At 71.0% G+C, this 47,707-nt stretch carries 53 protein-coding genes and 1 tRNA gene (1 of these 54 only partly in view); 24 read left to right on the plus strand and 30 right to left on the minus strand.

Translation table 11 applies throughout. From position 1 onward, the window contains the following. The 3 genes from ACGFK0_RS02940 to ACGFK0_RS02950 form a co-directional block, all read left to right on the plus strand. A protein-coding gene (locus ACGFK0_RS02940) for a dipeptide/oligopeptide/nickel ABC transporter permease/ATP-binding protein (RefSeq protein ID WP_392899165.1) crosses the window boundary here: on the plus strand, nucleotides 1-828 show its 3' end. The gene continues 1,116 nt to the left of window position 1, outside the view; the window shows 828 of its 1,944 coding nt (coding positions 1,117-1,944); the start codon falls outside the window, past its left edge; the stop codon is at nucleotides 826-828. Beyond that, on the plus strand, nucleotides 818-1,804 hold the full coding sequence (locus ACGFK0_RS02945; protein WP_392899167.1) for an ABC transporter ATP-binding protein: 987 nt from the start codon (nucleotides 818-820) through the stop codon (nucleotides 1,802-1,804). The genes ACGFK0_RS02940 and ACGFK0_RS02945 overlap by 11 nt, the downstream gene beginning before the upstream one ends. 75 nt (nucleotides 1,805-1,879) lie before the next feature. Beyond that, complete coding sequence (locus ACGFK0_RS02950) at nucleotides 1,880-2,167, plus strand: hypothetical protein (protein WP_392899170.1); 288 nt, start codon at nucleotides 1,880-1,882, stop codon at nucleotides 2,165-2,167. A 37-nt stretch (nucleotides 2,168-2,204) separates the two neighbouring features. On the opposite strand, the gene ACGFK0_RS02955 is transcribed toward ACGFK0_RS02950, so the two are convergent. Continuing rightward, on the minus strand, nucleotides 2,205-4,016 hold the full coding sequence (locus tag ACGFK0_RS02955; protein WP_392899173.1) for a hypothetical protein: 1,812 nt from the start codon (nucleotides 4,014-4,016) through the stop codon (nucleotides 2,205-2,207). Nucleotides 4,017-4,184: 168 nt separating this feature from the next. Here ACGFK0_RS02955 and ACGFK0_RS02960 point away from each other — a divergent pair, with 168 nt between their 5' ends. After that, on the plus strand, nucleotides 4,185-4,865 hold the full coding sequence (locus ACGFK0_RS02960) for a DUF899 domain-containing protein (RefSeq protein ID WP_392899175.1): 681 nt from the start codon (nucleotides 4,185-4,187) through the stop codon (nucleotides 4,863-4,865). Nucleotides 4,866-5,496: 631 nt separating this feature from the next. Here ACGFK0_RS02960 and ACGFK0_RS02965 read toward each other — a convergent pair. After that, entirely contained in the window at nucleotides 5,497-6,315 is an 819-nt protein-coding gene (locus tag ACGFK0_RS02965) for a DUF1963 domain-containing protein (RefSeq protein WP_392899178.1), read from the minus strand. A 237-nt stretch (nucleotides 6,316-6,552) separates the two neighbouring features. Continuing rightward, nucleotides 6,553-6,627 (minus strand) — tRNA-Val (locus ACGFK0_RS02970). Nucleotides 6,628-6,750: 123 nt separating this feature from the next. Here ACGFK0_RS02970 and ACGFK0_RS02975 point away from each other — a divergent pair. The 3 genes from ACGFK0_RS02975 (at nucleotide 6,751) to ACGFK0_RS02985 (ending at nucleotide 8,590) form a co-directional block, all read left to right on the plus strand. Then, nucleotides 6,751-7,464 carry an ANTAR domain-containing protein gene (locus ACGFK0_RS02975; RefSeq protein WP_392899181.1) on the plus strand — a complete coding sequence of 238 codons (714 nt, stop codon included), beginning with the start codon at nucleotides 6,751-6,753 and terminating at the stop codon, nucleotides 7,462-7,464. A gap of 58 nt (nucleotides 7,465-7,522) precedes the next feature. Beyond that, entirely contained in the window at nucleotides 7,523-8,236 is a 714-nt protein-coding gene (locus tag ACGFK0_RS02980; RefSeq protein WP_392899183.1) for a GAF and ANTAR domain-containing protein, read from the plus strand. 198 nt (nucleotides 8,237-8,434) lie between these two features. Further along, on the plus strand, nucleotides 8,435-8,590 hold the full coding sequence (locus tag ACGFK0_RS02985; RefSeq protein WP_392899185.1) for a hypothetical protein: 156 nt from the start codon (nucleotides 8,435-8,437) through the stop codon (nucleotides 8,588-8,590). A gap of 10 nt (nucleotides 8,591-8,600) precedes the next feature. On the opposite strand, the gene ACGFK0_RS02990 is transcribed toward ACGFK0_RS02985, so the two are convergent. From ACGFK0_RS02990 to ACGFK0_RS03020, 7 genes are all read right to left on the minus strand, one after another. Beyond that, complete coding sequence (locus tag ACGFK0_RS02990) at nucleotides 8,601-8,741, minus strand: hypothetical protein (RefSeq protein ID WP_392899188.1); 141 nt, start codon at nucleotides 8,739-8,741, stop codon at nucleotides 8,601-8,603. Then, nucleotides 8,738-9,373 carry a dienelactone hydrolase family protein gene (locus ACGFK0_RS02995; protein ID WP_392899191.1) on the minus strand — a complete coding sequence of 212 codons (636 nt, stop codon included), beginning with the start codon at nucleotides 9,371-9,373 and terminating at the stop codon, nucleotides 8,738-8,740. Before ACGFK0_RS02995 ends, ACGFK0_RS02990 begins: the two co-directional genes overlap by 4 nt. Then, nucleotides 9,370-9,789: a CBS domain-containing protein gene (locus tag ACGFK0_RS03000; protein WP_392899194.1), complete on the minus strand. Its 420-nt coding sequence runs from the start codon at nucleotides 9,787-9,789 to the stop codon at nucleotides 9,370-9,372. Before ACGFK0_RS03000 ends, ACGFK0_RS02995 begins: the two co-directional genes overlap by 4 nt. A 51-nt stretch (nucleotides 9,790-9,840) precedes the next feature. Continuing rightward, nucleotides 9,841-10,749: a PAC2 family protein gene (locus ACGFK0_RS03005; protein ID WP_392899197.1), complete on the minus strand. Its 909-nt coding sequence runs from the start codon at nucleotides 10,747-10,749 to the stop codon at nucleotides 9,841-9,843. Nucleotides 10,750-10,829: 80 nt separating this feature from the next. Beyond that, nucleotides 10,830-11,780 (minus strand): CbbX protein, encoded by a 951-nt coding sequence (cbbX, locus tag ACGFK0_RS03010; RefSeq protein WP_392899199.1) that lies wholly within the window; start codon nucleotides 11,778-11,780, stop codon nucleotides 10,830-10,832. Beyond that, nucleotides 11,777-12,205, minus strand: a complete 429-nt coding sequence (locus ACGFK0_RS03015) for a ribulose bisphosphate carboxylase small subunit (RefSeq protein WP_392899202.1) — start codon at nucleotides 12,203-12,205, stop codon at nucleotides 11,777-11,779. Before ACGFK0_RS03015 ends, cbbX begins: the two co-directional genes overlap by 4 nt. A gap of 31 nt (nucleotides 12,206-12,236) precedes the next feature. Next, nucleotides 12,237-13,679, minus strand: coding sequence for a form I ribulose bisphosphate carboxylase large subunit (locus tag ACGFK0_RS03020; protein ID WP_392899204.1), 1,443 nt, complete (start codon nucleotides 13,677-13,679; stop codon nucleotides 12,237-12,239). 209 nt (nucleotides 13,680-13,888) lie between these two features. On the opposite strand from ACGFK0_RS03020, the gene ACGFK0_RS03025 reads away from it, so the two are divergent. Continuing rightward, nucleotides 13,889-14,815: a LysR family transcriptional regulator gene (locus ACGFK0_RS03025; RefSeq protein ID WP_392899207.1), complete on the plus strand. Its 927-nt coding sequence runs from the start codon at nucleotides 13,889-13,891 to the stop codon at nucleotides 14,813-14,815. Here ACGFK0_RS03025 and ACGFK0_RS03030 read toward each other — a convergent pair. Further along, a complete protein-coding gene (locus ACGFK0_RS03030) occupies nucleotides 14,772-14,948 on the minus strand; it encodes a hypothetical protein (RefSeq protein WP_392899210.1) in 177 nt (58 codons plus the stop codon). The genes ACGFK0_RS03025 and ACGFK0_RS03030 overlap by 44 nt on opposite strands. A gap of 157 nt (nucleotides 14,949-15,105) precedes the next feature. On the opposite strand from ACGFK0_RS03030, the gene ACGFK0_RS03035 reads away from it, so the two are divergent. Beyond that, complete coding sequence (locus ACGFK0_RS03035; protein WP_392899212.1) at nucleotides 15,106-16,302, plus strand: saccharopine dehydrogenase family protein; 1,197 nt, start codon at nucleotides 15,106-15,108, stop codon at nucleotides 16,300-16,302. Here ACGFK0_RS03035 and ACGFK0_RS03040 read toward each other — a convergent pair. Continuing rightward, the gene (locus ACGFK0_RS03040; RefSeq protein ID WP_392899215.1) at nucleotides 16,289-17,452 is read right to left on the minus strand and encodes a GAF domain-containing sensor histidine kinase; all 1,164 of its coding nucleotides are present in this window, start codon (nucleotides 17,450-17,452) and stop codon (nucleotides 16,289-16,291) included. The two genes, ACGFK0_RS03035 and ACGFK0_RS03040, sit on opposite strands and share 14 nt — an antisense overlap. After that, nucleotides 17,449-18,105 carry a response regulator transcription factor gene (locus ACGFK0_RS03045; RefSeq protein WP_358458230.1) on the minus strand — a complete coding sequence of 219 codons (657 nt, stop codon included), beginning with the start codon at nucleotides 18,103-18,105 and terminating at the stop codon, nucleotides 17,449-17,451. Before ACGFK0_RS03045 ends, ACGFK0_RS03040 begins: the two co-directional genes overlap by 4 nt. A 147-nt stretch (nucleotides 18,106-18,252) precedes the next feature. Here ACGFK0_RS03045 and ACGFK0_RS03050 point away from each other — a divergent pair, with 147 nt between their 5' ends. Then, a complete protein-coding gene (locus tag ACGFK0_RS03050; RefSeq protein ID WP_392899217.1) occupies nucleotides 18,253-19,284 on the plus strand; it encodes a phosphoribulokinase in 1,032 nt (343 codons plus the stop codon). 119 nt (nucleotides 19,285-19,403) lie between these two features. Here ACGFK0_RS03050 and ACGFK0_RS03055 read toward each other — a convergent pair whose 3' ends face one another. The 6 genes from ACGFK0_RS03055 to ACGFK0_RS03080 form a co-directional block, all read right to left on the minus strand. Beyond that, a complete protein-coding gene (locus ACGFK0_RS03055; RefSeq protein WP_392899221.1) occupies nucleotides 19,404-20,462 on the minus strand; it encodes a potassium channel family protein in 1,059 nt (352 codons plus the stop codon). 139 nt (nucleotides 20,463-20,601) lie between these two features. Then, the gene (locus ACGFK0_RS03060; RefSeq protein ID WP_392899223.1) at nucleotides 20,602-20,943 is read right to left on the minus strand and encodes a hypothetical protein; all 342 of its coding nucleotides are present in this window, start codon (nucleotides 20,941-20,943) and stop codon (nucleotides 20,602-20,604) included. A gap of 61 nt (nucleotides 20,944-21,004) precedes the next feature. Continuing rightward, entirely contained in the window at nucleotides 21,005-21,463 is a 459-nt protein-coding gene (locus ACGFK0_RS03065; protein WP_392899226.1) for a peroxiredoxin, read from the minus strand. Nucleotides 21,464-21,575: 112 nt separating this feature from the next. Beyond that, a complete protein-coding gene (locus ACGFK0_RS03070; RefSeq protein ID WP_131954932.1) occupies nucleotides 21,576-22,004 on the minus strand; it encodes a DUF3052 domain-containing protein in 429 nt (142 codons plus the stop codon). Nucleotides 22,005-22,232: 228 nt separating this feature from the next. Beyond that, the gene (locus ACGFK0_RS03075; protein ID WP_392899229.1) at nucleotides 22,233-22,640 is read right to left on the minus strand and encodes a YjbQ family protein; all 408 of its coding nucleotides are present in this window, start codon (nucleotides 22,638-22,640) and stop codon (nucleotides 22,233-22,235) included. 60 nt (nucleotides 22,641-22,700) lie between these two features. Continuing rightward, on the minus strand, nucleotides 22,701-22,898 hold the full coding sequence (locus ACGFK0_RS03080) for a DUF1918 domain-containing protein (protein WP_392899232.1): 198 nt from the start codon (nucleotides 22,896-22,898) through the stop codon (nucleotides 22,701-22,703). A gap of 216 nt (nucleotides 22,899-23,114) precedes the next feature. On the opposite strand from ACGFK0_RS03080, the gene aceE reads away from it, so the two are divergent. Next, nucleotides 23,115-25,904, plus strand: a complete 2,790-nt coding sequence (gene aceE, locus ACGFK0_RS03085) for a pyruvate dehydrogenase (acetyl-transferring), homodimeric type (RefSeq protein WP_392899235.1) — start codon at nucleotides 23,115-23,117, stop codon at nucleotides 25,902-25,904. A 91-nt stretch (nucleotides 25,905-25,995) separates the two neighbouring features. On the opposite strand, the gene ACGFK0_RS03090 is transcribed toward aceE, so the two are convergent. Together ACGFK0_RS03090 and ACGFK0_RS03095 are read right to left on the minus strand one after the other, a co-directional pair. Further along, entirely contained in the window at nucleotides 25,996-26,370 is a 375-nt protein-coding gene (locus ACGFK0_RS03090; RefSeq protein ID WP_392899238.1) for a VOC family protein, read from the minus strand. Further along, nucleotides 26,367-26,846, minus strand: coding sequence for an ATP-binding protein (locus tag ACGFK0_RS03095; protein WP_392899240.1), 480 nt, complete (start codon nucleotides 26,844-26,846; stop codon nucleotides 26,367-26,369). The genes ACGFK0_RS03090 and ACGFK0_RS03095 overlap by 4 nt, the downstream gene beginning before the upstream one ends. A gap of 211 nt (nucleotides 26,847-27,057) precedes the next feature. Between ACGFK0_RS03095 and ACGFK0_RS03100 the strand changes: the two genes are divergently transcribed. The 4 genes from ACGFK0_RS03100 (at nucleotide 27,058) to ACGFK0_RS03115 (ending at nucleotide 29,512) form a co-directional block, all read left to right on the plus strand. Continuing rightward, on the plus strand, nucleotides 27,058-27,912 hold the full coding sequence (locus ACGFK0_RS03100) for a helix-turn-helix domain-containing protein (RefSeq protein WP_392899243.1): 855 nt from the start codon (nucleotides 27,058-27,060) through the stop codon (nucleotides 27,910-27,912). Further along, on the plus strand, nucleotides 27,909-28,106 hold the full coding sequence (locus ACGFK0_RS03105; protein WP_392899244.1) for a DUF397 domain-containing protein: 198 nt from the start codon (nucleotides 27,909-27,911) through the stop codon (nucleotides 28,104-28,106). The genes ACGFK0_RS03100 and ACGFK0_RS03105 overlap by 4 nt, the downstream gene beginning before the upstream one ends. Beyond that, a complete protein-coding gene (locus tag ACGFK0_RS03110; protein ID WP_392899246.1) occupies nucleotides 28,103-28,288 on the plus strand; it encodes a DUF397 domain-containing protein in 186 nt (61 codons plus the stop codon). The genes ACGFK0_RS03105 and ACGFK0_RS03110 overlap by 4 nt, the downstream gene beginning before the upstream one ends. A 333-nt stretch (nucleotides 28,289-28,621) precedes the next feature. Next, a complete protein-coding gene (locus ACGFK0_RS03115; protein WP_392899249.1) occupies nucleotides 28,622-29,512 on the plus strand; it encodes a hypothetical protein in 891 nt (296 codons plus the stop codon). 306 nt (nucleotides 29,513-29,818) lie between these two features. On the opposite strand, the gene ACGFK0_RS03120 is transcribed toward ACGFK0_RS03115, so the two are convergent. The 3 genes from ACGFK0_RS03120 to ACGFK0_RS03130 all read right to left on the minus strand — a co-directional run bounded on the left by ACGFK0_RS03120 (nucleotide 29,819) and on the right by ACGFK0_RS03130 (nucleotide 32,658). Continuing rightward, nucleotides 29,819-30,799, minus strand: a complete 981-nt coding sequence (locus tag ACGFK0_RS03120) for an aldo/keto reductase (RefSeq protein ID WP_392899252.1) — start codon at nucleotides 30,797-30,799, stop codon at nucleotides 29,819-29,821. Nucleotides 30,800-30,963: 164 nt separating this feature from the next. Continuing rightward, nucleotides 30,964-31,671: a helix-turn-helix transcriptional regulator gene (locus ACGFK0_RS03125; protein ID WP_392899255.1), complete on the minus strand. Its 708-nt coding sequence runs from the start codon at nucleotides 31,669-31,671 to the stop codon at nucleotides 30,964-30,966. 36 nt (nucleotides 31,672-31,707) lie between these two features. Then, nucleotides 31,708-32,658 (minus strand): alpha/beta fold hydrolase, encoded by a 951-nt coding sequence (locus ACGFK0_RS03130; protein ID WP_392899257.1) that lies wholly within the window; start codon nucleotides 32,656-32,658, stop codon nucleotides 31,708-31,710. A 174-nt stretch (nucleotides 32,659-32,832) separates the two neighbouring features. Here ACGFK0_RS03130 and ACGFK0_RS03135 point away from each other — a divergent pair, with 174 nt between their 5' ends. Next, nucleotides 32,833-33,621: a 3-hydroxybutyrate dehydrogenase gene (locus ACGFK0_RS03135; RefSeq protein ID WP_392899261.1), complete on the plus strand. Its 789-nt coding sequence runs from the start codon at nucleotides 32,833-32,835 to the stop codon at nucleotides 33,619-33,621. Between the two features lie 11 nt (nucleotides 33,622-33,632). After that, on the plus strand, nucleotides 33,633-35,516 hold the full coding sequence (locus ACGFK0_RS03140) for a helix-turn-helix domain-containing protein (protein ID WP_392899263.1): 1,884 nt from the start codon (nucleotides 33,633-33,635) through the stop codon (nucleotides 35,514-35,516). 61 nt (nucleotides 35,517-35,577) lie between these two features. Here ACGFK0_RS03140 and ACGFK0_RS03145 read toward each other — a convergent pair whose 3' ends face one another. The 6 genes from ACGFK0_RS03145 to ACGFK0_RS03170 all read right to left on the minus strand — a co-directional run bounded on the left by ACGFK0_RS03145 (nucleotide 35,578) and on the right by ACGFK0_RS03170 (nucleotide 41,476). Then, nucleotides 35,578-36,567 (minus strand): branched-chain amino acid ABC transporter permease, encoded by a 990-nt coding sequence (locus tag ACGFK0_RS03145; protein WP_392899265.1) that lies wholly within the window; start codon nucleotides 36,565-36,567, stop codon nucleotides 35,578-35,580. Nucleotides 36,568-36,583: 16 nt separating this feature from the next. Continuing rightward, the gene (locus ACGFK0_RS03150; RefSeq protein WP_392899268.1) at nucleotides 36,584-37,447 is read right to left on the minus strand and encodes a branched-chain amino acid ABC transporter permease; all 864 of its coding nucleotides are present in this window, start codon (nucleotides 37,445-37,447) and stop codon (nucleotides 36,584-36,586) included. Nucleotides 37,448-37,460: 13 nt separating this feature from the next. Next, on the minus strand, nucleotides 37,461-38,699 hold the full coding sequence (locus ACGFK0_RS03155; protein WP_392899271.1) for an ABC transporter substrate-binding protein: 1,239 nt from the start codon (nucleotides 38,697-38,699) through the stop codon (nucleotides 37,461-37,463). Nucleotides 38,700-38,709: 10 nt separating this feature from the next. Continuing rightward, nucleotides 38,710-39,402: an ABC transporter ATP-binding protein gene (locus ACGFK0_RS03160; RefSeq protein WP_392899274.1), complete on the minus strand. Its 693-nt coding sequence runs from the start codon at nucleotides 39,400-39,402 to the stop codon at nucleotides 38,710-38,712. Beyond that, on the minus strand, nucleotides 39,389-40,162 hold the full coding sequence (locus tag ACGFK0_RS03165) for an ABC transporter ATP-binding protein (RefSeq protein ID WP_392899277.1): 774 nt from the start codon (nucleotides 40,160-40,162) through the stop codon (nucleotides 39,389-39,391). The genes ACGFK0_RS03160 and ACGFK0_RS03165 overlap by 14 nt, the downstream gene beginning before the upstream one ends. Before the next feature lie 285 nt (nucleotides 40,163-40,447). Continuing rightward, nucleotides 40,448-41,476 (minus strand): PHP domain-containing protein, encoded by a 1,029-nt coding sequence (locus ACGFK0_RS03170; protein WP_392899280.1) that lies wholly within the window; start codon nucleotides 41,474-41,476, stop codon nucleotides 40,448-40,450. Between the two features lie 128 nt (nucleotides 41,477-41,604). Between ACGFK0_RS03170 and ACGFK0_RS03175 the strand changes: the two genes are divergently transcribed. The 7 genes from ACGFK0_RS03175 (at nucleotide 41,605) to ACGFK0_RS03205 (ending at nucleotide 47,571) form a co-directional block, all read left to right on the plus strand. Further along, the gene (locus ACGFK0_RS03175) at nucleotides 41,605-42,198 is read left to right on the plus strand and encodes a LuxR C-terminal-related transcriptional regulator (RefSeq protein WP_392899283.1); all 594 of its coding nucleotides are present in this window, start codon (nucleotides 41,605-41,607) and stop codon (nucleotides 42,196-42,198) included. 299 nt (nucleotides 42,199-42,497) lie between these two features. Beyond that, a complete protein-coding gene (locus tag ACGFK0_RS03180; RefSeq protein WP_392899286.1) occupies nucleotides 42,498-42,926 on the plus strand; it encodes a hypothetical protein in 429 nt (142 codons plus the stop codon). A 66-nt stretch (nucleotides 42,927-42,992) separates the two neighbouring features. Continuing rightward, on the plus strand, nucleotides 42,993-44,000 hold the full coding sequence (locus tag ACGFK0_RS03185; protein ID WP_392899287.1) for an alpha/beta hydrolase: 1,008 nt from the start codon (nucleotides 42,993-42,995) through the stop codon (nucleotides 43,998-44,000). Nucleotides 44,001-44,055: 55 nt separating this feature from the next. Beyond that, entirely contained in the window at nucleotides 44,056-45,237 is a 1,182-nt protein-coding gene (locus ACGFK0_RS03190; RefSeq protein WP_392899290.1) for a PucR family transcriptional regulator, read from the plus strand. Nucleotides 45,238-45,359: 122 nt separating this feature from the next. After that, nucleotides 45,360-46,289 (plus strand): ACP S-malonyltransferase, encoded by a 930-nt coding sequence (locus ACGFK0_RS03195; protein WP_392899292.1) that lies wholly within the window; start codon nucleotides 45,360-45,362, stop codon nucleotides 46,287-46,289. After that, on the plus strand, nucleotides 46,286-47,251 hold the full coding sequence (locus ACGFK0_RS03200) for a beta-ketoacyl-ACP synthase III (protein WP_392899294.1): 966 nt from the start codon (nucleotides 46,286-46,288) through the stop codon (nucleotides 47,249-47,251). The genes ACGFK0_RS03195 and ACGFK0_RS03200 overlap by 4 nt, the downstream gene beginning before the upstream one ends. A gap of 56 nt (nucleotides 47,252-47,307) precedes the next feature. Beyond that, nucleotides 47,308-47,571 (plus strand): acyl carrier protein, encoded by a 264-nt coding sequence (locus tag ACGFK0_RS03205; protein ID WP_392899296.1) that lies wholly within the window; start codon nucleotides 47,308-47,310, stop codon nucleotides 47,569-47,571. The last annotated feature ends 136 nt before the right edge of the window (nucleotides 47,572-47,707 follow it).

The following is a 47,707-nucleotide window of genomic DNA, read 5'->3' on the forward strand; positions in this document are numbered from 1 at the left end:
CGCTCCGGCCGCGTGTACCTCGGCGACCGGGACCTCACCGGCACCGGACCGGACGGGATGCGCGGCGTCCTCGGCACCCGCATGGCCACCGTCTTCCAGGACCCGATGACCGCCCTCAACCCCGTCCGCACCATCGGCACCCAGGTGACCGAACCGCTCCGCGTCCACCTGGGAATGAGCCGAAATCAGGCGCGCGAGACCGCCGAGAAGCTGCTCGCCTCCGTCGGCATCCCGGAGCCGCGCCGCGTCCTGCGCGGCTACCCGCACCAGCTGTCCGGCGGCATGCGCCAGCGGATCACCATCGCGATGGCCCTGTCGTGCGACCCCGAGGTCCTCTTCGCCGACGAGCCCACCACCGCGCTCGACGTCACCGTCCAGAAGCAGATCATGCGGCTGCTGCACCGGCAGCGCGACGAACGCGACATGGCGATGGTGCTGGTCAGCCACGACCTCACCGTGGTCGCCGAACACGCCGACGACGTAATCGTCATGTACGCGGGCAGGATCGTCGAGCAGGGCCCGGCCGAGGCCGTGTTCACCGCCCCCCGCATGCGCTACACCGAGGCGCTCCTGCGCGCCGCCCCCGACCTCACCGCCCCGAGCCACACCCGGCTCACGGTCATCGACGGGCGCCCGCCCGACCTCGCCGCCCCGCCGGCCGGCTGCCGGTTCCACCCCCGCTGCCCGTTCGCCCGGGAGCGCTGCAGAACAGACGAACCGCCGCTGCTTCCGGGCGGGGACGGCCGGTCCCACGCCTGCTGGTACCCGGCGGACGACATCGACGCGCGGCCGGCCGCCGCGGAAGGGAGCGTGCGGCATGGCGGGTAGCGGAACCGCGCACCTGCGCGACGACGCGGTCCTGCGCGTCCAGGACCTCACGGTCACGTACCCGGCCGGGCGGCGCACCGTGCACGCCGTGTCGGGCGTGAGCTTCGACGTGGCCAGGGGCGAGACGCTCGGCATCGTCGGCGAATCGGGCTGCGGCAAGTCCTCCGCCGCCCGAGCGATCATGCAGCTGCCCCGCCCCGCCGCCGGATCTGTGCGCCTGTCCGGGCTGGAACTCACCGCCCTGCGCGGCGAGGCCCTGCGCCGCACCCGGCAGCGGCTGCAGATGATCTTCCAGGACCCGATCTCCTCACTCAACCCCCGCCGCCGCGTACGCGACATCGTCGGCGAAGGCCCCCGGGTCTGGGGCACCGCGGCCCGGATCGACGAGACCCTCGAAGCGGTGGGCCTCGACCCCGCCACCTCCGCGGGCCGGCGTCCGCACGAGTTCTCCGGCGGCCAGTGCCAGCGCATCAGCATCGCCCGCGCCCTGGCCCTCGAACCCGAAGTGATCATCTGCGACGAGCCCGTCTCCGCCCTCGACGTCTCGGTGCAGGCGCAGATCCTCAACCTGCTCGAAGACCTCAAGGCGCGTTACGGGCTCACCCTCGTGTTCATCGCGCACGACCTCGCGGTGATCAAGAACGTCAGCGACCGCGTCCTGGTCATGTACCTCGGCAAGACCTGCGAACTGGCGACCGGCGCGGACCTCGTCGAACGTCCCGCCCACCCGTACACCCGCGCGCTCCTGGCGTCCGTCCCCCGCGGCCCGTTCCGCCTCGCCCAGGACGAGGAGACCGGCGAACCCCCCTCGCCCATGGCACCCCCCAGCGGCTGCCGCTTCCGCACCCGCTGCCCCCGCGCCGACGCCCGCTGCGCGTCCGAGGAACCTCTCATGCGCCCGCTCGGCCCCGGCCACTGGGTCGCCTGCCACCACCCGCACGAGGACGCCGGCGGGTACACGGTGGACAATCGGTAGATGGGTGCCGGTACCGATTCAGATCGGCGCGTCCACCGCCGAGAATGGAGGAAAGTTCACTGGAAGGGGGTCGCCTTGCAGATCACACAGTCGACCGTCCCCGGCAACGGCACCCTGCATCACATCGTCACCCGAAGCGGCCACCGTTTCGCCGTGCTCGTGGACGCCGCGGAACGCCGCCACTTCTACGTCTACGGATCCGCCGCCGACGACGAGCCGTCCGAACGCTTCGTCCTCGACCCCGACGAGGCGGACCGGCTCGCCGACATCCTGCACCACCGCTCCACCGGCGACCGCCGTTCCACCGACGACCGCCTCACCGCCCTCGAACGCCGCCTCCAGGAACTCAAACAGCCGGCATAGCGGCGATTCAGCCCGCGACCTCGGCGAAGCCGCCTCGTCACGACGCGGGAAGGGGTACCTCGACGTCCGGCAGGTCGACCGGCTCGGCCTCGCGCCAGGCGCCGGACAGCAGGACGCTCAGCGTGAGCAGGTTCCAGCTCTGCCCCGGGCGGCGCGGCGGCACCTCCGCCAGCCGCCGCTCCACCGCACCGCGGTCGAGGATGGAGAACAGCTCGGACGGCCCGTCCAGGATGTGCTCGCGGAACACCCCGGCCAGCTCCGGCCCGTAAGACTTGCGCCAGTTGAACCCGGCGGCGCCCGTGCTCGGCGGCGAGGCGCGGCGCCGCCTGCCCCGCCAGTGGCGCAGCGAACGGGTGCGTTCGAACCGCCACCGCCTGCCATCGAACGGCACGTCCCGCAACCGCGGCGCGAACGCCTCCATGACCAGCGCGACCGGCTCCTCGCTCAGCCGCCACTGCACGGGCAGCGCCAGCGCCTCGCGGACCACCCGGTTGTCGAGGAACGGGTGGTAGTAGGCCCAGTTCATGAGCGTCGCGGTGTGCGAGCCCGCCAGCCAGCGGCCGGTCTTGTAGAACATGTGCAGCTTGTCGAGCACGTCGACGCCGTCGCGCTCGTAGCGTTCGGCCCACTGGTCGTAGTAGCGCTCGGCGTAGGCGTTGGCGTCCTCGCTGAGGAACTCGCGCTGAGCCAGGAAGATGGTCTTGAGCCGACCGTGGACGCCGTCGCGGGTCAGGTCGCGCTGATCGGTCAGGAAGCCGCCCCGCAGCCGTTCCCCACCGGACCCGGAGCTGCGCGGCTCCGGATCGTAGTCCGCCCACCGGTTGACGCCCTCATAGGCCGAGTTCATGCCTTCGCACATGCGGACCAGTGCGTGGGCACGCCGCACCGGGTGCCGGACGACGACCGCACCTGACTTCTGCCTGTCGACCGTGACCTGGCACTCCACCCCCAGCACCTCGGCCACCCGCTGCGCGAGCACCACGTCGGGGCTGTCGGCGAGACCGTGGGTGGCGCCGAAGAACGGCACCCCCGCCGCATGGCAGGCGGCGGCGATGAGACGGCTGTCGCGCCCACCGGACAACGCCAGCCGCATCGGCCGCACATGCTGCCTGAACGGCTCCACGGCCGCCAGCAGCGCCTCGGCCAGCGGCTCCACCCGCTCGCGGGCCTCCTTGCGCCCGCGCGGCACGGGTCCCTGCTCGGGCAGCGGGCGTGGGACGACGACAACGCCGCGGCCGCGCCGCGCGACGAGGCCGGCCGCGTTCGGGACCGCCTGCACACCCTCGAACGGCGTCTCGTCGGAGACGAAGAACCCGTGCCGCACCATCGACTGCAGCGCCATCAGGTCGTAGACGGGCGCCGGGCGGCTCACCCCGGTCGCCGCGGCCCTGGCCGCCAGGTGCGCAAGCAGAGCACGGGACGCCGCGAACCGCAGGCCGCCCGCCTCGGCGTGATAGACGGGGCAGGCCCGGGTCATGGACGTGGCGGCCTCGAAACCGTCCGGCCCGGCGCGGAACACCGAGAAGCAGCCGCCGATGTCGTCCACCTCGTCCCCGAGGACGTCGGCGCCGAGCAGCACGTCGGCGTCACCCTTGCCGCCCAGGTAGCCGCAGTAGCTCAGGGCACGGTCACCGGAGGTCAGGATCGGCTCCGGAAACGGCGCCTCGCAGGGCTCATTGGACCAGGCCAGCAACGCCGTACCGCCGTCGGGCGAGATCCATTCGGCCGTACGCCAGGCGTCCGCCGGCACGGGCACGGCCTCCACGATGGCCCGCCGGGCCGCCGTCAGCACGGCGGGTGTGATCTGCTCTCTGGGCTGCCGCACGGAGACGGCCAGGCAAGCACGCATGGGCGGCACCCAACCACCACCCGGCGAACACACCATGAACACCGGACGGCATGAAGGCACCCAACGTCCGAACCCGGCCGTGCAGCGGCTCCGTCCACGACCGATGAATTCGGCGAACGGGCATGGTCCATACGTTCAGACCGCAATCCGTGAACTCCGGAGGAACCCATGACCGCCCTACCACCCGTCGTCGACACCGAGACCTGGCGGCGCCACCTCGACGAGCTGCGCGTCCGGGAGAAGGCCGCGACCCGCGAACTCGATGCGATCGCCGCCGAACGCCGCCGGATGCCGATGGTCGAGATGCCCGACTACACCCTGGAGGGCGAGGAAGGACCGGTGCGTCTGGCCGACATCTTCGACGGCAAGCCCCAGCTGATCGTCTACAACCACATGTGGTTCCCCGGCGAGGAATGGCAGTGCGGGGGCTGCACCTGGTTCACGTCGCAGTTCACCCGGCTGGAGTTCCTGGAGGCCTACGACGCCAGGTTCGTCATCGTCACCCAAGGCCCGATCAACGAGGCACTCGCGTACAAACGCCGCGTCGGAAACCAGATGACCTGGTACTCCACCGCGAACAGCCCGTTCGGCACCGACGTGGACGCACCCCCCGGCGGCGGCTTCGCGGTCAACACCTTCCTGCGCGACGGCGAAACCGTCTACCGCACCTGGCACACCAGCGGCCGGGGAACCGAGCAGCTCAGCCACACCTTCGCGCTGATCGACCTGCTGCCGTACGGACGCCAGGAGGACTGGCAGGACTCGCCCAAGGGCTGGCCGCAGTCCCCCGCCTACAGCCGATGGCCCGACTCCAAGGACACCGCCGCCCACTACGGCCCACACGCCTGAGGCCATGATCCGCAACTGCGGACCAAGCCCCTGAGCCGTGATCATCCGCTGAGGGGCGTTGACCTGGGCCTCGGTCACAGGCATCCGGGGCGGCGCGCCCACTCCGTCCACAGACCTAATGGCACGCTAATGGCACGGACGCGCGGCGTAGCCACCGACGACCGTCACAGGCATCCGGGGCTTCCCAGAGTCAGAGGCCCCCGCCGGAGGCATCTTTTCCGAGTTGAACGACTTCGACGCGGCAGTCTTCATCGTCAACGGATCCGAAGCGGAGTTCGGCGTCGGTCGGTGGCAAGCTGGCCGCTCGAAGCACGGGCTCAATGATCCTGAACAGGGCTTCGGCATCCGGCCCGTAGAGGTAGATCCTCGCGGTCCGGCGCGGCCGTCCGGTGACCGACGCCCACGCCGCACGCTCCGGGCGGCCAGACGCGGGGCCGCGCAGCGGCCCAAGCACCGCCGTCCCTTGATCCAAACAGCCCGATTCGACAAGCAGTCACGGTGAAGATCCACCGTTCTCCCAGTAGATCCGATCTGACAACGTCTCATCGCTGGGGCCGAACCGAGCGATGAACTGCTTACCGTTGTCAGCAGCTCATCGGGGATCCCGCACCGGCCCAGCGCCTGCATCGAATCAATGGCACTGCATCTCAACGCGGACTTGACTGAAGTCGCCCGCTTGAAGAGCGTCGGCCGGGATGACAAAGTACAGGAGGCCGAAGTCACCAAATTGCCATTGGGTGTCGCTGTCAAGTTGAAGGAGAAGGACTTCGTCGTCCCGCAGGAACCCGCCCTGAAGCGCCCATGGCCAGCCGAAGGCACGGTGGTGGCGACTCCAGTTGTAAGCCGGATGGTCGCTGCCTGATCTCCACTCGTTATAGAGGTCGAACGCAGCGAGCCATCGCGGCATGCCGTTCTCATCACTGGAGTCGAGGAGATTCACCACGACGGGTCCATCGTGTTCAGGCAGGCTGATGATCGGTGCGGCGGCTGCCGAGCGAGGGTCGAAGACCTGCGCGGGCCGAGGAGCGGACTTCTCCACCGCACACTGCGGGTCGGCGGCAATGACCCGCCAACAGCGCGAGTCGGTGAACTGGTCGATATCCCGGTATTTCTTGTAAGGCAGGTCAGGCTGAAAGTAGAAGAAATTGAGCAGCCCGGAGACGGTGGGTCGCTCCTCGCCGAGCCAGGGTGCCAGAACGTCGACGTCGAGGACTGCCATGAAGTTGAGTGGTATCCCATCGACATGTGGCCATTCGGTAGTCGGCTCCAGCAGCGCACTGCCGCCCAAACGGCACCGCCCCGCGGGGCTGGTGCCCTCGTCGGCCGGAGCGATCCGGTAGCCACGTCGCGCCAGCGCCGCCATCCGCGGCCCGTCACGCTCGCCCAGCGTCTCGACGCAGTGCTCTTCGATTTCGGTCAGGGTCTCGGCCACATCCATGCCGATGTTCATACGAGCATCCAAGCACTCCCCGGTGACGCTCTGCCGCGCCATTAGTCCCAGGGGAGAGCTTTGCGGAGGGTCACCGAGTGGGCCCTACAAGTGGCACCGCGAAGATGAACACCTTCGAATCCCCGTTGGGGCCCCTGGCCCTCAGGGGCCCGACGGCAAGATGCGCTCGGCCGGAACGACGTACCGGCCAAGTGTGAGGTGGAACCGCAGCTCTCGCTACTGAAAGCGAAGCTAAGTTGGTGGGCGCGGACGGTTTCGAACCGCCGACTCCTCGCTTGTAAGGCGAGTGCTCTACCCCTGAGCTACGCGCCCGCGTGCTCGTTGCCGGGAAAGCGTACCTGGTCGGCGGGGGCGATCGCGAAACGGTACGGGCGGTTGCGGAGTAGGGTCGGGACGGTCAAGGCGGCGACGCGGAACCGGCCGGGCAGGCGGGCAGTGGCAGGCAGGGAGCGGGCGGCGGAGATCAGGGCGGCGATCGAGGATCTGGCCCAGATGGATGGGTCGTCACCGCCCTTGATCGGGCATGTCTGCCGGACATGCCTTCGGCTGGTCGGGGCGGCCGGGGTGTGCACGGCGGTGCCGGGCCAGGCCGGCTTGTACGAGCCGTTGTGCGCAGTCGGGCCAATCGGCGTGGCGCTGGCGGAGTTGCAGGTCACCGTGGGCGAGGGACCCGGGATGGAGACCGTGAGCGGGGACCGGCCCGTGATGGTGGGCGATCTGGAGTCGGCGGACGTCCAGCGGCGGTGGCCGTTGTTCGCGCCGGCGGCGTCCGCGCTGGGGGCGGTGACGGTGTTCGCGTTCCCGTTGCTGGTCGGTGTCGCCGCGGTGGGCGCTCTGGAGATCTACTGGACGCGGCGTCCGCTGGGAGGCGCTGCGCTCGTCGACGGGCTGCTGTTCGCGGACGCGGCGCTGGTGACGCTGATGAGCGGATTGGCGACGGGTGGGGACTGGGACGATTCGTATCTGGATCGATGGCCCCAGGTGCATCAGGCGGCGGGGATGGTCTCGGTGCAGCTGGAGATCGGCCCGGCCGAGGCGTACGCACGGTTGCGCGCCCATGCGTACGCCGGCGATGAAAGCCTGCGCGAGGTGGCCCGCAAGGTCGTCGAGCAAGAATTGAGATTTTCTCCGGACATGGACTCATCGTGACCCCGAGTGCCCTCACCGTGGAGGTGGTTGGCCAATGTTGGAACGACGACTAGGTGAGATGTTCGTTGAACTGGCCGACACGCTGGTCGCCGGGTTCGATGTCATCGAACTGCTGCACACGTTGTGCGAGCGGTGCGTGGAACTGCTGGATGTGGACGCGGCCGCAGTGCTGCTGGCCGACCCGCGCGGCACCCTGAGCTTGGCCGCCGCATCCACCGAGCAGGCCAGGGTGCTGGAGCTGTTCCAGGTGCAGGATGAGGAAGGCCCCTGCCTGGACTGCTTCAGCACCGGTGTCAAGGTGACATGCAGTGATCTGGGCCTGGAGCCGCTGCGCTGGCCACGCTTCAGCACCGTTGCCCGTGACTGCGGGTTCACCGCGGTGACGGCACTGCCCCTGCGCTTGCGCGAGGAGCGGCTGGGCGCGATGAACCTGTTCCGCAACCACGCCGGGGCCCTGGACGAGGAAGCGGCGAGGGTCGGGCAGGTGCTTGCGGACGTGGCCACTATCGGACTCGTGCACGAGCGGGCCTTCGGCCGCAGCGAGCTGATCCTGGAGCAGTTGCAGGGTGCCCTCAACAGCCGCACCATCATCGAACAGACCAAGGGCGTGCTGGCCGAGCGCGGGCGGATCTCCATCAGCGACGCGTTCACCGTGATGCGCCGGTACGCCCGCGACCACAACCGGCTGCTGTCTCAAGTCGCCCGTGCGGTCGTGGACCAGGCTCCCGAGGTCGCCGACATGCTCTCCACGGAGACGCGGCCCGACGCCTGACCTTGCCCGGCCCGCTGCGCGGATCTATGTTGATGGCGACGGGCCTGTTCGGCCTTGTTCGCCGCTCTGGACCCTGGTGGCACGTCGTCGCTTCGACGCGCACCAGGAGTCATGATGACCGTGCCGGGCCGCCCATCCGTTTCCGCCGCCGTCCCAGACACGTCCGAGGGACTGGCCGTTCTGACGCTGCGTTCTCAAATGCGGTCCAACGAGCGAGCCGCGGCCATGCTGGAGCAGATGGCCATCACCGACCCGCAGATGTGCGCCTACCACCTGGCGGCTGCGGCGCGCTTCCGGGAACGCGCCGAACTCTGCCGTGACCAGCTGGACGGTCGGGACCACGCGCCCCGCTGACGGTACGGAGTCAGGAGGCGGGGGTGGGCTTGGTGAGGACGGCGGCCAGGTGGGCGGTGGCGGAGCAGGACGCCGCCGGGGAGCTTGAGACGAAGCGCGGGCCAGGGGGGATGCGCGGGGGATCGGCGCCGACGATGATGTCGCGGGTCACAGGTGGTGGTTGAACCAGTCGGCGGCCTGGGTGGTGACCTCTTCGAGGGCTCCGGGCTCCTCGAAGAGGTGGGTGGCGCCTGAGATGACGTGAATTTCCGAGTTGTCGAGGCTTCTGTGCGCCTGCTCGTTGAGGTGCAGGACCTCCGTGTCGCGGCCGCCGACGATCAGGAGGACGGGGGCGCGGACGCGGGGCAGTGACGGGCCCGCCAGGTCGGGGCGTCCTCCGCGGGAGACGACCGCGGCGATCCGGGGGCGGGCGGCGGCGGCTGCCAGGGCGGCGGCGGCGCCGGTGCTGGCGCCGAACAAGCCGATGGGGAGGCCCGCCGTGTGCGGGGCGGATTCGAGGCCCTCCGTCAGCCGGTCGATCGCGCCGATGAGGCGGAGCGTCAGGAGTTCGATGTCGAAGCGGAGCGCGGCGGTCACGCGGTCGAGCTGCTCCTCGTGTTCGGTGAGCAGGTCGATGAGGAGCGTCCCCATCCCGGCGGCGTTGAGGCCGTCGGCCACCGCGCGGTTGCGGGGGCTGTGCCGGGAGCTGCCGCTGCCGTGGGCGAACAGGACGACGCCGGTGGCGCCGTCCGGTATCGCGAGGTCGCCGTGGAGTTCGGCGTCCTCCAGCTTCAGTGTGATCATGTGTTCGGCGGTTCGGCGCTGATGTCGGCGAGGGCCGAGCGCTCGTCGCGCTGGACGGCGAGGTCGCCGATGGACACCATGCCGATCGGGCGGTCGCCGTCCACGACGGGGATGCGGCGGACGGCGTGCTGCCGCATCAGGCGGACGGCGGCGTCGGCGTCCTCCCCCGGCGTGACGGTGATCATGTTGGTGCTGCAGATGTCGGCGACGGTCGTGCCGGCCATGTCCTTCTGGGCGGCGACGGCGCGGACGACGATGTCGCGGTCGGTGACCAGGCCGCGGAGCCGTCCCTCGTGGACGACCAGGACGTCGCCGATGCCGTGCTGCCGCATGAGGTCCCCGACGTCGGCCAGGGACGTGTCCGGGGACACCGCCACGGGCACCGGCGTCATCACTTCGTTCACCTTCTGGGCCATGAGCGAGCCTCCCCTCGGGGCCTCGCCTACCCAGCGCCCGCCGGGATATGTCTACGACGGCGAGTCGGGCCCGTCCTGCTCGGCGAGGAAGCGTTCGAACTGGGCGCCGAGTTCGTCGGCGGTGGGCATGTCCGCCGATTCGGCCAGGAGGCTGTCGCGTTCGGCGGCCCCGGCGAACGCGTCGTACTGCTGCTCCAGGGCCCGGACGACCTTCTCCACCTCGTCGTTGCCGTCGACCTGCTCGGCGATGTCGGCGTCGGTGGCGGCGGCCGCCTCGCGGAGCCGTTCGACGGGCAGCGCGAGCCCGGTCGCGTCGGCGACCGCGTCGAGCGCGGCGACGGCGGCGGCCGGGTAGGCGGACTGGGCGAGGTAGTGCGGGACGTGCACGGCGAACCCGACGGCGTCGTGACCGGCCTCACCGAGCCGCAGTTCGAGGAGCCCGGAGGCGCTGCCGGGGACCTGGACCTTGTCGAACCACGAGTTGCGGGTGATCAGCTCCGGCCGGGTGGCGTGCGAGGTGATGCCGACGGGACGGGTGTGCGGGACGCCCATCGGGATGCCGTGGAAGCCGACGACGAGCCCGACGCCGAGGCGCTTGACGAGGTCGAGGACGGCGGCGGTGAAGCCCTCCCAGAGCCGGTCGGGTTCGGGCCCGGACAGCATCAGGAACGGGCTGCCGGCGTCGTCGCGGAGCAGCCGCACGACCAGCTCGGGCGTCTCGTAGGAGGCCCAGTGGTCGCGGTCGAACGTCATCGGCGGGCGGCGCGCCCGGTAGTCGATCAGCGAGTCGACGTCGAAGCGGGCGATGACGCGGTGCTCCAGTGCCTCCAGGAGGTGCTCGCGGACGAGCTGCCCGGTGGATCCGGCGTCCACGAAGCCGTCGAGGCTGTGCAGCAGCACCGGACCCGTCATTTCCGGCAGGTCGGCGTCGAGCTCGTACAGATCCTCAGGGTTAAGCAACTTCTCCCCCACCTCTACATGTCGTCCGTCCCAACATTAGGACATGCGGAGGCCCATCCCCGGATCGGCCGTGACACCGGTCACCTGAAGACGCGGCTGGACAGGAAGTCTTCGGGGTGGAGGGTGGTGAGATCTTCGCGGCCGACGTCGCCGCCCCCGGCGAGGAGGCGGTTGGCGTGGCGGAGGCGGGCGCGTTCGATGGCGTTGCGGACGGAGCGCGCGTTGGCGAAGCGGGGCTGGGCGCGGCGGCGGGATAGGTAGTCGCGGAAGACCGGCTCGGTCTCCGGGGCCAGGCCGTAGCCCTCGCGTTCCATCATCAGGTGGCCGATGGCCTCCAGTTCGTCCGGCTCGTAGTCGGGGAAGTCGATGTGGTGCGCGATGCGGGAGCTCATGCCGGGGTTGGACGCGAAGAAGGAGTCCATGCGGTCCTTGTAGCCGGCGAGGACGACGACGAGGTCGTCCCGCTGGTTCTCCATGATCTGGAGGAGGATCTCGATGGCCTCCTGCCCGTAGTCGCGTTCGTTCTCGGCGCGGTACAGGTAGTACGCCTCGTCGATGAACAGGACGCCGCCCATGGCCCTTTTGAGGACCTCCTTGGTCTTGGGGGCGGTGTGGCCGACGTACTGGCCGACGAGGTCGTCGCGCGTGACGGAGACGAGGTGGCCGCGGCGGATGTAGCCGAGGCGGTGCAGGAGTTCGGCGAGCCGCAGCGCGACGGACGTCTTGCCCGTCCCGGGGCTGCCGGTGAAGCACATGTGGAGGCTGGGGCGCCCGGAGTCGATGCCGAAGCGGGCGCGGACGCGGTCGACGAGGAGGAGCGCGGCGATCTCCCTGATGCGGGTCTTGACGGGGGCGAGGCCGACGAGTTCGCGGTCGAGGGCGTCCAGGACGTCGTCGGCCTGGGAGTCGGCGCGCTCCTTGGCGAGGTCGACGCGGGCGCCGGGAGGGAGCGGCTCCCCGGCGGCGGGAACGGGGGAAGGGGCCGCCGGGGAGCCGTTCTGGCGCATCCCGAATCCGGGGCGTTCGCTCAACGTCCCGCCCCGTAGCGGTCTCCCTCGGGGCGGTCGAGGGCGTAGGGGTGGAGGGTGTAGCGGACGCGCCGGTCGGACGTCTCTTCGCGGTCGAGCCGGAAGCCGGGCTCCTCCGCGGGGCGCTGGACGATGAACTGGAGCGCCGTCGTCTGGCGTCCGTAGGCCGCGTCGTAGGCGTTGAGGCGGATGTAGTGGCCCGGGTACGCCTTGCGGCATTCGTTGATCTCGTACAGGACGCCGGCCGGGTCGGTGAGGTCGAACATCGGCAGGCCCCACATCTCCCAGTAGGAGTTGCGCGGGTGCGGGTCGTCGGTGAACTCGACCGAGCACGGCCAGCCCTGGTCGAGGGCGTAGGCGGCCTGCTTGGCGATCTCCTCGTCGGTGAGGTCGGGGAGGTAGGAGAACGTTCCTTGGGTGATCCGCATCAGATGCTCCGAGGTTGGAGGTGGGCCCCCGTCAGGGGGTCGGTGAGAACACTGCGGTTTCGACGACGTCGGGGGTGTCGGTGGACTCGTAGGTGAAGGTGATGTCGCCCCAGGTGGACAGGGCGACGTCCAGTTCGCGGCTCTTCTTGGCGGCGGCGCGCAGGATGTCGGGGCCTTCGGCGAGGTAGTCGCGGCCCTCGTTGCGCGCCTTGATCATCGCCTCGAGCGCGACGCGGTTGGCGGTGGCGCCGGCGGCGATGCCCATCGGGTGGCCGATCGTCCCGCCGCCGAACTGCAGGATGGAGTCCTCGCCGAGGTAGTGCAGGAGCTGGTGCATCTGCCCGGCGTGGATGCCGCCGGACGCGACGGGCATCGTGCCCGGCATCGATGCCCAGTCCTGGTCGAAGTACAGGCCCTTCACCGGGTCGGCGGCGATCTTGTCGAGGCGCAGGGTGTCGTAGTAGCCGCGGACGCTGTTCGGGTCGCCCTCCAGCTTGCCGACGACCGTCCCCGCGTGGATGTGGTCGACGCCCGCGAGCCGCATCCATTTGGCGATGACGCGGAAGTTGACGCCGTGGGACTTCTGCCGCGTGTACGTGGAGTGCCCGGCGCGGTGCAGGTGCAGCAGGACGCCGTTGGCGCGCGCCCACTTGGCCATCGACTGGATCGCCGTGTAGCCGATGGTGAGGTCGATCATCACGATGACGCTGCCGAGTTCCTTGGCGAACTCGGCGCGTTCGTACATGTCCTCCATCGTCCCGGCGGTGACGTTGAGGTAGTGGCCCTTCACCTCGCCCGTGGCGGCCTGCGCCCTGTTCACGCCCTCCATGCAGTAGAGGAAACGGTCGCGCCAGCGCATGAACGGCTGGGAGTTGATGTTCTCGTCGTCCTTGGTGAAGTCCAGGCCGCCGCGGCAGGCCTCGTACACGACGCGGCCGTAGTTGCGCGCCGACAGCCCGAGCTTCGGTTTCACGGTCGCGCCCAGCAGCGGGCGGCCGAACTTGCCGAGGTACTCGCGTTCCATGACGATGCCGTGCGCCGGCCCCTGGAACGTCTTCACATAGTGGGTGGGGATGCGCATGTCCTCCAGGCGGAGCGCCTTGAGCGCCTTGAACCCGAAGACGTTCCCGATGATGGACGACGTCAGGTTCGCGATCGACCCCTCCTCGAACAGGTCGAGGTCGTAGGCGATGTAGGCGATGAACTGCCCTTCCTGGCCGGGGACGGGCTCCACCCTGTAGCACTTGGCCTGGTAGTTCTCGTAGGACGTGAGCCGGTCCGTCCACACGACCGTCCAGGTGGCGGTGGACGACTCGCCCGCGACGGCCGCGCCGGCCTCCTCCGGCGGCACGCCCTTCTGCGGCGTGATGCGGAAGGCGGCGAGGATGTCGCTGTCCTTCGGCTGGTAGTCCGGACGCCAGTAGCCCATCTCCGCGTAGGGGATCACGCCCGCCGACCATCTGCCCGAGCTCATCGCCGCTCTCCTTCAGCCTGAAGCCTGGATGCGGGACGCGGCGGCTCACCCCGGTGAAGGACGGCATGTCCCAGGGGATCGGGGTGAGGCGCCGCGTCCCGGCCACGTGGAACCGTGAACGGGACGAGCTTCACCCGCCGACAGTTGCAATGTCCATCAAGTGTTCTACGGTGACCATCAACCATTCACTTGAACGAGGAGGCGGGGACGTGACGGAGGCGCGGCTGCGGACGTTCGTCGCCCTCGCCGACACCGGGTCCGTGCGGGCGGCGGCGCGGCGGCTGTACGTGACCGAGTCGGCGGTGTCGGCGGCGGTCGCGGCACTGACCCGCGATCTCGGCGTGCCACTCGTCCGGCGGGAGGGGCGCGGGCTCGCGCTGACCGCCGCCGGGGCCGTCTACGCCGGGTACGCGCGGCAGGTGCTCGGCCTGCTGGAGGAGGGGCGGGCGGCCGCCCGCGGCGCGGCGGACCCGGGGCGCGGCCCGCTGCGGCTGGCGGCGGTGACGACGGCCGCCGACCAGATCCTCCCGGAACTGCTCGCCTCGTTCCGGGCGCGCTGGCCCGACGTGGAGCTGGCGCTGGAGGTGGGGCCGCGCCGCCAGGTGTGGAGCAGCCTCGCCGCGCACGAGGCCGATCTCGTGCTGGCCGGCCGTCCGCCGGGCGACGCCGCGGTGACCGTGCTGGCGCGGCGTCCGAACGAGCTGGTCGTCGTGGGCGCGCCGGGCTTGGCGGACGGGTTCGCGCTGGCCGGCACGCCGTGGGTGATGCGCGAGCCCGGCTCGGGCACGCGGGCCAGCGCCGACGCCTACCTGGCCGAGCGGGAGGTGTCGCCGCCCCGCCTCGTCCTCGGTTCGAACGGCGCGGTGATCGCCGGCGCGGCGGCGGGGCTCGGCGTCGCGCTGGTGTCGCGGGACGCCGTCGGGGCCGAACTGGACGCGGGCCGCCTCGTCGTCGTCGACGCGCCGGGGATGCCGCTCGACCGGCCGTGGCACGCGGTCGCCGGGACCGCGCCGACCCCGACGACGCTGCTGTTCGTCCGGCACCTGCTGGACGCCCCCGGCTGGAGCGACCCGGCCCGGAGCGCCGCGGTCGTCAGGGCAGGCTCCACAGCGACACCGACAGCAGGCCGAGGCTGACGGCGATCATGATCATCGCGACCGTGCGTCCGCCCTCGTCGGCCGGGACGGTCGTCCTGCGGGTGACCAGGACCACGAAGCAGGCGAAGAAGCCCGCGGCGACGACGTCCATCGCCACGGCGAGCCCGGTCACGACCGCGTCCCCCTCATCCCGGCGTCCCCTTCGTCACTGCGAAACCCCCCGTCCCGGGCAACCCTAGACGAGTGTGCTCGCTCACATCGCCGTACCCGCGTGCATGATCGGCCGCGGACGCGACAGAATCAGATTCGGAACCGTGAAAGGGGCTGCGATGACCGCCGACCGCCGGCACGACCCGGCTCGCCAGTACGACGTCGTCCTGTTCGGCGCCACCGGCTTCACCGGCGCCCTGACCGCCGAGTATCTGGCCGAGCACGCCGGGCCCGGTACGCGCTGGGCCCTCGCCGGACGCAACCGGGCCAAGCTGACCGCCGTCCGCGACCGCCTGGTGAAACTGAACCCGGCGTGCGCCGATCTGCCGCTGCTGCACGCGGACACCACCGACACCGCCTCGATCGAGGACATCGCGAACAGGGCGCGGGTCGTCATCACCACGGTCGGTCCCTACGTCAAGTACGGCGAGCCGCTGGTCGCGGCGTGCGCGCGCGCCGGGACGGACTACGTCGACCTCACCGGCGAACCGACCTTCGTCGACCGGATGTACGTGAAGTACCACGAGGAGGCCGTGCGCAGCGGCGCCCGGATCGTCCACGCCTGCGGGTTCGACTCGATCCCCCACGACCTCGGCGCCTACTTCACGGTGAAGCAGCTTCCGGAGGGCGTCCCGATCCACGTCGAGGGTTTCCTGCGCGTCCGCGGGGGCGCGTCCGGCGGCACGCTGCACTCGGCCATCGGCATCTTCGGCGACCCCGCCGGCATGATGCGCGCCGAACGCGAGCGCCGCCGGGTGGAGGACCGGCCCGCCGGCCGCAGGGTGCGCGTTTCGCGGCGTCCGGCGCCGAAGGCCCGTGTCGCGGGCGGCTGGACGCTGCCGCTGCCCACCATCGACCCGCAGATCGTCGTCCGGTCGGCGGCGGCGCTCGACCGCTACGGCCCCGACTTCTCCTACGGCCACTACGTCGCCGTCAAACGGCTTGCCGTCGCCGCCGGGATGGCCGCGGGCTCCGGCGCCCTGCTCGCCCTGTCCGCGCTCCCGCCGACCCGCAACCTGCTGCTGCGGCTCCGCGCGCCGGGCGAAGGCCCGTCCGAAGCGGAGCGCGCCAAGCACTGGTTCAGCATGAAGTTCGCCGGAGAGGGCGGCGGCAGGCACGTCGTCACCGAGGTCTCTGGCGGCGACCCCGGCTACGGCGAGACCGCCAAGATGCTCGCCGAGTCGGCGCTGTGCCTGGCCCACGACGACCTGCCGGAGACCGCCGGGCAGGTCACGACCGCGACCGCGATGGGCGACGCCCTGATCGACCGGCTGAACCGGGCGGGGATCGTCTTCCGGGTCCTCAGGACGGACTGACCGCACCCCGGTGGCGGCCCGGGATGGGGATGACGGCCTCCACGGTCGTCCCGGCCCCCGGCCTGCTCGTCACGGAGACCCGCCCGCCGAGCAGTTCGGCGCGCTCCCGCATGCCGCGCAGCCCGTAGGAGTCGGGACGGCGGCCGCGGCCCCCCGGCGCCAGCACGTCCCGGACCGGGAACCCGGCCCCGTCGTCGGTGACCTTCAGCCGGACGCGGTCGGTGGAGTGCTCCAGCAGCAGGTCGACGCATGTCGCGGACGCGTGCCGCAGGCAGTTGCCGACCGCCTCCTGCGCGATCCGGTACAGGGCGGTCTGCACATGGTCGGGAAGCGCGTCCTCCAGTTCGCCCTCGACGGTCACCGTCACGTCGAGCGGACCGGACGGGCCGGGACCGTCCCCGGCCTCACGGGCGAGGGTGGCCAGCGCCGCCGACAGGCCGAGATCGTCCAGGACGGGCGGCCGCAGCCCGCCGATCGCGGCGCGCGTCTCGGCCGCCGCGAGCTCGCACAGCCGCCGCGCCATCATGATCTGCGCCAGCCCCTCGGGATGGTGCTCGGGCAGCGCCCGCTCGGCCGCCGACAGGTGGAAGCCGAGGCTGGCGAGGCGCTGCGCGATGCCGTCGTGGATCTCTCGGCTGAGCCGCGACCGCTCCGCCTCCTGCGCCTCCACCGCCCGTTCGGCGAACCGCTCGGCGGCGTGCTCGCGCTCGCGGGCGGTGCGCAGCCGGCGGCACGAGGACAGCACCGGCGCGAACAGCCCGGCGAGCGCGGTGACGAGGGCCAGGTCCTCGGCGGGGGCGGGGCCGGCGGACCGGACGTCCACGACCGCGACCACGGTTCCCTCGCTGTGCACGGGGATCGCGGCGCCCCGTCCGTCCGGATGTGGCCGGACCCGGCCGTGCGCGGCCGCCCGGCCGACGTCGCCCGCCCCCAGCGGAACGGGCGGGCCCGACCATTCCAGGACGCGCTCGTCCTCGGCCAGGACGTAGACGTCGCAGAACGTCAGCGCCCGCGCCGACCGGACGACGAGCCCGGCGAGCTCCTCGGCCATCCGCGGCAGTTCCCGGTCGGAGCAGGCGACGGCCACGATGCGGACGAGCAGGTCGTTCCCGCGTCCGGCGAGCAGTTCCAGCGGCCCGGCGGCCGTCACCGGAACAGCCCCTCGCGCAGCGCGACCGCTATCGCGGCGGACCGGTCGGTCACCTCCAGCTTGCGGTAGAGCGCGCGCAGGTGGCTCTTGACCGTCTCCTCGCTGAGCACGAGCCGCGCCGCGATCGCCTTGTTGGACAGGCCGCCCACCAGCAGCGACAGCACCTCGCTCTCGCGCTGGGTGAGCCCGCGGTTGGCGCCCGGCCAGAACTCGCCGCGGGTCAGCCGGGCCGCGGTGACCGCCATCCGGCCGGCGAGCGTCGGGTCCACGACCGTCTCGCCCTGCGCGACCTCCTCAAGGCGGCGGACGAGTTCGGGGCCGTCCACCCGCTTGAGCAGGTACCCGCCCGCCCCGGCCCGCAGCGCCTCGAAGACGTACTGCTCGTCGTCGTACACCGACAGGAACACCACCCGCGCCTCCGGGACCCGCCCGGTCAGCAGGCGGCACAGGTCGAGGCCGCTCTCCGGGCCGAGCCGCACGTCCAGCAGGACGACGTCCGGGCGCAGCGTGGTGACCAGCCGGGCCGCCTCGTCCCCCGTCCCCGCCTGCCCCACGACGCGCACGCGCCCGGAGAACCCGGCCAGCATCGCCTGCAGTCCGGCGAGGATCATTTCGTGGTCGTCGACGAGGACGACACGTACGGGGACACCCATTCCGGCACGATAACAACCGGAAGCTACTCATCAGTAGCCCAGGGCCGGAGGGGGCCTCCGCGGTTTCACCCCCGCTCTCCCCTGATTGGGGGACGAACCGCCCGCCGCACCGCCGTACTCTCCTAGACGAAAATTGAATTCCGCAGGATGGAGGAGCAGAAGGTGCCCCATCGGATCGTGCATATGCTCCGGGCGCGCGGGTCCGGCCGCCGCCCCGTCATGCTCGCCATCGCCGGGGACAGCGCGGCGGGCAAGACCACTCTGACCCGGGGGCTTGTGCAGTGTCTGGGGGCCGATCGGATGACGGCGGTCTGCGTGGACGACTACCACCGCTACGACCGCGCCGAACGCGCCGGCAAGCCGTTCACGGCGCTGCACCCCGACTGCAACCACATCGACATCATGGAGCAGCACCTGCAGCTGCTTTCGATGGGCGAACCGATCCTCAAGCCCGTCTACGACCACGCCACCGGCGAACTCGTCCGCCCCGAGCTGGTCGAACCCCGCGACTTCGTGATCGTCGAGGGCCTGCTCCCCCTCCACACCCGGATGGCGCGCGCCTGCTTCGACATCACCGTCTACCTCGACCCGCCCGAGCCGCTGCGGCACTCCTGGAAGGTCAGCCGCGACTGCGACAAACGCGGCTACACCCCCGAGCAGGTCATGGCGGAGCTGGACCGCCGCGAACCCGAGAGCGCCGCCTACATCCGCCCCCAGCGCAAGCACGCCGACATCGTCGTCCGCTTCGCGCCCGTCGCGGGACGGCTCGACCCGCCCGGCACCCCGCTGTCCGCCGAACTGCTGCTCCGCCCCACGATCGACCATCCCGATCTGGCGGACGTCCTCGACAGCGGCCCCGGCGACACCGCCACCGGCGCCACGGCCTCCGGCAACCCGGGTTCCGGCGGCATGGAGACGGCCATGCACCTGCGCCTGCACCGCGACACCGACGGACGCCCCGTCGACGCCCTGCACGTCCACGGATACGTCTCCCCCGAGGAATCACAGGTCGTCAAGAAGGCCATCCTGGAACGCCTCGGCCCCCGCGCCGGCACCGCCATCCCCGACCCCGGCGTCCTCGGCCGCCTCGGCGACGCCGGCACCAGCGACCCCCTGGCGATCACCCAGCTGCTCCTGCTCTACCACCTGCTGGACGCCGACCACCGGCAGGCCGCCTAGAACTCCGCGGGCGCGCGGGGAGGCCCCGGGGCTCTTGGACCTGTAGCCCCGGGCCGCGCGCCGGCGGCTGCCGGGAGGGCGCCCTCAGCGGGCGCGAGGGGCGCCCTCCCGGACTTCGCTCACAGGTCCCGCCACGGGATCTCCGGGCGGCTCGCCGCCACCACGGCGAGCGACTGACCGCCCCGGATCTTCTCGTCCGGGGCGGAGGTGAGGCGGAAGTTCGCGTTGGGGCGGTGCGACTCGCCGACGGCCAGCAGGGTGCTCCCCCGGCGCAGAAGGAAGATCGCGACGTCGATGCGGGACCGCTCACCGACCTCTTCCGGCACGTCCACCCGGTACAGGGTGCCGTCGGTGTCGAGCGTGCTGGCCAGATTGTGGTAGATCGCGGCCACACCGGGGTTGCGGACCGAGACCGCGACCACGGCCGGGTCGTCGATGTCGACCGTCTCGATGTCCGGGGTGATCAGGGTCAGCGCGTCCATGATCTCCCCGCGGCGGTGGCCGTCGTGCAGGCCGGCCAGCAGGTGGACGGGCGGTTCGCCGTGCCGCCGCAGATAGGCCGCCAGACCGAGCATCACCCGGACGGTCTCGTCGTCGGTGCGCCCGACGACGACGGCCGCGCGGGCATGCTCCAGGCACGCGCGTTCGTAGGCGGTGTCGTCGAACGCGACCACGTCGTAGACGTCGGGGTCGGGGTTCTCACCCGTCAGCTCGTCCGGCCAGAAGATCGTGACCACCGGCGTCCTGGCGAAATCCGGGTCGGCGCGCAACTCGCCGATGATGGCCCGCAGGCCGTCCCGTTCGTAGCCGACGATCACGATGTGGCGCCGGTGGCTCAGCCGCGCCCGGCCGTTGGCCTTCATGGTCCTCCCCTTCGCCAGCCACAGCGTCACCTCGGCGAACAGCATGAGGCCCGCGGTGAGCCCGGACACGATGGCGATCACTCCGCCGATCCGCCCGCCGATCGTCGCCGGGGCCAGATCGCCGTAACCGGTGGTGGTGCCGCTGACGATGAAATACCAGAAGTACTCGTGCGGCTTCTTGATGTCGGCGCCGGGCTCCTCGAACACCGCGATCAGCAGCCAGCCGACCAGGAAGGCGGCGAGGAGCACGAGCGCGGGCATCCGCATCGACCGCCCGGCGATCCGGTCGACCAGGCGCATCAGCACAAATGGCACCCGCGAAGACTGGCAGCAGGAAAAATCCCGCGTCAAGTAGCGGCGCCCCTGGTCAGCGCAGAGCGGAACGGGATCGGACGGTCGCCGCAGCAGGCCGCAGCCGGGCCCTCAGACGGCCTAACCCCGGACAGCCGGGGCCTCAGACGGCCGGGCCCTTCTTCAGCACGCGGGTGAGCGCCGCGGCCACCTCCGCGGACAGGTCGCCGTCGCCGGAGCCGCCCGGCGGCGCACCGGAGTGCACCAGGTCGGCGGGGACGGCGTCGCGGGTGTGGCCGCAGTCGCGGCACTCCACCTCGCCGAGGCGGCACACCAGCACGGCCGACCCGCAGGCCGAGCAGCGGTCGAGTTCGCCGGCCCAGTCGCGGGCGGTCTGGCAGCCGGGGCAGATCAGCACCTGGCGGTCCGCCCGGACCCCGCGCTTCCACGGGCTCGCGCCCCGGGCGGGGTCGGTCTGCCGCGCCCCGCATCGGAAGCAGGGCATCACACCTCCAGAGGTGCGGGGACCGGTTCCGGCCACATGGCCGGAGCCGGTCCGATTTCGCTCAGAGCTCGGCGAGCGCCTTGCGGTACTCGTCGATGTCGCGTGCGTCCGGGATCGCGTTGACGACCTTCCAGCGGACCACACCCTCGGTGTCGATGACGAAGGTCCCGCGCACGGCGAGCCCCTTACCCTCGTCGAACACGCCGTAACGCTGTGCCGTCCCGCCGTGCGGCCAGAAGTCCGAAAGCAGCGGGAACGTGTACTTCTCCTGGTCGGCCCAGGCGCGCAGCGCGAACATCGAGTCGACCGAGACCGCGAGCACCTGCACGTCGTCGCCGCCCAGCGTGGGCAGCTCGTCCCGGATCTGGCACAGCTCGCCGGTGCAGACGCCGCTGAACGCCAGCGGATAGAACACCAGGACGACGTTCTTCTCACCACGGAAGTCCGACAGCTTCACCGGTGTGCCGTGCTGGTCCTTCAGCTCGAAGTCCGGTGCGCCGTCGCCTACCTCAACCGCCAAAACCACTCCCGCATCTCTCCCGCCCGCGGCGGGGTCATGCCCCGTCCCCCACGGGCGTGGGGGACGGGACCAGTCTGTCACCCCGCACGGCCGGCGAACCAGGTGCCCGGGGCTACTTGCGGACCTTGGGCGCGACCAGCCGCGTTCCCGACCATTCCTTGGCGGCGCTGACGCTGCTGGTCTGCGACAGTCCGGCCGTCTGTGCGGCCTCGCCGATGTCGCTCGGCTCCACGTGCCCGTCCCTGCCCGCCTTCGGCGTCAGCAGCCAGATGTTGCCGCCGCCGGTGAGCGGGATCATCGCGTCGGTGAGGCCCTCGAACAGGTCGCCGTCCTCCTCGCGCCACCACAGCAGCACGACGTCGACCACGTCCTCGTAGTCCTCGTCGACCAGCTCGTTCCCCGTGACGGCCTCGACGGATTCGCGGAGCTCCTCGTCAACGTCGTCGTCGTAGCCGATCTCCTGCACCACCTGGCCCGCCTTCAGGCCGAGCCGTTCGGCCAGGCTGCGCTCAGACTGCGCCTGACCCGCGGTCGCGCTCACGAAAGTCCTCCCATTGTCGTCAGTCCGCACGGTGCCGTGCTCATGTCTTCCGGCCCCCTGGACGGGTGGCCCGCCCGCACCTGTGCGGTGTTTGCGGGACAGTCCACACAAGTGAGGGCCCCTAGCGCAAGTGTCTTCCCGGCTTTTGGTGGCCTCATTGGCCCGATTACGCAGATCGGCGTAACAAGGCCTCCACGGAACGTGACAGTCACCGTCATCCCTCGATGGTCATCCCTTGAGGAAGGACAACCGGATCTGGCGGTCCGGGTTGTCCATATTGAGGTCGACCAGGGCCACCGACTGCCACGTCCCGAGCGCGAGCCGCCCGCCGACGACCGGAAGGGTCGCGAACGGCGGGACCAGCGCGGGCAGGACGTGCGAGCGCCCGTGGCCCGGCGACCCGTGCGCGTGCCGCCAGCGGTCGTCCGCGGGCAGCAGGTCGCCGAGGGCGGCCAGGAGGTCGTCGTCGCTCCCGGCCCCCAGCTCGATGACCGCCACGCCGGCGGTGGCGTGCGGGACGAAGACGTGAAGCAGCCCGTCGCCGCCGGCCGACGCGGCGAACCGCTCGCATTCGGCGGTGATGTCGTGCACGGTCTCGCGCGCACCGGTCGCCACCCGGACCACGGTGCTCTCCATGATCCCGGGTCTACCCGCTCCGCGGCCCCGGACGCCTCCGGGGCCGCACGTATCCGCGGGCTACCGCTGAAGGTGCTCCCTGGACTCGATGACCGCGTCCGGCCCCGGGTAGACCAGGGTCTCGTGGCCGTCGTCGAACCGGACCAGGAACGGCGGGCCGCCGTCCTCGCCCCGTACCTCGATGATCTCGCCCTGCCGGTCCGGCTGCCCCACGATGTTGCCGTGGACAAGCAGCCGGTCTCCGATCCGCCCGTTCATGGCTCCTCCGCTCTCGTCGGGAAAATATCGGCTCTCCCAGGGTGCGTACCCCGGTTGACCGGGGAGAATGGTTACCGGTTGGTAGAGATGCGTTAGCCGTCATAAACGGCGACGATGGATCTCGAGACGAGCGACGAACAGTCTGCCGGGGACCGGTGGCCACCCGCGGGCGGCCACCGGTCTCACCCGCAAAGACGTAAGGACAGAGGGGACCCCGTGGCTTCCGGACGTCAACGCTTTTCGATCATCAGCGACGGCCTGCCGAGCCAGCTGCCCGACATCAACCCGGACGAGACCCGGGAGTGGCTGGAGTCACTGGACACGGTCATCAAGACCGCGGGCCGCGGCAGGGCACGGTACGTGATGCTCCGGCTCCTGGAAAGGGCGCGGGAGCTGCAGGTGGGCGTGCCCAGCCTACGCAGCACCGACTTCATCAACACGATCCCGCCGGAGTCCGAGCCCTGGTTCCCCGGCGACGAGCATGTGGAACGGCGCATCCGCGCCTACATCCGCTGGAACGCCGCGATCATGGTCTCGCGCGCGAACCGGCCCGAGATCGGCGTCGGCGGCCACATCGCCACCTACGCCTCCGCCGCCTCGCTGTACGAGGTCGGGTTCAACCACTTCTTCCGCGGCAAGGACCACGGCGAGTCGGGCGACCAGGTCTTCATCCAGGGTCACGCGTCGCCGGGCATCTACGCCCGCGCCTACCTGGAGGGGAGGCTGCCCGAGGACAAGCTCGACGGGTTCCGCCAGGAGCACTCGCACCCGGGCGGCGGCCTCTCGTCCTACCCGCACCCGCGGCTCATGCCGGACTTCTGGGAGTTCCCCACGGTGTCGATGGGCCTGACCGGGATCAACTCGGTGTACCAGGCCCGGTTCAACCGCTACCTGTACAACCGGAAGATCAAGGACACGTCCCGCTCGCACGTGTGGGCGTTCCTCGGCGACGGCGAGATGGCCGAGCCCGAGTCGCTCGGCGCGATCGGCCTGGCCGCCCGCGAGGAGCTCGACAACCTGACCTTCGTCGTCAACTGCAACCTCCAGCAACTGGACGGCCCGGTCCGCGGCAACGGCAAGATCATTCAGGAGCTGGAGTCGTTCTTCCGCGGCGCCGGCTGGAACGTCATCAAGGTCATCTGGGGCCGCGACTGGGACCCGCTGCTCGCGCAGGACGTCGACGGCGTCCTCGTCAACCAGATGAACACCACGCCCGACGGGCAGTTCCAGACGTTCACCGTCGAATCCGGCGAGTACATCCGGGAGAAGTTCTTCGGCGCCGACCCGCGGCTGCGCCGGATCGTCCAGCACCTGTCGGACGACGAGCTGCGCAAGCTGTCGCGCGGCGGGCACGACTACCGCAAGGTGTACGCGGCGTTCAAGGCGGCCCGCGAGCACGTCGGCCAGCCGACCGTGATCCTCGCGCACACGATCAAGGGCTGGACGCTCGGCTCCGACTTCGAGGCCCGCAACGCCACCCACCAGATGAAGAAGCTCACCAAGGCCGAGCTGAAGGAGTTCCGGGACCGCCTCTACCTGGACATCCCGGACTCGGCGCTGGAAGCGCCGCTGCCGCCCTACTACCACCCGGGCGAAGACTCCGACGAGATCCAGTACATGCGCGAGCGCCGGGCCGCCCTCGGCGGGTTCGTGCCGAAACGCGTGGTGCGGGCCAAGGCCCTCAAGCTGCCCGGCGACCCCGTCTACAGCGAGCTGAAGAAGGGCTCCGGCAAGCAGAACGTCGCGACGACGATGGCGTTCGTCCGGCTGCTCAAGGACCTGATCAAGGACGAGAACATCGGCGCCCGCTTCGTGCCGATCGCCCCGGACGAGTACCGCACGTTCGGCATGGACTCGCTGTTCCCCACGTCCAAGATCTACTCCCCGCATGGGCAGACCTACGACGCGGTGGACCGCAAGCTCCTGCTGTCGTACAAGGAGTCCGAAAGCGGCCAGATGCTGCACGAGGGCATCAGCGAGGCCGGGTCGATGGCGTCCGCGATCGCCGCGGGCACCACGTACGCCACGCACGGCGAGCACATGATCCCGGTGTACATCTTCTACTCGATGTTCGGGTTCCAGCGGACCGGCGACCAGATGTGGGCGCTCGGCGACCAGATGGGCCGCGGGTTCCTCCTCGGCGCCACCGCCGGCCGCACCACCCTCACCGGTGAGGGCCTCCAGCACGCCGACGGCCACTCCCCGCTACTCGCGGCGTCGAACCCCGCGTGCGTCCACTACGACCCGACGTGGGCGTTCGAGCTGGCCCACATCGTCCAGGACGCGCTGCGCCGCATGTACGGGACGTCCGAGGAACACCCGGACGGCGAGAACATCTTCTACTACCTGACCGTCTACAACGAGCCGTACCAGCAGCCCGTCGAGCCCGACGACGTCGACGTCGACGGCCTCCTCAAGGGCCTGTACCGGTTCAAGGCCGCCCCGGCCGTCACGTCCGGGAACGGCGCGGCACCGCGGGCGCAGATCCTGGCGTCCGGCGTCGGCGGGCGGTGGGCCCTGGAAGCCCAGCGGCTCCTCGCCGAGGACTGGGGCGTCGCCGCCGACGTGTGGTCGGCGACCTCGTGGAACGAGCTGGCCCGCGAGGCCCGCGCGTGCGACGAGCAGAACCTGCTGAACCCCGACGCCGAGCAGCGCGTCCCGTACGTCACCCGGATGCTCGACAACGTCGCCGGGCCGATCGTCGCGGTGACGGACTTCACCCGGGCCGTACCCGACCAGATCGCCCCGTGGGTGCACACGGACTTCACCTCGCTCGGCACCGACGGCTTCGGTTTCTCCGACACCCGCGCCGCCGCCCGCCGGTTCTTCCACGTGGACGCCGCGTCGGTCGTCCTCGCGGTGCTGACCCGGCTCGCCCGGCACGGCGAGATCAAGCCGGAGACGCTCCAGCAGGCGATCCAGCGCTACCGGCTCGACGCGGACGTGAGCGAGGTGTTCGCCAACGGCGTCGGCAGCTCCGAGAGCAACACCGGCGGAGACGCGTGATCTTCCACCGGACGCGGTGATCGCGGAGGTGTAGGCCACGATGACCGGAAGGGCCCCGAGGTTCGCCTCGGGGCCCTTCGGTGTTCGCGGGTCAGCCGGCCGCGGGCGTGAACACGCCGAAGGTGTTGCCGGACGGGTCCTGAAGGTAGGCGAACTTGAGGCCGGTGTTCGCGGTCACCGCGGGAAGGGCCACCTTGCCGCCGTGCTTTTCGGTCTCCGTGCAGATGGCGTCGACGTCCTCGACCATGACCAGGAACATCGCGTGCCTGCCGGACGCGTCGGCCTCGTGCGAGATGCCGCCCGTCGGGATGTCGGCGCCCGGGTAGCTGACCAGGTCGTAGCCGTCGCCGTCGGGGTTGACCTCGATCTTCCAGCCGAACAGGTCGCCGTAGAAGCGGCGGGCCTCCTCCGGCGCGTCGGTGCCGACCTGGAACCACGCAACGGTGTTGAACGCGGGAACGCTCATCGATCTCCTCCTTCGAACGCTGCGGGCACCAGCGTCCGGGAGCATTCCGACAACCCCCTGTCGGTGTTTCCGGGCGAGTTCCCAGCCGCTCGGAACTCCGCCCACACGACGGTGCGCGCCCCGTCCGCCCGGAATCCCCAGCCGTCCGACAGCGCTTCCACGAGCCACAGCCCGCGCCCGCTCTCGGCCCCCGTCTCCGCCCTGGGATGCGGGCGCCTGCCGCCCGCTCCGTCGTCGGCGACCTCCAGGCGGTAGAGGTCACCACCCGCCAGCAGGCTGATCGTCACCCGGCCACCGTCACCCGAGTCCGTGTGAACGATGGCGTTGGTAACGGTCTCGCTCCCGACCGTCACCAGGTCGTCCAGGCGGGGATGTGCCGCCGGCACCAGGTCCCGCAGGAACCGCCGTGCGTACCCCACGGACCTCCGGACACCCGGAAGCGTGAGCGAGCCGAGCACGACCAGCCCGCCGCTCACCACCACGCCACCCACGACACACCGCGCCGGACGACCGGCGACCTCCCCGTCTCGGGCGCTCCCATTCGTGCGCCTCCCTTCATTTCGGAGTCGCCCGCCACATTCGCCGCCCGATGCGCTCGTGTCCCCCGCCCTGAACGTTTCCGGATTGAACGTTCAATGCGCCGCCGTTCCGTATACGCACGACCACATTCGGTGACACGCTGGAGAGATGCCTTCCGGGAACGCCCCCACCGTTCGCCAGCGCCGGATCGGCTCGGCGCTCCGCAAAGCCCGCGACCAGCACAACCTGACCGTCGCCACCGTCGCCCGCCGCTTCGGCCGCTCCCAGGGCTGGCTGAGCATGGTCGAGAACGGCCTCCAGACCATCGCCCCCGAAGAACTCGCCGACCTCCTCGACTTCTACGACGTCGAGGACGGCCCCCTCCGCGACTCCCTCCTCCACCTCGCCACACACAAACCCGGTTCATGGAAACGTACGTACGAGTACCGGATCTCCGCTGCCGCCCTGGACTTGGCCAGCCTGGAAGAGGACGCAGCCGAGATCCGCACCTTCCAGCCCAATATCATCCCGGGACTGCTCCAGATCCCTGCCTACGCCGGGAAACTCATGGCCGTAGGCCCTGCCAGGAACTCCCTCACTGCCAGAACGCTGGTCGAATTCCGGATGTCTCGCCAGCAGGTGCTGAGCCGCCCTAATCCGCCCCGCTACGTGCCGATCATCGCGGAAACGGTTCTCGGCAATCAGGTTGGCGGCGATCCTGCGATCCTGCGTGCACAGCTACGGCAGCTGACAGAGGTCGCCCGGCTGGGACACGTGGATCTGCGCATCCTTCCCAGCACGGCCAGCGAATATCTCTCGCTCATCACCCCGTGTCATCTCATCTCTTTGCGTCCGCCCGGCCGACTCACCGTGACCGTTGGCGACTTCTACAACAAGAGCATCTTTGTAGAGGATGAGGACGAAGTTGCTTCTCACGAAGAGATTTTCGGCCTGCTGCTCTCTGCAACACTGTGCAGAACCGCTTCGATAGAACTCATAGACGAGATAGCGTCGAGATCATGAACCCTCCCGAACCGTCCCCGGAACTCTGGCGCAAGAGCACCTACAGCGGCGGCAACGAAGGCGAGTGCGTCGAAATCGCTGACCTCAACGACGACATCGGCATCCGCGACAGCAAGAACCCCACCAACGGACACCTCGTCCTCACCCGCCAACACTTCGCCGCCCTCCTCAAGCACCTGGCAATGCAGCCATGACCACCACGCCCCACTGGCGTAAGAGCAGCCACAGCGGCGGTCAGGAAGGCAACTGCGTCGAGATCGCCGACCTCAACCACCACATCGCTGTCCGCGACAGCGAAGCACCGGAAAGTGGCCACCTCTCCCTCACCCGCCAAGACTTCACCCGCCTCTTGGCACACCTGGCTTCACAGCCGTGATCGTGGGCCGGGACACAGGTGAGCTGATCCCTGGGTAAGACGGGTCCGGACCTGCCTGGGCGTCCGAGGAACGTTCTAACGGAATCACCTCGGAGTTTCGTGACCCGTCCGGTGGCCACTTCCGGCTGACTCAGACCCGCCCGATGTGTAGGGCATCGGTAGGCCGAGGTAGGGCGGGCTTCATTGTCTCCGTTTCAGGACGAGCGAACGGAGTGATCAGTAGGCTTCTCCGCTATGGGTTTTTGGCGGAGAAAAGAGGACAAGACGGGGCGGGCAGGATCGGGCACGGTCACTGCCGGACGGGCGTGGCGAGACGACGCTCTCGACGCGGCCGTGGACGCCGTCAGCCGCGGGGACTTCTCCACCGGGGCGCGGCTGCTGGCGCAGACGCGGAATGACCCGGAGCGGCGGACACTGTGCGTGATGGGTCTCGCCCAGGCTGCCGAGGGCCGCAGCACCGGCATCCGCGCCCTGGCGAGCGCGGACCCGCGGAATCCGGACCTGGCTTTGTGGCTGGGGCACACGATCGTCCTGGAGGCGTGGGGCATCCGCTCGATGGCGCTGGCCCGCTATGTGTCGCAACAGCAGTTCGCCGACTTTCACGCCACCCTGCGAACCGCCCACCATCCGTTGTCGACGGCTGCGCAGTTGCTCCCGCCCGATCCCGTTCCGTGGGTCTGCCTGCTGAGGTTCGCCAGAGGCCTTGAGCTTCCACGAAGCGACGCGGACGCGATCTGGCGCAACCTCGGCGGACGGTGGCCGACCTCGTATCACGGCACCTACCAGCGGATCCAGAGCGTGGCGAAGAAGTGGGGCGGCTCGCACGAGGCGATGCTGGAGTGCGCGCGGCAGGCCGCGGCGGCCGCCCCTCCGGGCGATCCCGTCACCGCGATGATCGCCATGGCCCACATCGAGGTCGCTTCCAGGAACATCGATGACGGGCTGGACGACGATTTCAACAGTCACCTCATGAAACCGGACGTACAGGTGGAGATTCGCGCCGCAGCGGAGAAATGGCTCGCGTCCGCACGGCCGCATCCCTACGACGTCGACGCCCATCACGTCTTCGGCTTCGCCTACTACCAGGCCGGTGATCGCGAGCGTGCACGCTTCCACCTGACAGCGGGCGGCCCACGGATCCCCATCATTCCATGGGGCTACGTAACCGGCGATGAAGTGGCCGATTTCATCGCGGCCTGCCGGCATCTGAAGATTCCGCTTTGAGGAGGGCCGGCAGTGGAACTGCGGGAAACGGAGGTTGACGGCGTCCCGACCTTCTGGCTCGAATCTGAGGAGAAACTTCGGGGTGAGCTGCGGGCGTGCGGGTGCTGCGGCGCTCGACCGCCGCGGCGGCGTACACGCGCGTCCTAGAGCGCCGCGCCCTCCCGTCACCACCTCGCCGCCCAGCCAGGATCCTGCCGAGAACGTGCTGCCTAGCCTGTTCGGGTTGCATCGGCTGCCTCCGCCGGTGAGATGGTTGGTCTTGGCGGCGGTGATCGCCGGGCTGGCGGTGGTGGTGTTCACCGGCCGCTAGACCCAGGTGGGCAGGGAGCCCTCGGCGTAGCGGGCGCCGTAGCCGCCGGTCGGCAGGATGGCGGCGATGGCGTCCAGGTCGGCCTCGGACAGGGTCAGCTCGGCGGCGGCCGTGTTCTCCTCGACCCGCTCGGGGCTGCGGGTGCCGGGGATCGGGACGATGTCCTCGCCCTGGGCCAGCACCCAGGCCAGTGCGAGCTGGGAGACCGTCGCGTCCTTCGCGGCGGCCAGCTCGGCGAGCCGCTCGACGGCCGCCAGGTTCTTCTCGAAGTTGCCCGGCTGCCAGCGGGGATCGTGGTTGCGCATGTCGGTCGGGTCGTAGGACCCGGCGGGCTTGGCGGTGCCGGTGATGAAGCCGCGTCCCAGCGGGGAGTACGACACGAACCCGATGCCCAGCTCGCGCAGCACCGAGAACAGCTGCTCCACGTCCCGCTCGAACAGCGAGTACTCGGTCTGGAGGACGGACACGGGCTGGACGGCGTGCGCGCGGCGGATGGTCTGCGGGCCCGCCTCGCTCAGCCCGAAGTACTTCACCTTGCCCGCCTCGATCAGCTCCTTGACCGTGCCGGCGACGTCGTCGATCGGGACGTCCGGGTCGACGCGGTGCTGGTAGAGCACGTCGATGTGGTCGACGTCCAGGTAGCGGAGGCTGTTGTCGGCGACCTTGCGGATGTTGTCCGGGCGGCTGTCGAGGCCGGAGATCCTCCCGGACGACAGGTCGAACCCGAACTTGGTCGCCAGGACGACCTCGTCGCGGAAGTCCTTGACCGCCCTGCCGACGAGGATCTCGTTGGAGCCGGTGCCCAGGCCGTAGAGCTCGGCGGTGTCGAAGAAGGTGACGCCCAGCTCGTACGCGCGCCTGATGGCGGCGATGCCCTCCTGCTCGTCAGCAGGACCGTAGGCGATCGTCAGGCCCATCGTGCCGTAGCCGATCGCCGAGGCCACCAGGCCCTGGCGGCCCAGAGTGCGCTTCTGCACGACCAATCCTTTCTCGCAAGCAACGCATTCACGTCCACTCTCGCAGCAAAGCGGCCGGGCGGTGCGCCCGGCGTCCGCGTTCGCCGCTGCGCCTGGCCGCCCGTGATCGCGGGGTCGCACGCCTCCTCCGTCCTGCGGGAGCGCCGCGTCTCCGGCGGGTGTGCTCAGACGAACTCCAGGGGGCGGACGACGTAGTCGGGTGGGATGTCGCCGTGCATGGACTCGGTGGAGCGGTCCGGGGCGGTCTCCTCCAGGAGGGCGGCGCGGCGGACGCGGTCGGTGCGGAACACGCGGCGGCCGCCGCGCAGGCGGCACCAGGCGTTCAGATACCAGCCCTTGCCGGACGCGGTGAACGTGACGGGCTCGACGTCGCGTTCGGTCTCGGTGCCCGCCCCGTCGACGTAGGTGAGGCGGACCACCCGGCGGGCCAGGACGGCCTCCTCCAGCACGGCCGGCACGGACGCCTGGTCGTCGTCCCCGGCGGGGCCGAGGATGCGGATGCGGGCGGCCAGTGCGCGGGCCGAGGCGCCGTCGTCCGCCGACATCGCGGCGACGATCTTGTGCAGGGCGGTGCGGGCGGAGCGGGAGTACGGTGAGCCGCCCGCGCGGGACAGGGTGATCGCGACGGCGACGGCCTCGGCGGGGGTGAAGTTCAGCGGCGGCAGCGTGCGGCTCTTGTCGAGGGTGTAGCCGCCGCCTCGGCCGACGTCCGCGAAGATCGGCACGCCGGCCTGCTGGAGCGCGCCGATGTCGCGCTCGATCGTGCGGACGCTCACCTCGTACCGCGCGGCCAGTTCCCGCGCGGCGAGGCGGCGGGGCGCGCAGGCGCGCAACTCCTCCACCAGGGCGTAAAGACGGTCCGTGCGGTTCACGCGCCGAGCGTACGCGCCGGGTCCGACATTTCCGGGTCAGAGGGCGCGGAGGAAGGTGATCATGGCGTCGTTGACCTCGGTGGGGCGTTCCTGCTGCAGCCAGTGGCCGCAGCCCTCCAGCCAGACGGTATCGCGGAGGTTCGGCACGAAGTCGGTCATGGAGTCGATCACCTGGCGGGCGCCGACCGAGACGATGTCGCGGTCTCCGGCGATGAACAGCGCGGGCGGGCCGACCGGGGCGCGGTGCCAGGCGGCGGTGAGCTCCCAGTTGCGGTCGAGGTTGCGGTACCAGTTGACCGGGCCGGTGAAGCCGCTGCCGGCGTACTCCTCGACGTAGGCGTCGATGTCGGCGGCGGTGAGCCACCCGGGAAGCTTCTCCGGGTCCGGGAGGACGTCGAGGATCCCGCCGCCGTCGGGCGCGACCAGCGGCGGGCACGGCCCATCGCCGGACATCCCGTACAGCATCCGGCGGAAGGTTGCCGCCCGGTCGCGGTCGAACGCCGCCTCCGGGACGTCCGGCTCCTGGAAGCGGACCATGTAGAAGCCGTCGCCGAACAGGCGGCGCATGGACTCGACGGGCGGCCTGCTGCTGCGCGGGCGGTGCGGGACCGACATCCCGATCACCCCGCGCACCTTGTCCGGGCGCATCTGCGCGGTGGCCCAGGCGACGGGCGCACCCCAGTCGTGGCCGGCGACGACGGCGCGGTCGGCGCCGAGGGCGTCGATGAGCCCGATCGCGTCTCCGGTCAGGTGCAGGAGCGTGTACTCGCCGGGTTCCGCGGGGCCGCCCGTCCGGGCGTAGCCGCGCTGGTCAGGGGCGACGGCGTGGTAGCCGGCCTCGGCGAGCGCGATGAGCTGGTGACGCCAGGAGTACCAGCACTCCGGGAAGCCGTGCAGGAGCAGCACGAGGGGACCCTCGCCCGCCTCGGCGACGTGCATGCGCAGCCCGCTCTTCGACGTGACGAAGCGGTGCGTGATCTCGGTCATCGATACCCCTCGCGGCATGGGCGGACCGTGCGTGCCAACCGTAGCCGCACCGGATTTCGCCCGGGACGTGGGATGAGGAACCCGGGGTGAATACCCCTTGGCCATACCGGCGGCCATCGGATTGTGTGGCCGCGCCACATGGGACCCCGGGGCCGCGCTCCATAGGTTCTGCGCATGACGAGCGTGACGCCGCGGCCGGCCGCGGGCACTCCGGGGACGCTGGATCTGTCGGGCCGGCGCGCCCTGGTCACCGGCGGCGCGGGCGGCATCGGCCGCGCGTGCGCGCGGCGGCTGGCGGCGGCGGGTGCCAACGTGGTGGTGGCCGATATCGACGGGGAGGCGGCGGAGCGCACGGCGGCCGAGATCGGCGGGATCCCGCTGCTCGCCGACCTGGCCGACACGGAGGCGCTCGGCGGGCTGGCGACCGGCGTCGACATCCTGGTCAACAACGCGGGCATCCAGCATGTGGCCCCGGTCCACGACTTCCCGCCCGAGACGTTCGCGCGGATCATGCGGCTGATGGTGGAGGCTCCGTTCCGTCTCGCCCGGGACGCGCTGCCCGGCATGTACGAGCGGGGCTGGGGACGCGTCGTCAACATCTCGTCCGTCCATGGGCTGCGCGCGTCGCCTTTCAAGGCCGCTTATGTGACCGCCAAACACGGTCTGGAGGGGCTGTCCAAGGTGATCGCGCTGGAAGGCGCCCCACACGGCGTGACGTCCAACTGCGTCAACCCCGCGTATGTCCGGACCCCACTGGTGGAGCGGCAGATCGCCGACCAGGCGCACGCGCACGGCATGCCGCCGGACGAGGTCATCGAGCGCGTCATGCTTGAGCATGCGGCGGTGAAACGGCTGATCGAGCCGGACGAAGTAGCGGAACTCGTCGCATATCTGTGCTCGCCGCCCGCGTCGATGATGACGGGCGTGTCCCTCGGCCTCGACGGCGGCTGGACGGCGCATTGACAATGGCCCGTATGACCTGCGGCGTCTTCCTCGAACTGCTGGCCCGTGAGGCCTCACCCGTCGAGTTCGAGGGTCCCCTCGTCCAGGCGCGGGCGGAGGGCGCGCCGCCCGCCGTCCTGGCGGAGCTGGAGTCGGCCAAGCTGGCGGCGCTGCGGGTCCGGGCGGTGATGCGGCGGCACGTCCGGCGGGAGGCGGAGCTGGAGGCGCTGTTCGACACCGCCGGGGACCTGGCGGGGCTCCGCGACCTCGACGCCGTGCTGGAGGCGATCACCCGCCGCGCCCGGCGGCTCCTGAACGCCGACATCGCCTACCTGACGCTGAACGACGACGAGCGCGGCGAGACCTACATGCGGGTCACGGACGGCTCGGTGTCGGCGGCGTTCCGGAGGCTGCGGCTGCCGATGGGCACCGGGCTCGTCGGCCTGGTCGCGCAGACCGCGATGCCCTACACCAGCGCGCACTATCTCGGGGACGAGCAGTTCCAGCACCGCGGATTCATCGACGACGCGGTCGCCGAGGAGGGCATCGTCGCGATCCTGGGCGTGCCCATGCGGCTGGGCAGCCGCGTCATCGGCGTTCTGACCGCCGCGCACCGCAGCGAGCGTCCGTTCGACCCGGAGGAGGTGGCGCTGCTCGGGTCGCTGGCCGCGCACGCCGCGGTGGCGATCGACAACGCCCGCCTTCTGCAGGAGACCCGCACCGCGTTGGAGGAGCTGAGCGCGGCCAACGAGGAGGTCAAGGCGCGCAGTGCGGCCGTAGAGAGGGCGGCGCGCGCGCACGACCGCATGACCGCCGTCGTCGTTCGCGGCGGCGGCGTGGAGGACGTCGGCGCCGTCGTGACCGAGTTGCTGGGCGGCACCCTGCACGTCCTGGACGCGGACGGCCGCCAGCTCGCGACGACGGGCGCCGTGTCGGCTCCCCTCAGCGCCGACGAACTCGTCGGGGTCTCGGCGTCGGCGCACTCTGCGCGCGCGCAAGGCCGCACCGTCAGACGTGGCGATCTGTGGATCGCGTCGGTGTCCACGGGCGACGAGATGCTGGGGACGCTGGTGCTGCGCACCGCGGACGAGTTGTCGGACGCCGATCAGCGGATCCTGGAACCGGCCGCGCTCGTCACCGCGCTGCTGCTGCTGTTCCAGCGCAGCGTGACCGAGGCGGAGGGCCGGGTCCGCGGCGAACTCCTGGACGACCTGCTCTCGGGCCGCCAGACCGGGGCCGAGGCGCTCATGTCCCGCGCGCGGCGCGTGAACGTCGACCTGAGCGCCCCGCACGTGGTGCTGTGCGCGAAGTACGGGTCGCAGGAGTACCGGCAGCGGGCCGCGTTCTGGGCGTCGTCCTACGCGGCCGTGGAGCACGGTCTCGCCGCGTCCCGCGCCGAGGAGATCGTCCTGCTGCTGCCCGGCGACCGCCCGGGAGAGACGGCCCGCTGGGTCGCCAAGGAGCTGGGCGCCTCCCTCGGCGGCCCCGCCACGATCGGCGCCGCCGGCCCGGTGCGCGGTCCGGCCGATGTCGCGTCCGCCCACCGGGAGGCGCAGCGCTGCGCGGACGCCCTGCGGTCCCTCGGACGACTCGGAGACGGAGCCGACGCGACCGAACTCGGCTTCGTCGGCCTCCTGATCGGCGACGACCGGGACGTGCCGGGCTTCCTCTCCAGTGCCCTCGGCTCGGTCCTCGCTTACGACGAGCGGCGCGGCACGGCGCTCGTCCGGACGCTGGAGGCCTACTTCGGGACCGGTGGCAGCCTGTCGAGGACGGCCGGGCTCCTGCACATCCACGTCAACACCGTCAGCCAGCGCCTGGACCGCATCGCCCACCTCCTGGGCGAAGACTGGCAGACCCCCGAACGCGCCCTGGAACTCCAGCTGGCCCTCCGCCTCCACCGCCTCTCCCGCTGACCCGCGGCATGTCGCCCTTATGAGCATCGGCATAAGGGCGACACGGCGCGGGTGAACGTGCTCAGACGGGGGCGTCGACCTTTGGGGTCGCGGTCTTCTCGGTGGCGGGGTCCTGGGACGTCCGGGCGGCGATCAGGTCGCGGGCGGTGCCCCAGACACCGCGGCGGAACAGCAGGACGACCAGGATGAAGATGGCGCCGGTGATGATCCCGGTCTCCTCGAACCCGGCCGTGGCCAGGTAGTCGTGCAGTTCCACGATCAGGGCCGCGCCGATGGCGCCGCCCCACAGGGTGCCGATGCCGCCGAGGACGACCATCATCACGGCCTGCCCGGAGGTCGTCCAGTAGACGCCCTGCAGGGACGCGAAGCCGTGGCTGATGGTGAACACGCCGCCGGCGAGGCCCGACAAACCCGCGGACAGGACGAACGCGAGCAGCTTGTACCGGTCGATGCTGTATCCGAGTGCCCGCGCCCTGGCGGGGTTGTCGCGGATGGACATCAGCACTCGTCCGAACGGGGAACGGACGATGCGCCAGGCGGCGAACAGTCCGGCCAGGATGAAGGGGAGGCCCGCGTAGTAGAAGAAGAACGGGTCGGACAGGTCCAGCCCGAACAGTTCCTTGGGTATGCCTTGCAGTCCGTTCTCTCCACCGGTCGCGTCCCGCCACTGGTTGGCGACGAAGTAGACCATCTGGGCGAAGGCCAGGGTGACCATCGCGAAATAGATGCCGCGAAGCCGGACGGACAGGAAGCCGATCGGAACGGCGAGGACGGCCGCGAAGGCCGCCCCGCCCAGGACGGCGACGGGGAACGGCAGGCCGGAGTGCAGCGCGATCAGTCCCGTGGCGTACCCGGAACCGCCCCAGAAGGCGGCGTGCCCGAACGACAGCAGCCCGGTGAAGCCGAGCAGCAGGTCGACGGCGGCGGCGAACAGCGCCCAGCAGGCGATGTCCATGGCGACCGGCGGGTAGACGAACCACGGCAGGCCGAGCGCCACCAGCAGCCCGATGGCCAGCAGGACCGGACGTCCCGCGAGTTTCGACAGGATCACTTCGTCTCCTCGGCGGTCAAATCGTCGCCTCTTCGCGGCCGAACAGGCCGGCGGGGCGCCACAGCAGCACGGCGGCCATCAGGATGAACACCAGCGTCTGCGAGAGCGACGGGACGTAGTAGTTGCCGAGCGCCGACACGAGCCCGACGGCGAAGCCCGCGGCGACCGACCCGAACACCGAGCCGAGGCCGCCGATCACCACCACGGCGAAGACCGTGATGATCAGGTCGCTGCCCATCAGCGGGTTGACCGCCCGCATCGGCGCGGCGAGGACGCCGGCGAAGCCGGCCAGCGCGACACCGAACCCGAAGACGGGCGTCACCCAGCGGGCGACGTCGATGCCGAGCGCGCGGGTCAGTTCGGGCCGCTCGGTCGCCGCCCGGACGATCATCCCGACGCGGGTCCGGGTGAGGACCACCCACACCGTCCCGCACACCAGCAGGGACAGCGCGAGCACGAACACCTGGTAGGCCGGGTAGGTGAACAGTCCCAGGTCGAGGGAGCCGCGCAGCGCGGACGGGCGCGGGTACGGCTGCGACTGCACGCCGTACTGCCGTTTGACGAGGTCCTGCAGGATCAGGGCGAGGCCGAAGGTGAACAGGAAGTTGTAGAGGGGATCGAGGGGCGCCAGGCGGTGGATGAACAGCCGTTCCAGCACCACGCCCACCACGCCCAGAACGACGGGGACGAGCGGCAGCGCCAGCCAGAAGCTCACCCCGAACGAGTCGAGCAGCACGTAGGAGCCGAACGCCCCGAGCATGTAGAACGCGCCGTGGGCGAAGTTGACCACGTGCAGCATCCCGAAGATGACGGACAGGCCGAGGGCGAGCAGGGCGTAGAACGCCCCGCCCACCAGGCCGTTGAACGCCTGCTGAAGCACGTCGCGGCCCGCCTCAGAGCTTGCAGGCCGGGTCGGGCTGCTGGAACGCCTCGGCCGCCGGGATCGTCTTGACGATCTTCTCGTAGTCCCACGGCTCCTTGACCTCCCCGGCCGGCTTCACCTCCGCGACGTAGGCGTCGTGGGTGAGCAGGTGGTCGGCGGCCCGGATGGTGCCGGTGGAGGTGAAGATGTCGTCGACCTTGTGCCCTTCGAGCTGCTTGACCACCCCGTCGGACTTGTCGGTGCCGCCGCGCTGCACGGCCTCCAGGTACTGCAGCGCCGCCGAGTAGTCCGCCGCGTGGACGGACGTCGGCCGCGTCCCCGTCTTGGCCTTGAACTTGTCGGCCCAGGCGCGGTTGCCCTCGTCGGCGTTCCAGTACCAGAAGTCGGTGAACCGCGTCCCGGCCAGGGCGTCCGGGGTGAGGGAGTGGATGTCGGTGAGGAACATCAGCCCCACCGCGAGGCCCACGCCCTTGTCGCGCAGCTTGTACTCGTTGTACTGCTTCACCAGGTTGACCAGGTCACCGCCCGCCTGCATGGCGCCGAGCACGTCCGGCTTGGGGTCGAGGTTCGGGGCCTTCAGCAGGAACGTGGAGAAGTTGTCGTTGGGGAAGGGCGTCGGGTCGCTCTTCACCACCGTGCCGCCGGCCGCCTTGACGGCCTCCCCGAACGTCTTCTCCATGTCCTGCCCGAACGCGTAGTCCGGGTAGACGATGTACCAGTTCTCGGCGCCGTCCTGGGTCACTCCGGTGCCGGTGCCGTGGGCCAGCATGTAGCTGTTGTAGCCGTAGTGGAAGGTGTACTTGTTGCACTGCTTGCCTTCCAGCTCCGTCGTGGCGGCGCCGACGTCGATGAACACCTTCTTCTTCGTCTTGGCGACGTTGGCGACGGCGAGCGCGGCCGACGACGTCGGCACGTCCACGATCAGGTCGGCCTGCCGCCGGTCGTAGAGCTCCTGCGCCTTGGAGTTGGCGATCTCCGGCTTGTTCTGGTGGTCGGCGGAGATGACCTCGATCTTGCCGGTCACCGCCTTGTCGCCGTACTTGGCCTTGAAGTCGGCCACGGCCATCTTCACCGCCTCGACGGCGTTCTTGCCCGACAGGTCGGCGTACACGCCCGACTGGTCGGTCAGCACCGCGAGGACGACCTTGTCGTCGCTGATCTTGCCGCCGCCTCCGCCGGGACCGCCCCCGCATGCGGCCAGCATCATTCCGGCGGTCGCGAGCGCGGCCGAACGTCCGAGAAGTCTCATCAGGGCTCTCCTAGATTCCGAGGTACTGCAGGAGTTCGTTCTCGCGGGCGAGGACCTCGTCGTTGTCCATGGACTCGACGATCCGGCCCTCGGCGAGCAGGTGGTGGCGGTCGGCGACGGTGGCGGCGAAGTGGACGTTCTGCTCGATGAGCAGGACGGTCACCCCCGCGGCCTTGACCTCGCGGAGGATCTCGCCGATCTGGGCGACGATCAGCGGCGACAGGCCCTCGGTGGGCTCGTCGCACAGCAGCAGCCGGGCACCCGTCCGCAGCACCCTGGCCAGCGCGAGCATCTGCTGCTCGCCGCCCGACAGCTTCGTCCCGGGGAACCGGCGCCGCTCACGCAGCTTCGGGAACGTCTCGTACACCCGCTCCAGCGGCCACGGATCCTTGCCCGTGACCGGGGGCAGCGTGAGGTTCTCCTCCACCGAGAGGGTGGCGAAGACGCCGCGGTCGTCCGGGACGTAGCCGAGGCCGCGGCGGCTGCGCTTGTGCGGGCTCAGCGCGGAGATGTCCTCGTCCAGGAACCGCACCGTCCCGGTCACTTCCTGGTGGAGCCCCATCAGGCTGCGCAAGAGGGTGGTCTTGCCGGCGCCGTTGCGCCCGACGAGAGTGACGATCTCGCCCTCGCCCACGTCCAGCGACACATCGCGCAGTGCCTGCGCCTCGCCGTACCAGGCGGACAGTCCGTCAACGCTCAGCATTGGAGTCTCCGAGGTAGGCGGTGACCACGCGGGGGTCGTGACGGATCTCGGCGTAAGGGCCCTCGACGAGGACCTGTCCGTGCTGAAGCACCGTGACCTGGTCGGCGAGGCTGGAGACGACGCTCATGTTGTGCTCGACCAGCACCACCGTGCGGCCCTCCCTCACGCGCTGGATGAGCGCGACGGTGCGGTCGACGTCCTCCACGCCCATGCCGGCGGTCGGCTCGTCGAGCAGCAGCACCTTCGGGTCGAGCGCAAGGGCCAGGGCCAGTTCGAGTGCCCGTTTGCGCCCGTACGCCAGGGAGCCCGCGGGAGTCTCGCCGTGCTCGCCCAGGCCGACCTGTTCGAGCAGTTCGGCCGCGCGCCCGGAGAAGCGTGCGAGCGCGCCGTCCGACCGCCAGAACCGCCAGCCGAGCCCGGTGCGTCCCGCCAAGGCCAGCTCCACGTGCTGCCTGGGGGTCAGCTCGGCGAACAGGCTCGTGATCTGGAACGACCGGGCGAGCCCGAGCCGCGCGATCCGTTCCGGTCTCCGCCCGGCCAGCTCGTGATCGCCGAGCCGGACACTGCCCGCCGTCGGCTTCAGGAACCCGGTCAGCAGGTTGAACAGCGTCGTCTTGCCGGCACCGTTGGGGCCCACCAGCGCGTGGACCGCACCCTCGGCGATGTCAAGGTCCACGCCGTCGACGGCCCGGAAGCCGCGGAACTCCCGGATCAGCCCGCGCGCCTGCAGAACCGGGCCCTTCGGGACGGGGTCGCCCATTCGCCCTCCTAGCGCTCGTCCAGGTGGCCCGAGCCACACTCGGGCCGCCGTGACCGGGAACGCTAGGTGGCGCCCGAACGCCGGACCATGTGAGCGGAACCCATATTGGGACCCTTGAACACGGGTGTGACCCACATCACTCGCAGGTCGCGACCATCGGCACATGGCGGGCATCGCCGATATGTGGTCTCACCACGTGGCGGCAGCTCAACGCGGCGGCCCTGCGGCTTTCGCTCCCGAACCGGAACACGGCCCGGCCGGGCCATCGCCAGACCCGCCGAGGGCTCAGAGCTTGGTGCTCGTCCAGGCGAGCAGGTCGCCGGCCGGAAGGGTGTTGACGATCTGGGACGCGGGGACGGCGCAGCGGGCGGCGCGTTCGCAGCCGAAGGGCTGCCAGTCGAGCTGACCGGGGGCGTGGGCGTCGGAGTCGATGGAGAAGCGGCAGCCCGCCTCGACGGCGAGGCGCAGGAGGCGCTTGGGCGGGTCGAGGCGTTCCGGCCGGGAGTTGATCTCCACGGCGACGTCGTAGGCGGCGCAGGCGTCGAAGACGAGGGCGGCGTCGAACTCCGATTCGGGGCGCAGCCCGCCGCGTTTGCCGCCGGCCTTGACGATGCGTCCGGTGCAGTGGCCGAGGACGTTCACACGCGGGTTCGCGATCGCGGCGACCATGCGTTTCGTCATGGCGACGCGGTCCATGCGGAGTTTCGAATGGACGCTGGCGACGACGACGTCCAGCCGGTCGAGGAGCGCCGGGTCCTGGTCGAGGGTTCCGTCCTCCAGGATGTCGACCTCGATGCCGGTGAGGATGCGAAACGGCGCCAGGTCCTCGTTGAGTTCGGCCACGACGTCGAGCTGGCGGCGGAGGCGGTCGGCGGACAGGCCGCCGGCGACCTTGAGCCGTGGCGAATGGTCGGTGAGGGCGAGGTACTCGTGGCCCAGGGCGCGGGCCGTTTCGGCCATCTCCCGGATCGGGGATCCGCCGTCCGACCAGTCGCTGTGGGTGTGCAGATCGCCTTTCAGCGCGGCGCGGAGGGCGGCGGCGGCCTCGTCCAGCGGCTCGCCGTCGGTGGCCTCCAGCCGGCGCAGGTAGACGGGCGTCTCACCGCGCATCGCCTCCTCGATCACCAGAGCGGTGACCTTGCCGATGCCGGGCAGCGCGGTCAGCGTGCCCTCGCGGGCACGGGCGGCGAGTTCGTCCGGGGGCGTCTTCCCGGCGAGGTCGGCGGCGGTGCGGAACGCCCGCACGCGGTAGGTCGGCTCATGGGCGCGCTCCAGCAGGAACGCGATACGGCGCAGCGCTTCGACGGGCTCCACGCATCGCACGGTACCCAGGTATGACAGGACGTGTCCCACCACGGTGTCATCCGGGGTGGTCGTCCGGTCTCTAGCCTGGTCGTCATGGCCGGGGGCAAGTCCGAGGACGAGCCGAACCTCCGGCGCCCATGGCCGCCGGGCATCGAGTACACCGAGGGCGGGGCCTGCGCCGCGTCGCCGAACTTCGTCCCGAGGTGGTCCTGATGGACGTCCGGATGCCGGTCATGGACGGGCTGGAGGCGACCCGCCGGCTCCTCACGGGCGCCGGCGCCGCCGCCGATGGCGACGCACCGAGGATCCTCATGCTCACCACGTTCGACCTGGACGACTACGTCTACGAGGCGCTGCGGGCTGGGGCCAGCGGGTTCCTGCTGAAGGACGCGTCCGCGACGGAGCTGGCGGACGCGGTGCGGGTCGTGGCGGCGGGCGACGCGCTGCTGTCACCGTCGATCACCCGGCGGCTCATCGCGGAGTTCTCCCGGCTGGGCGGGCGGAGGGCGCCGTCCCGCAAGCGGCTGGACGAGCTGACCGAGCGGGAGACCGAGGTGCTGACGCTGGTCGCGCGCGGGTTGTCCAACGGCGAGATCGCCGGGGAACTCGTCGTCGCCGAACAGACCGTCAAGACGCATTTCGGGCGGATCCTGATGAAGCTCGGGCTGCGCGACCGCCCGCAGGCGATCGTCTACGCCTACGAGGTGGGGCTGGTCCGTCCCGGCGACTGATACCCGGGTCTGACGGCGGCGGCCCCGGCGGTCGCGGCCGTCTGGAAACGGCTCGGCCTGTGGGGCGCCGCCCTGCTCGTCGCCGCGACCGCCGCGATCGACCTCGGCCGCTTCGCCCTCGACACGCCCGGGTGGACGGGCTGGGCCACCGTCCTCACCGGCTGGGCTCGTGCCGTTCTACCTCGGCGCCGGCTGGGCGGACGGGGCACTCGGCTCCCGCCGGGCCGGGTTCGCCCTGCTGGGCGGGGGGCGGCGCGGCGACCGCCCTGCTGATCCTCTTCGCGGGATATCCGGCGAGCATGGTCGGCGTGCCGGGCGCGGCGGTGTCCAACCTCAGCCCTCCCACGCTGGCGGCGGTCGCCTTCGGCCTCGCCCAGACCGGCCTGGCCCTGCTGCTGCACGGACCGCTGGCCGCCTGGACGCGACGCGCCCGGATCCGCTCGGTGGTCCGCGCCGCCAACCGTTCCGCCATGACGATCTTCCTGTGGCACCAGACGGCGCTGCCGGCCGTCACCGCGGGATCGCTGCTCGCGTTCGGCGGCCTGCCGGGGCTGCACACCGCACCCGACCGGCCCGCGTGGATCGCGGAACGGCTGCCCTGGCTGGCGGTCTGCGCCGTCGCGCTCGCCGCGCTATGGGCCCTGGTCCGCGACTTCGAACGCCCGCGCCGCCCCGCGCGTGACGCGGACCACACGACGAACATGATCCCGGGCCCGTACATCTCATGAAGAGTCCCCCGCAGCCGGGTACCCGCCTCCGTCCGCCAGGCGATCTTGGATGGTAGAAAGACGAGGATGCCGCCACGCAAGACGATCTCGCCGCGCGCCCGACGGCTCCGAAGGGCCCTGGCCTGCGCCGCGTCCATCTCGGGCGTCATGCTGACGACGGCCGGGACCGGTCACGCCGACCCCTACGCCCCGCCCGCCGACCTCCCCGAGATGGCGCCCTCGACGCTGGACGTCCGGTACACCGCCGAACGCCGGTCCATCGAGAAGGCACTCGAAACGGCACAGGAGATAGGCGACGCCGACCGCATGCGGGCCCTCGGCGCGTTCCTCCGGCCGGGACGCCGCTTCCTGCGCTTCGACCCGCGCGGCGGCGGACGGGCCGTCGAGGTCATCGGCGACCTCACCAGGGCACGGCGGGTCGCGGTCCTCGTCCCCGGCGCCGACACCACACTGACGGCGTTCGACGAGCGCGGCGACAAACCGTGGTCGACCCCCGGCGGAGGGGCACGCGCCGTCTACGCGCAGGCCCTCGCCGAGTCACCGCGTCCGGAGCTGGCGGTCGTGGCGTGGCTCGGATACGCGGCCCCGGAAACGTTCAGCAGCGACGTCATCACCGGCGACCGCGCCGACGAAGGAGCCGAGCGGCTGCGGCGCTTCCTGAAGGGCGTGCACAAGGTCAACCCGTCCGCCGGCGTCGGCCTGCTCTGCCACAGCTACGGCTCGGTGGTCTGCGGCCGCGCGGCACTGGACGGTCCAGGCGGACCCGCCTGGCGGCAGGTCACCGACATCGCCCTCTACGGCAGCCCCGGCACGACGGCGTGGTCGGCCGCGAGACTGAGCGGCGCCGCGCGGATCTGGGCCGGGCGGGGGGCGTCCGACTGGATGGAGGACGTCCCGCACGTCCGCATCCTCGGCCTCGGCCTCGGCCCCGACCCGGTCTCGTCCTCGTTCGGCGCCCGGGTCTTCGACGCCGGAACCGGCGGCCACAGCGACTACCTCGAACCGGGTACGACGTCGCTGCGGAATCTCACCGGCATCGCGCTCGGGGAGGCCTCCGATGTCACTCCGGGATGACACCGGTTACTTACTTTGGGACGGGTCACCTCCGGGGTGGTGGCACTCTGGGGTTGTGGACACCGCGAGCGAGGCCGAGATCCGGGAGCAGACCACCCAGCGCCTGGAGAAGGCGATGGGGACGTTCGGCACCGCGGCCTTGAGCAGCATGGAGGAGCATCTTCCCTGGTTCCGGCGCATGCCCGCCGACCAGCGCTCCTGGATCGGCCTCGTCGCCCAGGCGGGCATCGCGGCGTTCGTCGAGTGGTTCAAGAACAACGAGCAGACCCGTCCGGCCATCGCGGGCGAGGTGTTCGGCACCGCGCCGCGCGAGCTGCTCCGCGCCATCAAGCTCCATCACACGATCGACATGATCCGCGTCATCATCGACGTGGTGGAGACCCGGCTCGGCGAGCTGGCCGCCCCCGGCGGGGAGGCCCAGCTGCGCGAGGCCATCCTGCGCTACACACGCGACGTGGCCTTCGGCGCCGCCCAGGTGTACGCGCGCGCCGCCGAGACGCGCGCCGCCTGGGACGCGCGGCTGGAGGCCCTGGTCGTCAACGCGGTGCTGCGCGGCGAGGTCGACGACGGCATGCACTCCTGGGCCGCGGCCCTCGGCTGGACGTCCAAGCCCGTCACCGTCATCGCCGGGTTCACGCCGGAGGACGAGGAGCCCGAGGTCACCATCGACCAGATGCAGCTGGCGGCACGCCGCGCGCGCGCCGACGTGCTGGCCGGCGTCCAAGGGCGCCGGGTCATCGTCATCGTCGGCGGCGACACCGACCCCTTGGAGGCGGCGCGTCCCATCGCCGCCAAGTGCGGTCCGGGCCCGGTCGTCGTCGGCCCGCAGGTCGCCGACCTCTACGACTCCACCCGCTCCGCGCAGGCCGCCGTGGCCGGGCTCCGCGCCGCCGCCGGCTGGCCGGACGCGCCCCGTCCCGTCCCGGCGACGGAACTGCTGCCCGAACGCGCCCTGGACGGCGACGACGATGCGCGCCGCCACCTGGTGGACAACGTCTATAACCCGATGCTCGCCGCGGGCGCCCCGCTCCTCGACACCCTCACCACCTACCTCGAACAGGGCTCGTCGCTCGAGGCCACCGCGCGCCTGCTGTTCGTCCACCCCAACACGGTCCGCTACCGCCTCCGCCGCGTCAGCGAACTGACCGGCCTGGCCCCCACCGACGGCCGCAACGCCTTCACCCTCCGCATGGCCCTGGTCCTGGGCCGCTTCCAAGCCCGCTCCGCCCACGGCTGAACCCGGCTGCGGGGTTCGCCCCAGAAAGACCCCAGCTTGTAGGTGTCGTACAAAGGGCCTCGACCAAAGTTCGTGGTGATCCGCATCGTGGTCGGAGGGGCGTTGGCGGCAGGCTGGAGGCTGTGATTCTCCTCGCATCGCCCGGCCAGGGCGCCCAAACCCCCGGCTTTCTGCAGCCATGGCTAGAGATACCCGGAGTCGCCGACCGTCTCGCCTGGTGGTCGGCCGTCACCGGGCTCGACCTGGTCCGGTACGGAACGGAGGCCGACGCCGAGGAGATCCGTGACACCGCCGTGGCGCAGCCGCTGCTGGTCGCCGCCGCGCTCGCCGCCTACGAGGTCCTCTACGAGGACGGCGCCCGCGAAGACCGGGGGCCGGACGCCGTCGCCGGGCACAGCGTCGGGGAACTGGCCGCCGCCGCGATCGCCGGGGTGCTGAGCCCCGAGGCCGCGCTGGTCCTCGTCCGGGAGCGGGGACGGGCGATGGCCGAGGCCGCCGCCGTCACCGAGACGGGGATGACCGCCGTGCTCGGCGGCGACACCGACGAGGTCCTCGCCTCCATCGACAAGCACGGCCTCACCCCCGCCAACGTCAACGGCGCCGGGCAGATCGTCGCCGCCGGGACGATGGAGAAGCTCGCCGAGTTCGCGAACGAGCCGCCCGCCAAGGCGCGGCTGCGCGCGCTGTCGGTCGCCGGGGCGTTCCACACCGAGCACATGGCGCCCGCCGTCGACACGCTCCGCCGCCTCGCGCCCGGCGCACCCGTCGCCGACCCGCGGACGCGGCTGCTGCAGAACCGCGACGGCGCCGTCGTCGAGTCCGGGGCCGGCTTCGTGGAGCGGCTCGTCGAGCAGGTCAGCGCCCCCGTCCGCTGGGACGCCTGCATGGACACCATGCGGGAGATCGGCGTCACCGCGATCATCGAACTGCCGCCCGCCGGGACGCTGACCGGGCTCGCCCGCCGCGAACTGAGCGGAGTCGAGCGGGTCGCCCTCAAGACCCCCGAGGACCTGGACAAGGCCCGCGAGCTGATCAAGGCGGACGCGGCATGAGCGCACTGAGCATCCCCGCGGCGACGCCCGGCGCCCGCATCCTGGCCTTCGGCGACTACCGGCCCGCCCGGATCGTCACCAACGACGAGATCGCGCAGACCGTCGACACCGACGACGAGTGGATCCGCAGCCGCGTCGGCATCGCCGAACGCCGCATCGCCGGCGACGACGAGGGCATCGTCGAGCTGGGCGTGCATGCGGGCGGCAAGGCCCTGGCGGGCAGCGGCCTGGCCCCGTCCGACATCGACCTCGTGATCCTGGCCACATGCTCGGCGGAGTCGCCGATGCCCGGCCACGCCCCGCAGGTCGCACACCGCCTCGGCATCGACGCGCCCGGCGCGTTCGACATCAACGCCGCCTGCGCCGGCTTCTGCTACGCCCTCGCCACCGCGAGCGCCGCGGTCCAGGCGGGCAGCGCGCGCAACGTGCTCGTCATCGGCTCGGAGAAGATGTCCCAGTGGATCGACTGGACCGACCGCTCCACCTGCATCATCTTCGCGGACGGGGCGGGCGCGGCGGTCGTGTCCGGCAGTGACTCCCCCGGCATCGGCCCGGTCGTGTGGGGCAGCGCCGGCGACAAGTACGACAAGATCATCATCGAGGACCGGCGCTCGTTCATCCGGCAGGAGGGGCAGGCGGTGTTCCGCTGGGCGACCACCGCCATCGCCCCGGTCGCGGCCGAGGCCTGCGAACGCGCCGGGATCAAGCCGGCGGACCTCGCCGCCGTCGTCCCGCACCAGGCCAACCTGCGGATCATCGAGGCGATCGCCCGCAAGGTGAAGGCCACCAACGCCGTCGTGGCCGACGACATCGTCCAGTCCGGCAACACCTCGGGGGCCTCCATCCCGCTGGCCCTCTCCCGCATGATCGAACGCGGCGACGTGCCGTCCGGAGCCCCCGCCCTGCTGGTCGGGTTCGGTGCCGGACTGTCCTACGCTGCCCAAGTCATCCAGATCCCGTAGGCCGTCACGCCTGCTCGCAGGCTCTGGACCAACCCACCGAAGGAGAACGCGGAACCATGGCAGTCGCCACCGAACAGCAGATCCTGGACGGCCTCGCCGAGATCATCGACGACATCGTCGGCATCGACAAGTCCGAGGTGACCCCGGACAAGAACTTCATCGACGACCTCGACATCGACTCGCTGTCGATGGTGGAGATCGCCGTGGCCGCGCAGGACCAGTTCGGCGTCGAGATCCCCGACGACGAGCTGCGCAACCTGAAGACGGTCAAGGACGTCATCAACTTCGTTCAGAACCTCCAGACCGCGTCCAAGAGCTAGAACGCGGGGACGGCGCGCCGCCCGACCCGGCCCGGCCCGGACGGCGGCGCGCCCCGCCCCCAACCCCCCCGCCGCCACGAGCCCCAGCACAGAGCAACAGCCACACCCCAGGAGGCGGGGCGGGGCTCGGGGGCAC

This window comes from Spirillospora sp. NPDC048823 (genome assembly GCF_043198445.1).
Classification (GTDB): Bacteria; Actinomycetota; Actinomycetes; order Streptosporangiales; family Streptosporangiaceae; genus Spirillospora.

Bases quoted from the DNA above. Each gene is read 5' to 3' on its own strand.
- ACGFK0_RS03080 (WP_392899232.1), bottom strand. From the start codon at position 22,898: ATGAACGGGCGGATCGGAGACCGGCTGCTTGTCCACGGCAACATCGTG.
- ACGFK0_RS03165 (WP_392899277.1), bottom strand. From the start codon at position 40,162: ATGGGCGACCCCGTCCCGAAGGGCCCGGTTCTGCAGGCGCGCGGGCTG.
- ACGFK0_RS03200 (WP_392899294.1), top strand. From the start codon at position 46,286: ATGAGCGCACTGAGCATCCCCGCGGCGACGCCCGGCGCCCGCATCCTG.
- ACGFK0_RS03035 (WP_392899212.1), top strand. From the start codon at position 15,106: ATGACCGCCGACCGCCGGCACGACCCGGCTCGCCAGTACGACGTCGTC.
- ACGFK0_RS03015 (WP_392899202.1), bottom strand. From the start codon at position 12,205: ATGCGGATCACCCAAGGAACGTTCTCCTACCTCCCCGACCTCACCGAC.
- ACGFK0_RS03045 (WP_358458230.1), bottom strand. From the start codon at position 18,105: ATGGGTGTCCCCGTACGTGTCGTCCTCGTCGACGACCACGAAATGATC.
- ACGFK0_RS03075 (WP_392899229.1), bottom strand. From the start codon at position 22,640: ATGGAGAGCACCGTGGTCCGGGTGGCGACCGGTGCGCGCGAGACCGTG.
- ACGFK0_RS02960 (WP_392899175.1), top strand. From the start codon at position 4,185: ATGACCGCCCTACCACCCGTCGTCGACACCGAGACCTGGCGGCGCCAC.
- ACGFK0_RS03060 (WP_392899223.1), bottom strand. From the start codon at position 20,943: ATGCCCTGCTTCCGATGCGGGGCGCGGCAGACCGACCCCGCCCGGGGC.
- ACGFK0_RS03020 (WP_392899204.1), bottom strand. From the start codon at position 13,679: ATGAGCTCGGGCAGATGGTCGGCGGGCGTGATCCCCTACGCGGAGATG.
- ACGFK0_RS03130 (WP_392899257.1), bottom strand. From the start codon at position 32,658: ATGACCGAGATCACGCACCGCTTCGTCACGTCGAAGAGCGGGCTGCGC.
- ACGFK0_RS03105 (WP_392899244.1), top strand. From the start codon at position 27,909: ATGAACCCTCCCGAACCGTCCCCGGAACTCTGGCGCAAGAGCACCTAC.
- ACGFK0_RS03100 (WP_392899243.1), top strand. From the start codon at position 27,058: ATGCCTTCCGGGAACGCCCCCACCGTTCGCCAGCGCCGGATCGGCTCG.
- ACGFK0_RS03110 (WP_392899246.1), top strand. From the start codon at position 28,103: ATGACCACCACGCCCCACTGGCGTAAGAGCAGCCACAGCGGCGGTCAG.
- ACGFK0_RS02995 (WP_392899191.1), bottom strand. From the start codon at position 9,373: ATGATCACACTGAAGCTGGAGGACGCCGAACTCCACGGCGACCTCGCG.
- ACGFK0_RS03185 (WP_392899287.1), top strand. From the start codon at position 42,993: ATGCCGCCACGCAAGACGATCTCGCCGCGCGCCCGACGGCTCCGAAGG.
- ACGFK0_RS03160 (WP_392899274.1), bottom strand. From the start codon at position 39,402: ATGCTGAGCGTTGACGGACTGTCCGCCTGGTACGGCGAGGCGCAGGCA.
- ACGFK0_RS02945 (WP_392899167.1), top strand. From the start codon at position 818: ATGGCGGGTAGCGGAACCGCGCACCTGCGCGACGACGCGGTCCTGCGC.
- ACGFK0_RS02955 (WP_392899173.1), bottom strand. From the start codon at position 4,016: ATGCGTGCTTGCCTGGCCGTCTCCGTGCGGCAGCCCAGAGAGCAGATC.
- ACGFK0_RS03175 (WP_392899283.1), top strand. From the start codon at position 41,605: ATGGCCGCCGGGCATCGAGTACACCGAGGGCGGGGCCTGCGCCGCGTC.
- ACGFK0_RS03135 (WP_392899261.1), top strand. From the start codon at position 32,833: ATGACGAGCGTGACGCCGCGGCCGGCCGCGGGCACTCCGGGGACGCTG.
- ACGFK0_RS03155 (WP_392899271.1), bottom strand. From the start codon at position 38,699: ATGAGACTTCTCGGACGTTCGGCCGCGCTCGCGACCGCCGGAATGATG.
- ACGFK0_RS03000 (WP_392899194.1), bottom strand. From the start codon at position 9,789: ATGGCCCAGAAGGTGAACGAAGTGATGACGCCGGTGCCCGTGGCGGTG.
- ACGFK0_RS03180 (WP_392899286.1), top strand. From the start codon at position 42,498: ATGGTCGGCGTGCCGGGCGCGGCGGTGTCCAACCTCAGCCCTCCCACG.
- ACGFK0_RS02985 (WP_392899185.1), top strand. From the start codon at position 8,435: ATGCGGTCCAACGAGCGAGCCGCGGCCATGCTGGAGCAGATGGCCATC.
- ACGFK0_RS03140 (WP_392899263.1), top strand. From the start codon at position 33,633: ATGACCTGCGGCGTCTTCCTCGAACTGCTGGCCCGTGAGGCCTCACCC.
- ACGFK0_RS03090 (WP_392899238.1), bottom strand. From the start codon at position 26,370: ATGAGCGTTCCCGCGTTCAACACCGTTGCGTGGTTCCAGGTCGGCACC.
- ACGFK0_RS02965 (WP_392899178.1), bottom strand. From the start codon at position 6,315: ATGAACATCGGCATGGATGTGGCCGAGACCCTGACCGAAATCGAAGAG.
- ACGFK0_RS02980 (WP_392899183.1), top strand. From the start codon at position 7,523: ATGTTCGTTGAACTGGCCGACACGCTGGTCGCCGGGTTCGATGTCATC.
- ACGFK0_RS03205 (WP_392899296.1), top strand. From the start codon at position 47,308: ATGGCAGTCGCCACCGAACAGCAGATCCTGGACGGCCTCGCCGAGATC.
- ACGFK0_RS03050 (WP_392899217.1), top strand. From the start codon at position 18,253: ATGGAGGAGCAGAAGGTGCCCCATCGGATCGTGCATATGCTCCGGGCG.